The organism is Bacillus sp. MMSF_3353 (assembly GCF_030733445.1).
Lineage (GTDB): Bacteria > Bacillota > Bacilli > Bacillales > Bacillaceae_G > Bacillus_A > Bacillus_A wiedmannii.
Genome location: NZ_JASHJA010000004.1, coordinates 403,099 through 460,769, shown reverse-complemented (window position 1 = coordinate 460,769; position 57,671 = coordinate 403,099). Strand labels below are relative to the sequence as shown.

At 34.9% G+C, this 57,671-nt stretch carries 58 protein-coding genes (2 of these 58 only partly in view); 43 read left to right on the top strand and 15 right to left on the bottom strand.

Annotation, left to right across the window (positions count from 1 at the left end):
- Positions 1-247, top strand: the end of a protein-coding gene (locus tag RBB48_RS13180) for an alpha/beta hydrolase (RefSeq protein WP_088064204.1). Its footprint begins 362 nt before the window's first position; the window shows 247 of its 609 coding nt (coding positions 363-609); its start codon lies beyond the left edge, outside the window; its stop codon occupies positions 245-247.
- Between the two features lie 44 nt (positions 248-291).
- Here RBB48_RS13180 and RBB48_RS13175 read toward each other — a convergent pair whose 3' ends face one another.
- Entirely contained in the window at positions 292-1,824 is a 1,533-nt protein-coding gene (locus RBB48_RS13175) for a BA3702 family sensor histidine kinase (protein WP_106383391.1), read from the bottom strand.
- 237 nt (positions 1,825-2,061) lie between these two features.
- On the opposite strand from RBB48_RS13175, the gene RBB48_RS13170 reads away from it, so the two are divergent.
- Entirely contained in the window at positions 2,062-2,433 is a 372-nt protein-coding gene (locus tag RBB48_RS13170) for a VOC family protein (protein ID WP_001246939.1), read from the top strand.
- Positions 2,434-2,453: 20 nt separating this feature from the next.
- Here RBB48_RS13170 and RBB48_RS13165 read toward each other — a convergent pair whose 3' ends face one another.
- Entirely contained in the window at positions 2,454-3,263 is an 810-nt protein-coding gene (locus RBB48_RS13165; RefSeq protein ID WP_000251342.1) for a YitT family protein, read from the bottom strand.
- A gap of 144 nt (positions 3,264-3,407) precedes the next feature.
- Between RBB48_RS13165 and RBB48_RS13160 the strand changes: the two genes are divergently transcribed.
- The 4 genes from RBB48_RS13160 (at position 3,408) to RBB48_RS13145 (ending at position 6,880) form a co-directional block, all read left to right on the top strand.
- Entirely contained in the window at positions 3,408-4,211 is an 804-nt protein-coding gene (locus RBB48_RS13160; RefSeq protein WP_088064202.1) for a protein phosphatase 2C domain-containing protein, read from the top strand.
- A 15-nt stretch (positions 4,212-4,226) separates the two neighbouring features.
- On the top strand, positions 4,227-4,679 hold the full coding sequence (locus RBB48_RS13155) for a peptidoglycan recognition protein family protein (RefSeq protein ID WP_098857919.1): 453 nt from the start codon (positions 4,227-4,229) through the stop codon (positions 4,677-4,679).
- 17 nt (positions 4,680-4,696) lie between these two features.
- Positions 4,697-4,948, top strand: a complete 252-nt coding sequence (locus RBB48_RS13150) for a DUF2164 domain-containing protein (protein ID WP_001994665.1) — start codon at positions 4,697-4,699, stop codon at positions 4,946-4,948.
- A gap of 453 nt (positions 4,949-5,401) precedes the next feature.
- Positions 5,402-6,880 (top strand): DUF4822 domain-containing protein, encoded by a 1,479-nt coding sequence (locus RBB48_RS13145; protein WP_306007744.1) that lies wholly within the window; start codon positions 5,402-5,404, stop codon positions 6,878-6,880.
- Positions 6,881-7,095: 215 nt separating this feature from the next.
- Here RBB48_RS13145 and RBB48_RS13140 read toward each other — a convergent pair whose 3' ends face one another.
- Both RBB48_RS13140 and RBB48_RS13135 read right to left on the bottom strand, forming a co-directional pair.
- On the bottom strand, positions 7,096-7,308 hold the full coding sequence (locus tag RBB48_RS13140; protein ID WP_016077378.1) for a CsbD family protein: 213 nt from the start codon (positions 7,306-7,308) through the stop codon (positions 7,096-7,098).
- A gap of 171 nt (positions 7,309-7,479) precedes the next feature.
- The gene (locus tag RBB48_RS13135; protein WP_088064199.1) at positions 7,480-8,292 is read right to left on the bottom strand and encodes a GNAT family N-acetyltransferase; all 813 of its coding nucleotides are present in this window, start codon (positions 8,290-8,292) and stop codon (positions 7,480-7,482) included.
- A gap of 152 nt (positions 8,293-8,444) precedes the next feature.
- Between RBB48_RS13135 and RBB48_RS13130 the strand changes: the two genes are divergently transcribed.
- The 6 genes from RBB48_RS13130 (at position 8,445) to RBB48_RS13105 (ending at position 14,982) form a co-directional block, all read left to right on the top strand.
- The gene (locus tag RBB48_RS13130) at positions 8,445-8,648 is read left to right on the top strand and encodes a hypothetical protein (RefSeq protein ID WP_048544090.1); all 204 of its coding nucleotides are present in this window, start codon (positions 8,445-8,447) and stop codon (positions 8,646-8,648) included.
- 453 nt (positions 8,649-9,101) lie between these two features.
- Entirely contained in the window at positions 9,102-9,890 is a 789-nt protein-coding gene (locus RBB48_RS13125) for a helix-turn-helix domain-containing protein (protein WP_088064197.1), read from the top strand.
- Positions 9,891-10,056: 166 nt separating this feature from the next.
- Entirely contained in the window at positions 10,057-11,670 is a 1,614-nt protein-coding gene (locus RBB48_RS13120; protein WP_088064196.1) for a long-chain fatty acid--CoA ligase, read from the top strand.
- Positions 11,671-11,793: 123 nt separating this feature from the next.
- Positions 11,794-12,369, top strand: coding sequence for a biotin transporter BioY (locus RBB48_RS13115; RefSeq protein WP_001093321.1), 576 nt, complete (start codon positions 11,794-11,796; stop codon positions 12,367-12,369).
- A gap of 65 nt (positions 12,370-12,434) precedes the next feature.
- Complete coding sequence (locus RBB48_RS13110; RefSeq protein ID WP_088064195.1) at positions 12,435-13,898, top strand: acyl-CoA synthetase; 1,464 nt, start codon at positions 12,435-12,437, stop codon at positions 13,896-13,898.
- Complete coding sequence (locus tag RBB48_RS13105) at positions 13,891-14,982, top strand: acetyl-CoA C-acyltransferase (RefSeq protein ID WP_088064194.1); 1,092 nt, start codon at positions 13,891-13,893, stop codon at positions 14,980-14,982. Before RBB48_RS13110 ends, RBB48_RS13105 begins: the two co-directional genes overlap by 8 nt.
- Positions 14,983-14,989: 7 nt before the next feature.
- On the opposite strand, the gene RBB48_RS13100 is transcribed toward RBB48_RS13105, so the two are convergent.
- Positions 14,990-15,571 (bottom strand): DUF6434 domain-containing protein, encoded by a 582-nt coding sequence (locus RBB48_RS13100; protein WP_199694549.1) that lies wholly within the window; start codon positions 15,569-15,571, stop codon positions 14,990-14,992.
- 104 nt (positions 15,572-15,675) lie between these two features.
- Here RBB48_RS13100 and RBB48_RS13095 point away from each other — a divergent pair, with 104 nt between their 5' ends.
- Entirely contained in the window at positions 15,676-16,119 is a 444-nt protein-coding gene (locus RBB48_RS13095) for an NUDIX hydrolase (protein ID WP_088064192.1), read from the top strand.
- A 44-nt stretch (positions 16,120-16,163) separates the two neighbouring features.
- Here RBB48_RS13095 and RBB48_RS13090 read toward each other — a convergent pair whose 3' ends face one another.
- On the bottom strand, positions 16,164-17,366 hold the full coding sequence (locus RBB48_RS13090; RefSeq protein WP_306007743.1) for an alanyl-tRNA editing protein: 1,203 nt from the start codon (positions 17,364-17,366) through the stop codon (positions 16,164-16,166).
- A 134-nt stretch (positions 17,367-17,500) separates the two neighbouring features.
- Here RBB48_RS13090 and RBB48_RS13085 point away from each other — a divergent pair, with 134 nt between their 5' ends.
- A complete protein-coding gene (locus RBB48_RS13085) occupies positions 17,501-17,908 on the top strand; it encodes a hypothetical protein (protein WP_137035270.1) in 408 nt (135 codons plus the stop codon).
- 67 nt (positions 17,909-17,975) lie between these two features.
- Positions 17,976-19,214, top strand: coding sequence for an MDR family MFS transporter (locus tag RBB48_RS13080; protein WP_147786376.1), 1,239 nt, complete (start codon positions 17,976-17,978; stop codon positions 19,212-19,214).
- Between the two features lie 243 nt (positions 19,215-19,457).
- Here RBB48_RS13080 and RBB48_RS13075 read toward each other — a convergent pair whose 3' ends face one another.
- Complete coding sequence (locus RBB48_RS13075) at positions 19,458-19,844, bottom strand: Hsp20/alpha crystallin family protein (RefSeq protein WP_048544065.1); 387 nt, start codon at positions 19,842-19,844, stop codon at positions 19,458-19,460.
- A 124-nt stretch (positions 19,845-19,968) separates the two neighbouring features.
- On the bottom strand, positions 19,969-20,091 hold the full coding sequence (locus RBB48_RS13070; protein WP_000517650.1) for a small acid-soluble spore protein P: 123 nt from the start codon (positions 20,089-20,091) through the stop codon (positions 19,969-19,971).
- 121 nt (positions 20,092-20,212) lie between these two features.
- Here RBB48_RS13070 and RBB48_RS13065 point away from each other — a divergent pair, with 121 nt between their 5' ends.
- Entirely contained in the window at positions 20,213-20,476 is a 264-nt protein-coding gene (locus RBB48_RS13065; protein ID WP_001146295.1) for a hypothetical protein, read from the top strand.
- 45 nt (positions 20,477-20,521) lie between these two features.
- The gene (gene pdaB / locus RBB48_RS13060) at positions 20,522-21,247 is read left to right on the top strand and encodes a polysaccharide deacetylase family sporulation protein PdaB (protein WP_106383428.1); all 726 of its coding nucleotides are present in this window, start codon (positions 20,522-20,524) and stop codon (positions 21,245-21,247) included.
- Positions 21,248-21,287: 40 nt separating this feature from the next.
- Here the strand turns inward: pdaB and sspO are convergent, their stop codons facing one another.
- Positions 21,288-21,437, bottom strand: a complete 150-nt coding sequence (sspO, locus tag RBB48_RS13055) for an acid-soluble spore protein SspO (protein ID WP_000518053.1) — start codon at positions 21,435-21,437, stop codon at positions 21,288-21,290.
- 290 nt (positions 21,438-21,727) lie between these two features.
- Here sspO and acnA point away from each other — a divergent pair, with 290 nt between their 5' ends.
- Both acnA and RBB48_RS13045 read left to right on the top strand, forming a co-directional pair.
- On the top strand, positions 21,728-24,451 hold the full coding sequence (acnA, locus tag RBB48_RS13050; RefSeq protein ID WP_048544062.1) for an aconitate hydratase AcnA: 2,724 nt from the start codon (positions 21,728-21,730) through the stop codon (positions 24,449-24,451).
- A gap of 116 nt (positions 24,452-24,567) precedes the next feature.
- Entirely contained in the window at positions 24,568-26,217 is a 1,650-nt protein-coding gene (locus RBB48_RS13045) for an ABC transporter ATP-binding protein (RefSeq protein ID WP_306007742.1), read from the top strand.
- A gap of 23 nt (positions 26,218-26,240) precedes the next feature.
- Here the strand turns inward: RBB48_RS13045 and RBB48_RS13040 are convergent, their stop codons facing one another.
- On the bottom strand, positions 26,241-26,498 hold the full coding sequence (locus tag RBB48_RS13040) for a hypothetical protein (protein WP_046954569.1): 258 nt from the start codon (positions 26,496-26,498) through the stop codon (positions 26,241-26,243).
- A 251-nt stretch (positions 26,499-26,749) separates the two neighbouring features.
- Here RBB48_RS13040 and RBB48_RS13035 point away from each other — a divergent pair, with 251 nt between their 5' ends.
- The 4 genes from RBB48_RS13035 (at position 26,750) to sspN (ending at position 28,851) form a co-directional block, all read left to right on the top strand.
- Complete coding sequence (locus tag RBB48_RS13035; protein ID WP_000269060.1) at positions 26,750-27,325, top strand: TlpA family protein disulfide reductase; 576 nt, start codon at positions 26,750-26,752, stop codon at positions 27,323-27,325.
- Positions 27,326-27,440: 115 nt separating this feature from the next.
- Positions 27,441-28,388, top strand: coding sequence for a 3'-5' exonuclease (locus RBB48_RS13030; RefSeq protein ID WP_306007741.1), 948 nt, complete (start codon positions 27,441-27,443; stop codon positions 28,386-28,388).
- Between the two features lie 141 nt (positions 28,389-28,529).
- Positions 28,530-28,673, top strand: a complete 144-nt coding sequence (locus RBB48_RS13025) for an FbpB family small basic protein (protein ID WP_001254698.1) — start codon at positions 28,530-28,532, stop codon at positions 28,671-28,673.
- A gap of 43 nt (positions 28,674-28,716) precedes the next feature.
- Positions 28,717-28,851: an acid-soluble spore protein SspN gene (gene sspN, locus RBB48_RS13020; RefSeq protein WP_000527987.1), complete on the top strand. Its 135-nt coding sequence runs from the start codon at positions 28,717-28,719 to the stop codon at positions 28,849-28,851.
- A gap of 68 nt (positions 28,852-28,919) precedes the next feature.
- Here the strand turns inward: sspN and RBB48_RS13015 are convergent, their stop codons facing one another.
- Complete coding sequence (locus RBB48_RS13015) at positions 28,920-30,212, bottom strand: glycoside hydrolase family 18 protein (RefSeq protein ID WP_306007740.1); 1,293 nt, start codon at positions 30,210-30,212, stop codon at positions 28,920-28,922.
- A 109-nt stretch (positions 30,213-30,321) separates the two neighbouring features.
- On the opposite strand from RBB48_RS13015, the gene RBB48_RS13010 reads away from it, so the two are divergent.
- Positions 30,322-30,741: an acyl-CoA thioesterase gene (locus RBB48_RS13010; protein WP_000495804.1), complete on the top strand. Its 420-nt coding sequence runs from the start codon at positions 30,322-30,324 to the stop codon at positions 30,739-30,741.
- A gap of 26 nt (positions 30,742-30,767) precedes the next feature.
- On the opposite strand, the gene RBB48_RS13005 is transcribed toward RBB48_RS13010, so the two are convergent.
- Positions 30,768-31,058, bottom strand: a complete 291-nt coding sequence (locus RBB48_RS13005; RefSeq protein WP_001054448.1) for a HesB/YadR/YfhF family protein — start codon at positions 31,056-31,058, stop codon at positions 30,768-30,770.
- 108 nt (positions 31,059-31,166) lie between these two features.
- Positions 31,167-31,763 carry a glycerol-3-phosphate 1-O-acyltransferase PlsY gene (plsY, locus tag RBB48_RS13000; RefSeq protein ID WP_000237189.1) on the bottom strand — a complete coding sequence of 199 codons (597 nt, stop codon included), beginning with the start codon at positions 31,761-31,763 and terminating at the stop codon, positions 31,167-31,169.
- A gap of 225 nt (positions 31,764-31,988) precedes the next feature.
- On the opposite strand from plsY, the gene RBB48_RS12995 reads away from it, so the two are divergent.
- The 8 genes from RBB48_RS12995 to RBB48_RS12960 all read left to right on the top strand — a co-directional run bounded on the left by RBB48_RS12995 (position 31,989) and on the right by RBB48_RS12960 (position 42,951).
- Positions 31,989-33,845, top strand: coding sequence for an anaerobic ribonucleoside triphosphate reductase (locus RBB48_RS12995; RefSeq protein ID WP_306007739.1), 1,857 nt, complete (start codon positions 31,989-31,991; stop codon positions 33,843-33,845).
- Complete coding sequence (nrdG, locus tag RBB48_RS12990; RefSeq protein WP_000867068.1) at positions 33,842-34,294, top strand: anaerobic ribonucleoside-triphosphate reductase activating protein; 453 nt, start codon at positions 33,842-33,844, stop codon at positions 34,292-34,294. The genes RBB48_RS12995 and nrdG overlap by 4 nt, the downstream gene beginning before the upstream one ends.
- Positions 34,295-34,312: 18 nt before the next feature.
- Positions 34,313-34,990 carry a response regulator transcription factor gene (locus tag RBB48_RS12985; RefSeq protein WP_001044675.1) on the top strand — a complete coding sequence of 226 codons (678 nt, stop codon included), beginning with the start codon at positions 34,313-34,315 and terminating at the stop codon, positions 34,988-34,990.
- Positions 34,991-35,192: 202 nt separating this feature from the next.
- On the top strand, positions 35,193-36,434 hold the full coding sequence (locus RBB48_RS12980) for a S1C family serine protease (RefSeq protein ID WP_046957742.1): 1,242 nt from the start codon (positions 35,193-35,195) through the stop codon (positions 36,432-36,434).
- Between the two features lie 79 nt (positions 36,435-36,513).
- Positions 36,514-36,927, top strand: coding sequence for a CoA-binding protein (locus RBB48_RS12975; RefSeq protein WP_048565897.1), 414 nt, complete (start codon positions 36,514-36,516; stop codon positions 36,925-36,927).
- A gap of 374 nt (positions 36,928-37,301) precedes the next feature.
- The gene (parE, locus tag RBB48_RS12970; protein WP_001062189.1) at positions 37,302-39,266 is read left to right on the top strand and encodes a DNA topoisomerase IV subunit B; all 1,965 of its coding nucleotides are present in this window, start codon (positions 37,302-37,304) and stop codon (positions 39,264-39,266) included.
- A gap of 1 nt (position 39,267) precedes the next feature.
- Entirely contained in the window at positions 39,268-41,691 is a 2,424-nt protein-coding gene (gene parC, locus RBB48_RS12965; protein ID WP_001147486.1) for a DNA topoisomerase IV subunit A, read from the top strand.
- Between the two features lie 228 nt (positions 41,692-41,919).
- The gene (locus tag RBB48_RS12960; protein ID WP_306007738.1) at positions 41,920-42,951 is read left to right on the top strand and encodes an oxidoreductase; all 1,032 of its coding nucleotides are present in this window, start codon (positions 41,920-41,922) and stop codon (positions 42,949-42,951) included.
- Positions 42,952-43,007: 56 nt separating this feature from the next.
- Here the strand turns inward: RBB48_RS12960 and RBB48_RS12955 are convergent, their stop codons facing one another.
- The gene (locus RBB48_RS12955; protein WP_097889910.1) at positions 43,008-43,451 is read right to left on the bottom strand and encodes a VOC family protein; all 444 of its coding nucleotides are present in this window, start codon (positions 43,449-43,451) and stop codon (positions 43,008-43,010) included.
- A 59-nt stretch (positions 43,452-43,510) separates the two neighbouring features.
- Between RBB48_RS12955 and RBB48_RS12950 the strand changes: the two genes are divergently transcribed.
- Entirely contained in the window at positions 43,511-44,479 is a 969-nt protein-coding gene (locus RBB48_RS12950; RefSeq protein ID WP_306007737.1) for a helix-turn-helix transcriptional regulator, read from the top strand.
- 94 nt (positions 44,480-44,573) lie between these two features.
- On the opposite strand, the gene RBB48_RS12945 is transcribed toward RBB48_RS12950, so the two are convergent.
- Positions 44,574-45,194, bottom strand: a complete 621-nt coding sequence (locus tag RBB48_RS12945) for a TetR/AcrR family transcriptional regulator (RefSeq protein WP_116300162.1) — start codon at positions 45,192-45,194, stop codon at positions 44,574-44,576.
- A gap of 137 nt (positions 45,195-45,331) precedes the next feature.
- On the opposite strand from RBB48_RS12945, the gene RBB48_RS12940 reads away from it, so the two are divergent.
- From RBB48_RS12940 to RBB48_RS12895, 10 genes are all read left to right on the top strand, one after another.
- Positions 45,332-46,225, top strand: a complete 894-nt coding sequence (locus RBB48_RS12940; protein WP_306007736.1) for an ABC transporter ATP-binding protein — start codon at positions 45,332-45,334, stop codon at positions 46,223-46,225.
- On the top strand, positions 46,218-47,024 hold the full coding sequence (locus RBB48_RS12935) for an ABC transporter permease subunit (protein ID WP_060487380.1): 807 nt from the start codon (positions 46,218-46,220) through the stop codon (positions 47,022-47,024). The genes RBB48_RS12940 and RBB48_RS12935 overlap by 8 nt, the downstream gene beginning before the upstream one ends.
- Before the next feature lie 49 nt (positions 47,025-47,073).
- A complete protein-coding gene (locus tag RBB48_RS12930; protein WP_048544029.1) occupies positions 47,074-47,445 on the top strand; it encodes a VOC family protein in 372 nt (123 codons plus the stop codon).
- 127 nt (positions 47,446-47,572) lie between these two features.
- Positions 47,573-48,106 (top strand): sigma-70 family RNA polymerase sigma factor, encoded by a 534-nt coding sequence (locus RBB48_RS12925; RefSeq protein WP_000864733.1) that lies wholly within the window; start codon positions 47,573-47,575, stop codon positions 48,104-48,106.
- Positions 48,107-48,118: 12 nt separating this feature from the next.
- Complete coding sequence (locus RBB48_RS12920) at positions 48,119-49,117, top strand: hypothetical protein (RefSeq protein WP_060487378.1); 999 nt, start codon at positions 48,119-48,121, stop codon at positions 49,115-49,117.
- A 17-nt stretch (positions 49,118-49,134) separates the two neighbouring features.
- Complete coding sequence (locus RBB48_RS12915) at positions 49,135-50,172, top strand: LCP family protein (protein WP_098091657.1); 1,038 nt, start codon at positions 49,135-49,137, stop codon at positions 50,170-50,172.
- A 205-nt stretch (positions 50,173-50,377) separates the two neighbouring features.
- On the top strand, positions 50,378-51,640 hold the full coding sequence (locus tag RBB48_RS12910; RefSeq protein WP_106383400.1) for a dicarboxylate/amino acid:cation symporter: 1,263 nt from the start codon (positions 50,378-50,380) through the stop codon (positions 51,638-51,640).
- 348 nt (positions 51,641-51,988) lie between these two features.
- Positions 51,989-53,701, top strand: a complete 1,713-nt coding sequence (locus RBB48_RS12905; RefSeq protein ID WP_262719525.1) for a peptide ABC transporter substrate-binding protein — start codon at positions 51,989-51,991, stop codon at positions 53,699-53,701.
- A gap of 337 nt (positions 53,702-54,038) precedes the next feature.
- On the top strand, positions 54,039-55,745 hold the full coding sequence (locus tag RBB48_RS12900; protein WP_306007735.1) for a peptide ABC transporter substrate-binding protein: 1,707 nt from the start codon (positions 54,039-54,041) through the stop codon (positions 55,743-55,745).
- A 305-nt stretch (positions 55,746-56,050) separates the two neighbouring features.
- Positions 56,051-57,671: the 5' portion of a peptide ABC transporter substrate-binding protein gene (locus RBB48_RS12895; protein WP_048565906.1), read on the top strand. The gene runs 86 nt beyond the window's last position; the window shows 1,621 of its 1,707 coding nt (coding positions 1-1,621); its start codon is at positions 56,051-56,053; its stop codon lies off the right edge, out of view.

The following is a 57,671-nucleotide window of genomic DNA, read 5'->3' as shown; positions in this document are numbered from 1 at the left end:
AGGTGCTGTGCTTCATCACCCAATGGTGCCTAGAAGAGGAACACAATTGCCTAATTTAGCAGGGAAATCCGTGTTTATCGCTGCTGGGACAAATGACCCGATTTGTTCATCAGGAGAGTCAGAGGAATTAAAGGTACTATTAGAAAATGCAAACGCTAATGTAACAATGCATTGGGAAAATAGAGGGCATCAATTAACAATGAGTGAAGTAGAAAAAGCAAAAGAATGGTATGACAAAGCATTTTAAAAAAGAAGCATCTGCTAACAACTAGTAGATGCTTCTTTTTTTATTTACGACTGAATTGCAAGATGAGACGAAGAAAGTGGTAGCTGAATATCAACGATCGTACCTTTATTTAATTCGCTTGAAATGTGTAATTTACCATGATGTTCTTCAATTATTTTGTAACACATCATTAATCCTAGTCCTGTTCCCTTTTCTTTTAAACTATAAAATGGTTCACCTAAACGAGAGATACGATCTTCTGGGATACCGCAACCTTCATCGATAATACGTATTAAGATGAAAGTATCCTCTAATGGCTTTGTTTGGATGTAAATATTTCCGCCATTTGGCATTGCTTCTATCGCATTTTTTAATATATTTATAAAAACTTGTTTTAATTGGTTACCATCACATTGAATATCATGTTTGTAATCAAAATGATCCATAATGATATGAACACTATGCATAATAGCAGTTGGTAAAATAAATGTAACTACCTCTTCAATTAAAGCTTGTATGTTACAAGTTTGGATAGATAATACTTGTGGTTTAGACATCGCCATAAATTGACTCGTGATAGATTCCATCTGTGAAATCTCACTTAACATAACATCGATATACCATTTCTGCTCCTCATTTATTTCAGGGAGTAGCAATGTTAGAAAACCTTTTAGAGAAGTGAGTGGATTTCGAATTTCATGTGCAATTCCAGCTGTCAGTTGTCCGACTACTGCGAGCTTTTCTGATTTTCGTAATAACTTTTCCGTTTCTTTTAGCTCGGTAACATCTCTTCCCATTACGATAAGACCTTTACGGGAGCCGTCAGAATGATAAAGTGGAACTTTCGATATACTTAAGATTAGATCGAAATCATCTCTATGAATAATAAATTCCTCGCCATGAAGAATTTGTCTTTGTTGCCATGCTAGTTCGTCGACTTCTTCACAATGTAAAAAAGCCTCTCGGTACGCTTCGTTATATTGAATGAGTTCACTATCTTTTTTCCCGTGGTAAGGTACATGATGGAAATTGAAACAAGAAAGTGCGTAGTCATTTGCCTCAAGCCAGCGCCCCTCATGATCCTTAAATATAACAAACGCAGGCATGGAGTTCACTAATGTACGTAACCTCTTCTCACTTTCTTTTAGCATATTCTCAATTCTTTCTGATTTTTCAAGAGGCTTCATAATGGCATATACGCCAGTTAGACGATTTTGGACAAAAATAGGAACTAGTTTTGTCACGACGTCTAATAAGAATCCATTTTTATGATAAATTGATAAGATATACTCTTGTTGATTATCCGCTCCAGTATTCTTTATATTTTGTAATACTTGCTCAGAAATACGAGCTTCTAAAATAGAGGTAATATTTTTCTGTTCTAATTCTAAAGAAGTGTAACCTAATATTTTTTCGGCAGAAGGATTTATATGTAGTATAACTCCCTCTAAATTTAATGAAATAATACTATCAGGATTGTGTTCGAACAGAGATGCGTACATTTCTGTTAATGAACGATTTTGTATATGGTTTCGCAAACGTCTAGAAATGTTCGGATGACGTTTTCTTTGAGTTGATGAATATTTTTTACGACTCATAATAGTTCCTCCGTACAAATAGCATCTAAAAAGATTTGTCTATTCATAACTATAATATAGATGTAATGTGTATTTCTATAAAAAATGGAAGTTATATAATAAATTTTGTTTTCTTTATTTTTTGCAAAGTGAGTACAAGGTGGTAATAAGGGGAGCTTATATTGTTTTATAACTCTTTTGTAAGTTACAAAAGTAGGTTTTCTTTATAACATTAGGGTAGAAGAGGGGGGAGAGAAAATGAGAAATTATATTCAAGGTATCGATCATGTGCAAGTAGCTGCGCCTGTAGGATGTGAAGAAGAAGCAAGAGAGTTTTACGGTAATAAAATAGGTATGGAGGAAATACCGAAGCCGGAGGAATTAAAGAAGCGTGGTGGGTGCTGGTTTAAGTGTGGAAATCAAGAGATTCATATCGGAGTTGAGAAAAACTTCAATCCAGCTAAAAAGGCGCATCCAGCTTTTTATGTTTTAAAAATTGATGAATTTAAACAAGAGTTAATAAAGCAAGGCATTGAAGTAATAGATGATCATGCACGGCCAGATGTAATTAGATTTTATGTGTCAGATCCGTTCGGAAATCGAATTGAATTTATGGAAAATAAAAACTAGGTGGAAATCCACCTAGTTTTTTAACCTTTTCTAAACAATCCTAATACTTCAACCGTTTCGGTAATGTTAACGAATGCATGAGGGTCAATTTCGGAAATTGTTAATTTCATACTTGCTAATTCTTCACGAGAAACGACGGTCATAAGTACACGTTTTTTTTCGCTGGAATAAGCACCTTCGCCATCAAGTAATGTAATTCCACGTACAACAGTTGAAAGGAGTTGTTTTTTCATTTTTTCTGCTTCATTTGTTACAATCATAAGTGTAACCTTTCGATGTTTCGTATGAATAGCATCGATCACTTTACCAGTTACATAAATTGAAAGTAAGCTTGTAAGAGCAACATCCCAAGTGAAGAAGAATCCTGCAATTATTACAACGACTGCATTTAAAATAATAAGGAATCCACCAAGTTTAATGTCTCTTTTTCGAGACAATAGCATACCGATAATATCAAATCCACCAGTTGATCCATTACAGTTAAAAACAAGGCCGATACCAGCTCCGGCAATGACACCACCAAAGATAGATGATAAAAGTGGGTCTGTTGCTACGACTTTTACTGGAACGTAGTATAATGCAACAGATAATACAATAACAGAGATAACAGTGTTAAAAATCACTTTTTTTCCAAGACCTATGTAACCTAAAATAAGGATAGGTAAGTTTAATACAAAGTTAATAATACCCGTGTTTACAGGAGTTACAATCCCTAAAATAATAGCAATTCCGCCAATTCCACTACTTAAAATTTTGTGGGGGATAAGGAAAAGATTAAATGCAATCGCAATAATAATAGAACCGATAATAACACCAAGAAATCTGACCATTTCTTTCCCGTCCTTCACTAAAAAATTCATATTATTTCAAGATTATATATGATATTGAAAGTTTTGGGTAAAAACAGTTTATTTCGGAAAATTAGATTAATCAAAAGAATTCGAGTATTTTCTCATTTGAAAGGGGATACAGATATGAGGATAAAAACGTATCAACAGAAAAGCCCGTTGAAGCAAGAATGTGAGGATTCTTATTTTTGTAATGAAGAAAAAAAGATGTATGGTGTATGTGATGGTGCAACACCGCTCGTCCCGTTTCGTGATGAAAAGGGACATAATGGAGCATACATCGCTTCGCATTTATTTGCAAGTTATTTTGCTTCATTACGTGAAAATCATAGTTTGCAAGTTGCCGTTGCAAAAGCAAATGAAGCATTGCAAAGCAAAATGTTAGAGTATGAAGTAGATACGAGAAAGAAAGAGCATTTGTGGTGTACATGTATTGCGGCAGTTCAAATAGATGGTGAGAAAATTGAATACGCACAGTTAGGGGACTGTATGATTGTCGCAATACTTCAAAATGGAACGATGCAAGTATTAACGCAAGACACGGTTGAAGGAATTAGTAAACGAGCAAAAAAAAAGAGGGAAGAAGACCGTAATAAAGGGTTAACTGTACCAGAAGAACATGTTTTTCAAGATGTGCGAGAACAGTTAAAATATAATCGTTATCTTGCAAATATGCAGGACGGGTATTCTGTTGCAAATGGAATGAAAGAAGCGATACATTATTTACAACATGGTGAACTACATATAGATGAAGTGAGTGGGATTTTTATTTGTTCAGACGGATTATTCCACCCAGATTGGCCACTTGAACAAACTGTTGCATATATAAGAAAGAATAGTATAAGTGAATATGTAGCAATCATTGAAGAGCTAGAAGGGGAAAAGAGAATAAGACCAGATGATAAAACAATTATGATCATTGATTTTTAAGGGGAGGATGTTCAAATGGAAATTAAATGTGTTAATTTAACATTTCAAGATGAATTAGTTCCTTTAGAGAAAGTTAATAAACTGATTATCCACCATACATCCGAAGATGGATGGGATGTGTATAAAACACATGAATTTCATCAAAAAGTAAGAGGGTGGAGCGGGATCGGTTACAATTATTTTATTGAAGAAGATGGAACTGTAGTCGAAGGGCGAGGTTTACATATTGGAGCACATGCGAAAGATAATAATAGGGATACAATTGGAATATGTATGACGGGTAATTTTGATAAATATGATCCAACTACCGCACAAATGAATGCATTATATTCTTTATGTAAAATGTTTATGAAGCAGTTTGCTATAAAGAAAGAAAATATACTTGGTCATAGGGAGCTAGAAGGCGTTACAAAAAGTTGTCCTGGAAAGCATTTTTCTATGGTAGAGTTAAGAAACGGACTAACTTAAATATAGAGGAGTAACAAATGATGATGAATATAAAAATACCTAATGATAAAAAAGAAGAGCTTGTGGCACAAATTCAGCAATTTTTCGTTGAAGAAGATTTAGATGAAATTGGACGTTTCCAAGCAGAGCGATTAATAGAAGAAATGATTAAATTAGTAGGACCGTTTGCATACAATCAAGCAATTGGAGATGCTAGAAAGCTTGTAACAGAGAAACTATCTAATATTGAAGAAGATTTGTATGTGTTAGAGAAGAATGAAGGGAAGTAAAAAGAGCCATTTTGGCCGTATTCCGTCAATTATAAAATAAGTATTATGCCACGGCTTTTTCCGATGTTCTGTTTGGAAAAGGCCGTGAAGTTGTTTTTGGGCATATAAAATAAAGTTTCATTTCTTTTGTCAAAAAGAACCCTAGAACTAAAAACGTTATTCTTTCTTAACAAGCTAGATGAGAAAGAATAACGTTTTTTAGATTGAGATTAAAAATATATTATCTTAATTTTATCTTTTTTTAATAATTTATTTATAGGCAATTTATAGTTGCTATTTATAATTCCTATATATAGCAGCTATGGATACTACAAAGAAGAAATTTGGATGTGTAACCCTTTGTATCCAATTAGCTGTAATCAAAATTTAAAACATGAATTGCTCACATAGAATCTTCTTTTGGAAGATAAGTGGTGTAATTCTTTGTTAAATGAAGGAAGGGATTGGGAAGCTATGAATAAAACAATTTTAAAAACATGTATCATATCAGCAGTTTTAGGTGGAAGTTTATTAAGTGAAACGAGTGGAGAGGTGAAAGCAGAAGAGGTTACACCAAACACGAATCATACTGGTGTATTCAAAGATGTTCCAAAGGGGCACTGGGCATATGAGGCGATTCAGCAATTAGCAGGTGAGAAAATCATTTTTGGCTATGATGATGGAAGATTTGGTTTTGGAGATAACGTAACACGTGAACAAGTTGCAGCTTTAATGTATCGTTATTTTAATATGGAAGAAAACAAAAATTATCAAAACCCATACGGTGACGTAAGTGAAGATTCAACAAGCTATATAAAGGAAATTTTATCTTTAACAGAAATGGGTGTTTTTAAGGGGGATGAGCATGGAAACTTTAGACCGAAGGCATCCTTAACACGCGCAGAAATGGCACAGGTTCTTACAAATGCTTTTCATTTAAAGGCAAAGAGTGATCATACTTTTAATGACGTTGCAACGAACTCATGGGCAAGAAATGCAATTAGTGCTGTTCAAACAAATAATATTGCAAAAGGAGTAGGAGGAGGGAAATTTGCTCCAAGTATGGATGTGATGCGTGAACAGTACGCACAATTTTTATACAATGCAATACAAGAAACCGAGCAAATTCAACAAACGAAAGGGCAACTACTAGCTAGCATACTTGGTGAAACAAACTGGAAAGGGACAAAAGTCTATGACAAAGATCATAATGATGTAACGAAAGAAAATCAAAATTTCATCGGGCTTGCAAAATATGATGCTAAAACTGCAAGGTATGAATTTTTTAATGCAAGTACAGGAGAGAGTCGTAATGATAGCGGTACCTTTTTTATAACGAATGATGGAAAGAAAAGGGTGTTAATTTCTGAAACGCAAAATTATCAAGCAGTTGTTGAATTAACGCAATTAGACAAGGAGAAATTTACATATAAAAGAATGGGAAAAGATGCAAAAGGGAACGATGTAGAAGTGTTTGTTGAACATGTTCCTTACCATGGAAAAGAACTTTCTTTCACGCGACCTGATAAAAAGTTGGAAAGCTCGACGGGGAAAATAGTTACAGACGTTGATGGAGATGAAATTTTATCTAGTACACTATGGAATGGAACGGTGGTATTAGACGAACAGGGTAATGATGTAACAAAATACAACTCAAACTTAATCAGTCTAGCAAAATACGATAAAAATACAAATAAATACGAGTTTTTCAATGCGAATACAGGAGAAAGTCGTGGAGACTATGGTTTCTTTGATGTTGTACATGGTAATAAAATAAGGGCTCACGTTTCGTTAGGAAATAATAAATATGGTGCGGTCCTTGAACTGACTGAGCTAAATAAAGAGAAATTTACGTATACAAGAATCGGGAAAGATGCGAATGGAAAAGATATAAAAATCTTTGTTGAGCATGAACCGTATACAGGTGACCTAAAACCAAATTTCACAAAGTAATCTTTTACTCTAGCAAATGCACTATGTTAGTAAGAGAAAGCCTGAGCTATTAGGTAATTATACAGTAGAAGTAAAATAGTTATTTAAAGACAAATAGATGCCTTGAGGCATCTATTTGTCTTTAAAATGATTTTATGGGTAAATATAAAATACAAATTCTTTTTTCTAGGATCTAGTAACTCCCTACTTGCACAACCATATATCCTAGTTCTTTTTTATTTATTCTCTTTATGCTCTTTATATTCATGTACTTTCTCTTTTACATTACCAACCGTATCTTTAGCAGTGCCTTTCACTTTATCCCATTTTCCTTCAGCTTGTAATTTCTTATTGTCAGTTACTTTCCCGACAACTTCTTTTACTTCACCTTTTACTTTATCAATGGCACCTTCTACTTTTTCCTTTAAACCATGATCATTCTTAGTCATACATTTCTCCTCCTTGTAGTTTGATTAGAATTCTCTTTTCATGTTGCAAGTTGAATGATGTATCTAGTAATAGCGTAACAAATCTAGTTTGAATATTCAAATGATTAATAGGATAGAAAAGGAATTGTCATGAAATGTATAAAATTGTAATGAGAAGAGAAAGCATGTAAATTACATGTCTTTTGCAGTCCATATTGATTTTGTATAAGCAATTTTCATATGGGCACGTTCCATATTATTTTGACTTCCGGTACCGAACCTTGCTTGTCCGACTATTAAATGACAGTTTTTCGCTAGGGCTTTTTCTATTCGTTTTTGAATTAAGGCAGTATGACAGCCTTTACGCTGAAATTCTGGCAAAGTAGCAGAAGCAGCTAATGAAGCAATCCCATTATTTATATACAGGACACCAATGCCTGCAGGAGTATTTTGAACTTCGGCTATGAAAAAATGCCAGCCAGGTTTATTGTAGAGAATTTCGTTATTTTGGCGTACGCCATCTTTTGTAAAGGGTGGTATGTTAAATCCACGTACATATATGTCTGCAAAAATATGAAATTCATTTTCTTTTAGTTGGCGTACTGAAATGTTAGAAGTAAGTAGGGATGGATCTTCTCTCGGTATACTATATAAAGCGGTATGGAAGCTGGATTGGTAAAATCCTTTTTGAGATAAGTATTGAAATAATTCAGCTGTACCTTGAGCGGGTGTAATTTCAAAACGACAAGGGATTTGTAGCGATTGATAATAAGAGATGATTTCATCTATCTCATCTGTATTTGTAAAGGTAACGCCTTTTACTGTGTTAAAAGCAGGACCAAAAATTATTTTTGATGAAAAGGCAGTGGCATTCCCGAACTTTTTCATTTGTATTTGCATTGGATTTTCAGCTAACGCTTGTAGTGCTTGTAGTCTAGAAGAGAGCATATGTATTTCTGCGTTTTCAATTTCTTGAGCTGCATTGAGTGTCATAATTGTACTCATAATATTCCTCCGTCAATAAATATATTTCATAGTACATATACGATGTTTGTTCGGAGATTCCTGTTGAAATGTAAGAGAATAAGAGGTTTTTTGGAAGGGAAATGGAAGTTAACTGTCGAAGGGAGTGGAAACAGATTAAAGGTGGTGCTCTCATGAAACAGGAAGACGTGCAGACATGCTCTAATTGTGGTTCTCATAACATAGGAGAAGGGGAGTTTGTCGGTTATGCACAAATACGGAAAAAGGAGACGATGTTCACATCTTCACCAGTAGATGCTTATATTTGTACAGATTGTGGGAATATCCTTTTATTAAAAGTACGACATTATGAAAAGTTTAAGCAGAAGCCGTTATGATTATGGAGAAGTGTTTTTATTAGGGAAGTTAGAGGAGTAATAATTTACATATATATATGAGTATGTCCTTATATAAAGAGATGACAACATATACTGTGTGGGATGCTTATTAATCGTTGCACGACATACAAAAATGTATAGAAGAAATTGTGAATCAATATGGGGAAGACAAATTAACCCTTATTGGAATACTTCATATCGAAAACTCCTTTAAATGAATAAGGGAGTTTTTGTTTTTTCGTGACAGTAATTACCTTTAATTGTTATAATTGGTTATTGGGAGAGGGTATTTTATTAACGCCATAATCATAGAAGAAAACTAGCTAAATCGTATAGAAAACGGCTATATAACACAATCGCAACCATAAGTTTACAAAGTGCAACTGCAGGAAGATAGAGATAAGGGTAATGTTTACATACAATTTAGTTAAGAAAACAAAGGGGGACACACATATGGGATTTGGTGAAAAGCTTTTTAAATTAAGAAAGGAAAAGGGCCTTTCTCAAGAAGCATTAGCTGAAAAATTAAACACAACAAGGCAAGCGGTTAGTAAATGGGAAAACGGTCAAGGTTTTCCTGAAACTGAAAAGTTAATAATGATTGGAAATGTATTTGAAGTATCACTCGACTATTTATTAAAAGAAACTGCTGAGCAAAGTAATGAAAATGTGGAGGGCTATTACGTAAGTCAGGAAATGGCAGAAGGGTATATAGTGTATGGGCAAAAAATTTCTAAATATATTGCGTTAGGATTTAGTTTGCTCATTTTATCGACAATACCGTATTTATTATTTAAAGAAAATGCAACAATGTCGACATTTCTTGTCATTATCATTGCTGTCCTTGGAATTGGAGCAATGATGGTACCGGCAACGATAGAAGAGAGTCGATACAATGTATTGAAAAAAGAAGAACTACTATTTGATCAAAACTTTCTAAAAGAATTGACAAAAAGATATGAAGTAATTAAGAAGAAGTATGCTGCAGTAATGATCGTTGGATTTTGTTTTATAGCAGCAGGAGCGATACCATTTTTATTTGAGAAAAAGCATATCATTTCAGGAGAATTAGTGCAGTATTATCCGTACTGTGTTGTACTTATTGCGATTGGAGTCTATCTTTTTGTTCGTGTTGTAGGAGTGTGGGAGATATATCGAATTTTAGTAGAGAATAAAGAATATAGCAATCGTATTATTTTTAAAATGAAAAAGAAAGTAAGAAAAAAGGTAGATAGTTTATAAAAAATAAAAAACATGTTTCGAATCAATGTATTCAAAACATGTTTTTTATCGTTCTGAATTATTTCCAAAGAAATAATTCAGAAAATACGGAAAAATGTCGTAATCACTTGTAGAAGTCTGTTATAATGAACGAAATGAAAACGCTTTAAAGGGGGATATAACCAATATGATGATGAATGTACCGTTAACAATTAGTTCTATGATGGAAAGAGCAGAAAAACTGTTTTCAAAGAAAGAAATTGTTTCACGGACACATGATACAGTTACGACGTTAACGTATAAGCAGTTAGGTGAAAGGACGAGAAGGCTTTCTAGTGCGTTACAAAAGCTTGGGATTAAAGAAGGCGAGCGTATAGGAACGTTAGCGTGGAATCATCATCGACATGTGGAAGCGTATTTTGCTATTCCTGGTATTGCTTCCGTTTTACACACAATTAATATTCGTTTATCTCCTCAACATATTTCATACATTATTCAGCACGCAGAAGATCGAATTCTACTTATAGATGAAGATCTCGTACCACTTGTTGAAAATATTCAATCACAATTATCAACTGTACAAGCCTACATTATTATGACTGATAAAGATGAACTTCCCAATACTACGCTAGAACCTGTATATCATTATGAAAAGCTATTAGAAGAAGGCAATCCAACTTTCCAATTTGTAAAAGATATTGATGAAAATACACCTGCTGGTATGTGTTATACGTCAGCGACTACAGGAAACCCAAAAGGTGTTGTATATACGCATCGTAGTACTGTATTGCATTGTATGGCACTCGGTTTAGCGGATACAGCTGCTTTATCGGAAAGTGATGCGGCGATGGCAATTGTACCGATGTTCCATGTGAACGCTTGGGGGCTTCCTTTTGCAGCTACTTGGTTTGGAACTAAACAAGTACTGCCAGGACCAATGTTTACTCCAAAAATTTTATTAGAGATGATTCAAGCTGAAAAAGTAACGATAGCAGCAGGTGTGCCGACAATTTGGCTCGGTGTATTACAAGAGTTAGAAAATAATAGTTACGATTTATCTAGTATAACGAGAATATTATGCGGTGGTGCTGCTGCACCGAAAAGCGTTATTAAAGCATTTGAGCAAAAATATAATGTTCCTTTCGTACATGCATATGGTATGACTGAAACAAGCCCACTCGTAACACTTGCACGTTTAAAAAGTTATGAAACAGAATTATCATATGAAGAGCAATTAGAAATCCGCTCAAAACAAGGGTATCTTGTCCCTGGTGTAGAGATGAAAGTAGTCGGTACAAACGGTGAAGTGAAGTGGGATGGTACGGAAATGGGAGAACTATGTTTACGAGCACCATGGATCGCTGAAAGTTATTATAACGATGAACGTACTGTCGAAGGTTTTCGTGATGGTTGGTTATATACAGGAGATGTCGTTACGGTTGACGAGGAAGGCTGCGTGAAAATTGTTGACCGTACGAAAGATGTTATTAAAAGCGGAGGTGAGTGGATTTCTTCAGTTGACCTTGAAAATGCATTAATGGCACATGATGCTATATTTGAAGCAGCTGTCGTTGCCGTTCCTCATCCGCAGTGGCAAGAGCGACCAATTGCCTGCGTCGTTCAAAAGAAAAATAGTACAGTAACAAAAGAAGAAATATATGAGTTTTTAAAATCACAGTTTGCGAAGTGGTGGTTACCAGATGATATTGTATTTATGGAAGAAATACCGAAAACATCTGTTGGGAAGTTTTTAAAACAGGCGCTTCGGAAAGAACTTGAGCATTTGCATAAAGAGAAATAATTGAAAAAATATTTGTAAACCTATATTTAAAACAAGTTGACAAAGACTAAATAGAAAGATAATATAACTCCTATAATATGTTATCTGAAAATCATTTTAAGTTTACAAATAGGAGAAGCAAATATGAATACAAAAAACTTAGTTTTCGTCGCTTTATTTAGTTCTATTATGGGAGTGTTAGGGTTAATACCTCCAATTGCTCTTGCTATTACACCAGTTCCGATTACATTACAATCACTCGGTGTTATGCTTGCTGGTGGATTGTTAGGATCACGTCTTGGTGCATTAAGTCAGCTTATTTTCTTACTTATAGTTGGAGTTGGAGCACCATTACTTGCTGGTGGACGCGGTGGTCCAGGCGTATTTGTTGGGCCAAGTGCAGGATATTTACTTGGTTATATCGTTGGAGCGTTTGTCATTGGTTATTTAATTGAGCGTTTACGTGAAGTTTCTATAATAAAGGTATTATGTATTAATATAATTGGTGGTATTTTCGTAGTTTATGTATTTGGTATCATTGTACAAGCTTTCTTTATGGATGTTTCTATATGGCAGACGATGAAAGTAAGTGCCGTATTTTTACCAGGTGATTGCATAAAAGCGATTATAGCAGCAATTCTTGTAACGAAATTACATCGTTCATTGAAACATATTATTACGCCTGCTCTCAAGAGTGGGAAATATACAAATGCGGGATAAGAAAGAGAAGAAACACGTTCATTGCGTGTTTCTTTTTATTATTTTGTAAAGAAAGGACGTCTCAAATGGGGATTACAAAAGAATATAAAAAGTATGCCTCTTTACAAACAAATAAAATAGCAATAAAGGAAAATGATCGAGTATTAACATTTAAAGAATGGTTTGAGTCAGTGTGTAAAGTAGCAAACTGGTTGAATGAAAAAGAATCGCAGAATAAAACAATAGCAATTGTATTAGAAAATAGTATGGAGTTTTTACAACTATTTGCTGGTGCTGCTATGGCCGGATGGGTTTGTGTGCCGTTAGATATAAAGTGGAAACAGGATGAGCTCAAAGAAAGAATTGCGATCAGTAATCCGGCTATGATTGTGACAGAGCGATATAAGGTAAAGGATTTACCGGATGAAGAAGGAAGAGTAATTGAAATTGATGAGTGGAAAAGAATGATAGAGAACTCTCTGCCTGCATATGCCCCTGTAAAAGATGTACAACATGCTCCGTTTTATATGGGATTTACATCAGGATCGACTGGGAAGGCAAAAGCATTTTTACGTGCACAACAATCGTGGGTTCATAGTTTTGATTGCAATATACATGACTTTCATATGAAAAAAGAAGATTCTATTTTAATAGCTGGGACGCTCGTTCATTCTCTTTTTTTATACGGCGCAATAAGTGCATTATATGTAGGGCAAACGGTGCATATTATGAGAAAGTTTATTCCAGATCAAGTACTGGAAAAGTTAGAAACAGAAAATATTTCGGTCATGTATACAGTTCCGACAATGCTAGAATCTTTATATAAAGAAAATAGAGTAATAGAAAATGGGGTGAAAATTATTTCGTCAGGAGCGAAATGGGAAGCTGAAGCGAAAGAAAAAATAAAGAGTATATTTCCTTATGCGCAAAAATATGAATTTTACGGTGCATCGGAACTAAGTTTTGTAACAGCACTTGTTGATGAAGAGAGCGATAGAAGGCCAAATTCAGTAGGAAAACCTTGTCACAATGTTCAAGTTCGAATATGTAACGAAGCAGGAGAAGGAGTACAGAAAGGCGAGATAGGAACTGTTTATGTGAAAAGTGATCAGTTTTTTATGGGCTACATATTGGATAAGGTTTTAGTTCCAGAGTTGACTACGGATGGCTGGATGACAGTGCGAGATGTAGGTTATGAAGATGAAGAAGGCTTTATATACATAGTGGGTAGAGAGAAGAACATGATTTTATTTGGAGGAATTAATATTTTTCCAGAAGAAATAGAAAGTGTATTACATGAACACCCAGCTGTTGATGAAATAGTTGTAATTGGTGTGAAAGATAGTTACTGGGGTGAAAAACCTGTCGCCATTGTAAAAGGAAGTGCTACGAGGCAACAATTAAAAAGTTTTTGCTTACAACGATTATCCTCGTTTAAAATACCGAAAGAATGGCATTTTGTAGATGAAATACCGTATACAGATAGTGGGAAAATCGCTCGTATTGCAGCAAAAAATATGATTGAAAACCGGGAGAAGATATATGAATAGAGCGGTTATTGTAGAAGCGAAAAGGACACCTATTGGTAAGAAAAATGGGATGTTGAAAGATTATGAAGTTCAGCAATTAGTAACGCCGCTTCTTACGTTTTTAAGTAAAGGGATTGAGAGAGAAATAGACGATGTCATATTAGGGAATATTGTGGGGCCGGGAGGGAATGTTGCAAGATTATCTGCTTTAGCGGCAGGACTTGGTTATCATATTCCTGGTGTAACGATTGATCGGCAATGTGGTGCCGGATTGGAAGCGATTCGCACCGCATGTCATTTCATTCAAGGTGGCGCAGGTAATTGTTATATTGCAGGAGGAGTAGAGAGTACAAGTACATCAACTTTTCAAAATAGAGCACGATTTTCACCAGAAACAATTGGTGATCCTAATATGGGAGTGGCGGCTGAATATGTTGCAGAGCGTTATAATGTAACGAGAGAAATGCAAGACGAGTATGCTTGCCTTAGTTATAAACGGACACTGCAAGCATTAGAAAATGGATATTTACAAGATGAAATACTTTCTTTTAATGGACCTTTAGATGAGGCTATAAAACGAGAAATGAATTATGAAAGAATGATTAAAAGAACTAAGCCCGCATTTTTACAAAATGGTACAGTAACGGCAGGTAATTCGTGCGGTGTAAATGACGGAGCATGTGCTGTTCTTGTAATGGAAGAGGGGCAAGCCCGAAAACTAGGATACAAGCCTGTTCTTCGTTTCGTCCGCAGTGCTGTAGTTGGAGTGGATCCAAATCTTCCGGGGACTGGTCCGATATTTGCGGTGAACAAATTATTAAACGAAATGAATATGAAAGTAGAGGACATTGATTATTTTGAAATAAATGAAGCATTTGCTTCAAAGGTTGTTGCTTGTGCAAAGGAGTTACAAATTCCTTTCGAAAAATTAAATGTAAATGGTGGTGCAATTGCGCTCGGTCATCCGTACGGTGCATCTGGAGCTATGCTTGTGACACGTTTGTTTTATCAAGCGAAAAGAGAGCATATGAAGTATGGAATTGCGACGTTAGGAATTGGTGGTGGAATAGGGTTAGCGCTATTATTTGAAAAAGTAGAAGACTAGAAAAGAACTAGTTTTCTACTTTTTGAGGAACATAAGCATTGCTACCAGGTTGTGCTTTTATTTCATTCCAAGCAGCGATAGCATCAGCTTTTGATTTCCCTTTGTTATTTGGATCTTCGAAAAAGTCGCGAGTGAAACGATTGTATTCAAACTGCGCGCTAATAGTTGTTTTGTATGTAGGATCTTTTTTTCGTTCGTTTTCTTCATACCAAAACGTTAGCGCGTCTTCATATGTTTTTCCGACATTCTCTTTAAAAAACTTTTGAAGAGCTACTGTAAAGCGGAAGTTTGCTCCGATTTTTTCTTTGAAAAAAGCACGAACTTCTTCGCTGCAGCGGTGATTGTTAGTAATAATCGTTAGAAGAGAAAGTTCTTTATAAGAGAGGGAAGCTTTACTCACCTTTTGACGAGAGTTGTTTTTTAATATTTTACCAGTATGTAAATAATGTGAGATACGCTCGGTTATTTCAATCTTAGAGCCACTAGCTGGCAAACCATGCTCACGACAAAATGTTTGGAGTTCTGCTTTTAACCAATAAAAGTTTTGGAAATCTTCAAGTGATATAGACTTTGTTAAAGGTGGACGCATAGATGTAACAACTTCTTTCTTCCATAATTTTCTTTAATTATAAAACGTATGTTCTTTTTGTGGAAGGATTAATTTGTAAATATAACGGGAAGAGGAGATTACATATGGAAAGTGTAATGCAAGTTCGTGTTACGGGAATTTTAATTGAAGATGAAAAAGTATTGCTAGTAAAGCAAAAAGTTGCTAATCGCAATTGGTCTTTACCTGGGGGAAGGGTAGAGAATGGTGAAACGTTAGAAGAAGCGATGATTCGAGAAATGAGAGAAGAAACAGGATTAGAAGTTAAAATTAAGAAGCTACTCTATGTTTGTGATAAACCAGATGCTAGTCCATCTTTATTACATATTACGTTTCTGCTTGAAAGGATTGAAGGTGAAATTACGCTACCTTCTAATGAGTTTGATCATAATCCAATTCAAGATGTGCAAATGGTACCGATTAAAGATTTAAGTCAATATGGTTTTTCGGAAACTTTTATAACTCTTATAAGTGAAGGTTTTGCAAGTGCAGGGAGTTATCAAGGCTTGAAACAAAATATAGGCTTGTAAATATAGTTGAAGGATAGCAGTTAGCTATCCTTCATAAACATGTTTTACACTTCTGACTGTAAAGAAGAAACAAGTTGATTTAAAAATTCGTCCCCGGTCATAACCGCTTTTCCGCCGCCGCGAGCACTCTTTTTATTTCCGCCACCTTTTCCTTCAATTGTAGGAAGTGCCTCTTTTAAAAGAGCATTCATATCGAGCGTGACTGTTTTTCCGCAAGCAAGGATACATTGTAATTTGTCTTCATTTTCAATAACGAAATATGTAATGGCATGCTCTTGTTGTTCTGTAATAATGGCAGAAAGTTTTGCGATTTCTTGCATAGAGCGATTTGTAAATACTTTAGAAATAAGTATGCCAGCATGTATTTCCGTAGGCTGTTGAAGTAGTTCATTTGCCTCTACAAATAATAATTTTTCATTCATTGTTTGTATTGCTTTTTCGTTTTCTTTTTGAGAAGTAAGCAGTTGTGCTACTTTTGCTGGAATATCACTCTCGCTACTGTTTAATTGTTTAGAAACATCCTTCATAATTTGTTGCTGTTGCCCCATAAGTTGTAGTGTGCGCCAGCCAGCTATAAACGTTAATCGTATGCCGCCTTTATTGCGCTCCCATCCTAGTACTTGAATAGGACCTACTTCACCTGTACGTTTCGGATGCGTTCCGCCACAGCCGTTGTAGTCGAAGTTTTCAATTATAACAACACGTATATTTTCTGTTATAGTCGGTTCTTTACGAAGAGGTAACGTTTTCGCTTCTTCTAAATTCATCCACAGGGTACGGATTGGATGGTTTTCAAAAACAATTTTGTTTGCAATTTTTATCGCCTTTTCAACTATTTCTGCATGAAGATTTTCTGTTTCTAAATCAATTGTTACCGTTTCTTTACCAAGGTGGAATCCAATCGTAGGTATGTTAAAATGGTCCCAAAAAGCAGCAGATAAAATGTGTTGAGCCGCATGTTGCTGCATATGGTCAAAACGGCGCTCCCAATTAATTTTACCTTCTACTTCTTCTGTATGTAATTGTTCGGTAATGAAGTGGCGGATTTCGTCATTGACTTCTTCAACATCGAGTACAGCAATTCCATTTAAAGTTCCAGTATCATGGGGCTGCCCGCCACCTGTCGGATAAAATGCTGTTTCATTTAAAACAACGTATAAGTTACCGTCTTTATCATAATCTTGCTTTATGACTTTCGTAGTAAAGTCTTTTTTATAAGCGTCAGTGTAATATAATTTTTGCTCCAATTTTCTTTCCCCTTTCCTGTTCACTAGTTTCATTGTAAAGCAATCGAAATTAGTTTCCTAATATTTCAGAAGAAAGAAACTATTTTTAGAATTTTCTTGCTATAATAAGAAGAAAATGCGGGGGTGGAATGAATATGTTATATGAAAACGGCGTAGATAAACTGCTTAGTTTAAGCAAAAATATTTCTGAATTGTATCGAGAATTAAATGAAATGACCCGGATTTTAACGGATTGTAATCGAGAAAGTGTGAAGTTTGATCGGTTATATGTAAAAGAGGTACTGTGGAAGAAAGAAGATGTAATAGAGAAATATGATCAGCTGCTTGTGCAACTTTGTATAAATGAATGCTTTGATTTAAAAAGTGTCATTACAGGGGAGTATAAGTATACATATGAAGAAGTAGAAAATATTGTTTTACAATTTAATGAGAAGTATAATGTCGTAATTTTAATTAAAGATGTTTGTAAAGAATTACAGTTTACATATGGCATAGATATGGAAATAACGAGAACAGCTCGGGTATCAACAGCTCAAGTATAAAAAGGGAAAAGAAAGCAGATCCTTTGCTTTCTTTTTTTTTGTAAGAACAGGGAGAGTAGGTTTAACGATGAAAGGGAAGTTACAAAATATTCATCCGTTAGGAATGACAATTATAATAGGGACTTTATTTGCGAGGTTCGCCACGTCAATGAGTATTCCTTTTTTAGCAATTTATTTAACGACTGTTAAAGGTGTATCAGCTGGAATGACGGGTGCTATTATCGGAACGAGTGCACTTGTTGGAGTGTTTGCTAGTTTTATCGGAGGGAATTTATCGGATCGATTCGGCCGAAACATGATTATAATATGGTCCATGATCGTTTGGGTGTTTGTATTTATAGGTTTTTCATTTGCAAATCATGTTCTAAGTTTCTTTTTATTAAATGCTTTGAATGGATTATGTCGGTCTTTTTTTGAGCCGACGTCAAGAGCATTATTATCAGATTTAACGAAACCAGAGTATCGTTTACTCGTATATAATTTGCGTTACGGTGCAATCAATGTTGGAGTAGCGATTGGCCCACTTGTCGGATTACAGATTGGAAGTGCAAAATCTACAATTCCTTTTTTAGTAGCAGCTGGAGTATATATTCTATATACAGCTATATTAGCATTCCAATTTAAGAAGTATCCAATTGAAAAAAAGAAAGTAAATACAGAAAAGCCTGTCACAATGTTAAATGCAGTTCGTATATTGCGAAAGGATGTCGTATTTTTAGTTGCCTTAGTCGGTATTATTTTGAGTAATTGTGGCTTTTCACACTTAACGACAACAGTATCTCAATATTTTGCAAATGCACATATATTTCAGGATGGAGTGAAATTATTTTCGTATATGTTAGCTTTAAATGCGATTGTTGTAGTCGTAATTCAATACCCTGTTATTCAAATATGTAAAAAGTATACACCGTTAACATCAATTATGGTTGGAACTTTATTTGTGAGCGGGGGGTTGTTTGGATTTGGAATAGCAGAATCTATGCTAGGTGCTGCTATTTGTACAATTATTTTTACAGTTGGAGAAGTTTTAATGTTTTCCATGACGGATGTGTTTATTGATGATATAGCTGTTTCACATTTAAAAGGAACATATTTTGGAGCAATGGGATTTTCAGGGATTGGAGCAGTAATTGGTCCATGGTTTGGAGGAGTGCTTCTCGATTACTACGGGTATCAAAATGGGTTTGTAGTATTTTCAGCACTAGCTATATTTTCAACTGTAGCATTTCCTGTACTTGTAGCTACAAAAGGTTTATTGAAAAAAAGATATGATAGAAATTGTAATTTAGAATTAGATGCTAAATAAAATAAGCCCCAGCAGATGACTGGGGCTTATTTTTGTATTTATCCCGCATTAACGGGCAAGTAAGAACCCCCACCTAAAAATTCAGCGAAAGCAAAGAAGTTAGGTGGGGGAATCAACTGCCCGTAAAAGCCCGATTGGTTCAACTAATAATCAGTGGGGGATGAAGCCCCCACTGATTAAAGTTTCACTTTATCCCGCTATTTGCGGGCAGTAAGAACCCATTGATTAAAGCTTTACTTTATTTTAATTCTCAATTTGAAAAAGAACTTTTTCTTCATGTTTATTAGCAACTTCATTTTTGGAAATATGAATGGCTAAATATCCATTCTCTAAGCAGGCTAGCATCTTTTTATAAATAATAGTAGCGGGTAAAGGGATGATCCGCTGCAAAGAAATATTTTTATGAAGTATGCAAATATTTAGGCCTGTCTCCATCTTTTTAATAACTACATTTTGTTCGGATACATTTGGTACATCTGTTTCCAAAATGTATTCTTGTTCAGTTTCACAAAGGTCAATATGAATTTGATTTGGGAAACTAAAGTTACTACAAGAATCAGAACAAAATTGATCCATCCATTCTTCGAAACCATCAACATGAAAAAGACAATCCTTCTTTTTCTTGCCCATGTAAGACACCCTCCGTAAAATCTCAATTCATACTATGTTATGCATGAATGAAGTAGGGGTGAAGAATAAATGGAAAAATATAAACATTGTATGTGGCAAAGGTAGCTAGTGTGAGCCTTTTGTTTTACATATCATGATGTGCATGATTTTTTTGGCGTGAATGGTTACGGTTTTTTACTTTATGAGATCCGCTTAATGGTTCAGGTTGTCCCTTTTTTTCTTTCGCTTCACGATTGTTTTTTCCCATTGTATGTGACACCTCCTCTTTCTCTTTAGAATGAGAGAAGTTTGCAAATTTATACGAGAATGTTTTTAGAAAAAAAGGTAAAGATAAATGGGACTAACTATTATGGAAAGGGGATTATATAATGCCATATCATAAAGATAAACAACAAGCTTTTCAAGCAGCGCAGCAAGGAGTTACACAAGCAGAAAACGCATTTAATAACATTGTAAAAAATGATCCAAACTACGGTCATGATTTAAAAGAGTTACGCCAAGAGGTTCAGGAAGCGTATGAACAAATTCAAAATGCGTTAGAGGTAGCTTCAGAAACACAACGCCCACAACTTGAGCAATACGAAAATAATCTTCAAAACATTATGCGAAATGTAGATCAATTAGAAAAGTAAATGAGGTTGTTGTGTATTCGACAACCTCCTACTTTAATGAACATTATGCTAAAACAGAAAATTTTTTTAGTGGTTTTTTCTTTATTATGCGCAGTACATATATTTCAAGTGGAAAAAGTGGAAGCGAAAATGTTGCTCAGAAAAGAGCTAGAACCAACTGGCTATGTAACGTGGGAAGTACCTAATAATGAAAAGATTATTGCCATTACATTTGATGATGGCCCAGATCCAACTTATACACCGCAAGTTTTACATTTATTACGTCAATATAAAGCAGAAGCAACATTTTTTATGATTGGATTTCGAGTTCAGCGTAATCCATATTTAGTGAAACAAGTGTTAAAAGAGGGACATGAAATTGGAAATCATACGATGAATCATTTATATGCGAGTAATTCATCGGATGAAAAATTAGAAAATGATATTTTAGATGGAAAGAAATTTTTCGAAAAATGGGTGAAAGAACCTTTACTATTCCGTCCACCTGGCGGATATATTAACGATGCTGTATTTAAAACAGCGAAAGAAGCAGGTTATCAAACTGTTCTATGGTCGTGGCATCAAGACCCGCGTGATTGGGCAAATCCAGGGGTTGAATCCATTGTAAATCATGTAGTAAAAAATGCTAAAAGTGGAGATATCGTATTGTTACATGATGGAGGAAATGATCGTAGTCAAACAGTAGCAGCATTAGCAAAAATTTTACCTGAGCTGAAAAAACAAGGATATCGATTTGTAACGGTTTCAGAATTACTACGTTATAAACATTAGAAAAAATCCCAAAAGGAAATGGACCTTTTGGGATTTTTCGTTACTGGTTCTTTTTACGTTTTTTATTATTTTGTCGCTCTGCTGGAGTTAAAGGCTCGTTTGCAAATTCTTCATTATAACCAGCACCTTGTCCTTGTGCAGATGCCGCATTCATTCCTGAAATAGTATGATTTGCTTTTCTTTTACCCATTTTATTTCACCTCTATAACTTTTTTGTATGTTGAATGATGAGCAGTTCATAGTATGTATGAACTGTAAGTAAAGCACTAATAGAGCACTTTACTTTATGGTAATAGTATTCATAAGGAGCGTGAACACTATTCAAATTTAGGAACATAAAGAAAACTTATGATAATCTATAAGTTTCTTATTATTTACTTATTTAGAAAGTTGTAATAAGATATTATCGTAAGGTATTGAAAAGTTTGTCTACATTTTATATTCAGACAACTTAGTCACGTTTAACAGGGGGGAAACATAATGGTCAAACATAATCCATTTCAATCACGTGCAACTTTTGAATTAGATGGAAAAACGTATCATTATTATGATTTGAAAGCGCTTGAAAACGCAGGGGTTGGCAACGTATCTCAATTACCATATTCCGTGAAAGTTTTACTTGAATCAGTACTTCGTCAAGTAGACGGACGTGTAATTACAGAAGAGCATGTTACAAATTTAGCGAAATGGGGAACGAAAGATGTGCAAGATATCGATGTTCCATTTAAACCATCTCGTGTAATTTTACAAGATTTCACTGGTGTACCAGCTGTTGTAGATTTGGCTTCGCTTCGTAAAGCAATGGCAGATATGGGCGGGGATCCTGATAAAATTAATCCAGAAATTACTGTAGACCTTGTAATTGACCACTCTGTACAGGTTGATAGAGCGGGTACGGCAGACGCGCTTGCATTCAACATGGACTTAGAGTTTAAACGTAATGAAGAACGTTATAAATTTTTAAGCTGGGCACAAAAATCATTTGATAACTATCGCGCAGTGCCACCAGCTACAGGTATTGTACACCAAGTAAACCTTGAATATTTAGCACCAGTTGTTCATGCTGTGAAAAATGCTGAAGGTGACTTAGTTGCATACCCAGATTCATTAGTTGGAACAGACTCACATACAACAATGATTAACGGTATCGGCGTTCTTGGATGGGGCGTTGGTGGTATTGAAGCAGAAGCAGGAATGCTTGGACAGCCTTCATACTTCCCAGTACCTGAAGTAATCGGTGTGAAATTAACTGGTACACTTCCAAGTGGTACTACAGCAACTGATGTTGCATTAAAAGTAACACAAGTATTACGTCAAAAAGGTGTAGTTGGTAAATTCGTTGAGTTCTTCGGTAATGGACTAAAGAGCATGCCTTTAGCTGACCGTGCAACAATTTCAAACATGGCACCAGAATACGGTGCAACTTGTGGATTCTTCCCAATTGACGATATTTCATTAGAATACTTACGTTTAACAGGTAGAGATGAAGAGCAAATTCGCATTGTTGAAGAATACTGTAAAGCAAATGGTTTATTCTATACAGCAGACAGCAAAGATCCAATTTACACTGATCTTGTTGAAATTGATTTAAATACAATCGAATCTAACCTTTCTGGACCGAAACGCCCACAAGATTTAATTCCACTTTCAGATATGAAAGATGCGTTCCATAAAGCTGTTGTGGCACCAGTTGGAACACAAGGACTTGGATTTAATGAGCAAGAGTTCGATAAAGAAGTGAAGGTTACATTAGAAGATAAAGAAGTAACGATGAAAACAGGTGCAATTGCAATCGCTGCAATTACAAGCTGTACAAATACATCAAACCCATACGTATTAATTGGGGCAGGTCTAGTTGCGAAGAAAGCAATTGAAAAAGGGCTTGTAGTACCTGAGTACGTAAAAACATCATTAGCACCAGGGTCTAAAGTTGTTACTGAATACTTAGATAAATCAGGTTTAACAACATATTTAGATCAATTAGGTTTCCAAACAGTTGGTTACGGTTGTACGACTTGTATCGGTAACTCTGGTCCGTTAGCAGAGGAGTTAGAAGAAGCAATCGCAGCAAACGATTTATTAGTAACATCTGTTTTATCTGGTAACCGTAACTTTGAAGGTCGTATTCATCCACTTGTAAAAGCAAACTACTTAGCATCACCACCACTTGTTGTGGCATATGCACTTGCAGGTACTGTTGATATTGACCTGAAAAATGATGCAATCGGTAAAGATGCAAATGGCAATGCTGTTTACTTCAACGACATTTGGCCATCAGCTAAAGAAATTGAAGATGTAGTTCAAAACGTTGTTACATCTGAACTGTTCAAGAAAGAATATGCACAAGTATTTAACAGCAATGAGCGCTGGAATGAAATCCAAACTTCAAATGAAGCTTTATATACTTGGGATAATGATTCAACTTATATTCAAAACCCACCGTTCTTTGAAGGATTATCTAAAGAGCCAGGTGAAGTTGAAACGTTATCAGATTTACGCATAGTTGGTAAATTTGGAGACTCTGTAACGACAGACCATATTTCACCAGCAGGTTCAATTGGTAAGCATACACCAGCAGGACGCTACTTATTAGAAAACGGCGTACAACCTGTTGACTTTAACTCTTACGGTTCTCGTCGTGGTAACCACGAAGTTATGATGCGTGGTACATTCGCGAACATCCGTATTAAAAACCAAATCGCACCAGGAACAGAAGGTGGATACACAACATATTGGCCAACTGGTGAAGTAACATCAATCTATGATGCTGCTATGAAATATAAAGAAGATGGCACAGGCCTTCTAGTTATTGCTGGTAAAGATTACGGTATGGGAAGTTCTCGTGACTGGGCTGCGAAAGGTACAAACTTATTAGGTATTAAAGCGGTAATCGCAGAAAGCTTCGAACGTATTCACCGTAGTAACTTAGTATTAATGGGTGTATTACCACTTCAATTTAAAGATGGCGAAAGCGCTGAAACGTTAGGTCTTGTTGGTAACGAGTCATTTGAAATTCAAATTGACAAAACAGTTAGACCACGCGATCTTGTAAAAGTAGTTGCAACTGATGCAGATGGCAACGAAAAACAATTTGAAGTAGTAGCTCGTTTCGATAGTGAAGTAGAAATTGACTACTACCGTCACGGTGGTATTCTGCAAATGGTTCTTCGTGAGAAAATTGAAGAGTCTAAAGTGTCGAACTAAATAATTGAAATGAACGATAAGGAAGCTAACAACTGTTAGCTTCCTTATTTTATGGAAAGGGATGAAACCATTTGGTTTCATCCCTTTCTTTTTACTATAATAATGGAGGGAACATCATGAAAGAATATAAAAGAATATTGTTACCGTTACAGAAAGAAAAATTATTAGTAATAGCAGCTGTATGTAGTGGATGCTTTGCTGCTATTTTAAATTTATCTCGTCCACTATTCATGGGATTAATTGTAGATAACCTTATTCAACGAGAGTTAAAGGAGGTGTATCTTTACATTACTTTGTTTGCAGCTAGCCGCTTGTTGATGTGGGTGAACAATCTTTCATTTGATTATGTAAGTTCAAAAGCGAGTCAGCGAATATTACGAGAGAAGCGTATAGATGTATTGCGTCATTTCTTCTCATTACCGTTTGAAGAGAGTGAGAAGATTAAGGGAGGAGAGTTAGAGACATTAGTTGTGTCTGATATTCCGAACTGGGTCAGATTATATGGATCTATATTAATAGAATATATACATGCTATTGCCCAATTTATTGGCGCAATCATAGCACTACAACATATAGATATAAAGTTCATATTGTGGGTAGCTCCGTTTTTATTTTTAAGTGCAACGGTTCCGATGTTGATGGGGAAAAAGGTAAGAAATATCGCCAGCATTGCTCAAAGAAATCAATCAAGTGTTGTAGAGATGGTGTCACAGTTTGTAAAAGGAGCACAAGATTTACGTAGTTTGCAAAAAGAAAAATGGGCCATTCGCTTATTTAAGGGAGTAACGGCACAATCTTATAAAACAGAAGTAAAGAAGACGATGATGCAACATTGCATTGGAGTAGTTGGAACCGTGATTGAAACAGGGGCATATATCGTTGTTCTCATTATAGGCGCGCAGAAAATAATGAAGGGGGAAATGGTAGTTGGTTCAATTGTTGCCGTGTTAGCCACAATTGAAATGCTCTTTTTTCCAGTCCGCTACGTTGGCGATTTATTAATGATGACACAAGTTGCAGTTGCTTCGGCAAATAGAGTTTTTTCCTTTTTAGATAAACGAGTGGCAAATAGTAAGGTAGAAAGAGCGATGGGGATGACGGTAACAAATGTTTCATTTCAGGAGAGTAATGAAGAGAAATGCAGAATTCATAATATTGATTTGCAAATTAATCCTGGTGAACTCGTTATGATTGTAGGAGAAAGTGGTGCAGGAAAGACGACACTTTTAAAATTAATGATAGGGTTGTATAAACCATCTAACGGTAACATTGTTTATTATGGTAATGAGGCTCGTATGACGACAGTGTGGCAAGAACCTCGTTTCTTTCGGACGACAGTAAAAGAGAATATGTATTTCGGGGGAAAGTATCTAGAAAATCAGTTAGAAAAAAATATTGAACTTGTAAATGTGAAACCGATTATTAGTGATTTACCTAGGGGGATTGAAACTGTACTACATAAAAGCGGGGAAGAGTTTTCTGGAGGGGAAAGAAAACGTCTTGCATTATTACGCGCTATTGGTTCAAATCCGAATCTTATTATTTTAGATGAACCGACTGCGGGATTAGATCCGGGCAATCAAGAAACTGTTTGGAATATGATAGAAGGATTAGGAAGAGGGGTCACGAGAATTGTGGCAACACATGATGTAGAGAAAGCGATACTAGCAGATCGTGTTGTTATAATGAGAGAAGGAAGTATTGTTGCATGTGGAAGTCCTGAAAAATTAATAAATAGTCATTCGTTTTTACAGAGATATGAATAAAGATAAGAGAACTGCTCTTATCTTTATTCAGCATCATTTATTTGATACTCGATAGATTCGGAGTGATTCAGATCAACGTTAAAAGTAGCAGTCATAAGGAAAGTTGCAATTCCGAGAATTAAGAAAAGGACGAATGAGACTAGAGAGACGTAGAGACAAATACGCCCTACTTTCTTTTTTTCAAGATCTTTACTAAAGAGTGAAATGATCCATGTAATAATGCCGATTGGGTATAAAAGAAAACTAAGAATATATAATGTTGTTTTTTCGAATGAATTCATAAACAATCCCCCTTTTGTTGAAGGTTATTTAACTACGAGAGTAAATAGGTAAGTGGGTCAATAAGAAGATAAAACACCTCATCTGTTTTTCTAATTATATGATAAAAAGGAAAAAACTTCACTTTAAATAAGAATATTCTAATTATTTTGACTGTGAATATTTCCAAGCTTGTCCGTATAAGCTAAAATAAGGTATATAGTATTTGGGTAATTAGGTTAATAAGAAGATAAATACGTTAGGGTGATATAAAATGTGGCGGAAGCTTACGATTATTGTAGTGTTACTTTGTTTAGCGGGATATGCAGCTTATGAACAGTTTGGTAAAAAAGACCAGGCGGTACAAGGGGAGCAAGAAAAAAGTGAAGCTGCTATGAAAGAGATGATTGCAAGTAATGGTATCGAAATAGGGAAGAGTGCGCCAAACTTTGAATTAACGAAGTTAGATGGAACGAATGTAAAGTTATCAGATTTGAAAGGAAAGAAAGTGATTTTAAACTTTTGGGCAACGTGGTGTGGACCTTGCCAGCAAGAAATGCCGGATATGGAGGCTTTCTATAAAGAACATAAAGAAAATGTAGAAATTTTAGCAATAAATTATACGCCTTCAGAAAAGGGCGGGGGAGTAGAAAAGGTAAGCAATTTTGCAAAAGAAAAAGGAATTACTTTTCCTATTTTATTGGACAAGAACATTGATGTGACAACAGCGTATAAAGTAATTACGATTCCAACTTCGTATTTTATAGATACGAAAGGTGTCATTCAAGATAAGTTTATTGGACCGATGACGCAAAAAGAGATGGAGAAACGGATTGCTAAATTAAAATAATGGTGAAAAGGTAGAGGTGGAAAGTTACCATTTCTGCCTTTTCTTTTTCACGTAGTGATAGCAGCATGTTATGATAAAAGAAATATAAACGTTTAGAGGTAAAGGAGTGTTTGGAGTGGGGAATATATCCTTACCGTTAGATTATGTTGTAATTGATTTTGAAACAACAGGATTTAACCCTTATAATGATAAAATTATTCAAGTAGCAGCAGTGAAATATCGTAATCATGAACTAGTAGATCAATTTGTTTCCTATGTGAATCCAGAGCGTTCAATTCCGGACCGAATAACGAGTTTAACAGGTATTACAAACTATCGTGTTTCAGATGCACCGACGATTGAAGAAGTATTACCTTTATTTTTAGCATTTTTACATACAAATGTTATTGTCGCTCATAATGCATCTTTTGATATGCGTTTTTTTAAAAGTAATGTAAATATGCTTGGGCTGCCTGAACCTCAAAATAAAGTGATTGATACTGTGTTTTTAGCGAAGAAATATATGAAGCACGCACCTAATCATAAACTTGAAACGTTAAAGCGAATGCTTGGCATTCGTTTAAGTTCTCATAATGCATTTGATGATTGTATTACTTGTGCAGCTGTTTATCAAAAATGTGCATCTATTGAAGAAGAAACAAACAGGAAATCGAATACAGAAGTACTTGATGAAACAGTAGTATATGAAGCAGTAAAAAAGATACTTGTACGAAATAAACGTGATATCGAATGGATTCGTTGTATGAGTGTAGGAAGCTATTTAGATATAAAAGCTTTTTATCCAGTTATGAGAGTAAAAGTAAAAGGGCGAAAGAAATACGTATTAACAGAGATATTAGAAGATGATGTGAAAGAAATATGTACGAGTTTAAATTGTGAACCCGCGTTAAAAAGTGAAGTTGGTAATACGAGAATTATGCTTAATAGCTTAGAGGATGTCCTGAAATTAGAAAGTTATATTTTAGGACAGTATGATTTCGTACTGCAAGCGCTAAGTGAGTATAAACAAAGTGAAATGAATGCAGATGAAAAGCTAAAAGAATATTTAAATATAATGGTATAAAAAACTCCGTGTACAAGAAGTTGTGCACGGAGTTTTTTTAGGAGTACTAAAACATAAAATTTTCTTGCAAATCTGATTAAAGAGTTTTTCATTTGCTCATACTATGTATAGTAAGAATGCGAAGGAGAGAGGGTGAACAGCATGAGAAGAAGTCGCCGTAAATCATTTGACGAACTTGTGAAAGAAAATAAACAACAATTATTAAGTGATCGTGATGCAATCGATCGCATTGAAGAGCGTATTGAAAAACGTTATGAAATGCAACTTTTTAAGCAAGCTGAATAATTCTTAACACTAGTACGATACTAGTGTTAAGGAGGCGATAGTAATGGGTAATCCGAAAAAGAATTCAAAAGACTTTGCACCGAATCATATTGGAACACAATCAAAAAAAGCTGGTGGCAATAAAGGAAAGCAAATGCAAGACCAAACAGGCAAACAACCGATTGTTGATAACGGTTAAAAAAGGGAGAATGTTGTCATTCTTCTTTTTGTGACGGATTTTTAATAGTCAAAAAGGGCTGACTTATGTCAGCCCTTTTTCGTAATCGTAAAATTTTCAACGAGTAAACGCCAATTTTGCGGGAATGGTAAGCCAATCTTCCAGTAACTAATACCGCCTATACCTTGTTCTTTCATTAAATTGAATTTGCTTTGAACAGACCGTGAATCTTCAAACCAAACTTCGTGTTGAACACCATTTTCATCAAAATAATTAAAATGAGGAGCTTGAGCTGTGAAATCATAGCGGATGGGGACATTGTATTTACGAGCTAGTGCGACAGCTGCGACAGAGCTAATTGCTTTTGCAGGCGGATTGCCTTGTTTGAACGGAAGTTTCCAATCGAATCCGTATAAGTTTTGCCCCATCATAATTTTTTGGGGAGGCATTTGAGATTTTGCATATTGAAGTACTTCTTTTACAGGACCGATAGGAGAAATAGCCATCGGTGGCCCGCCTTGCCAACCCCAGTCATATGTCATAATGACGACGAAATCAACAATTTGCCCTTGTGCTTTATAATCGTGAGCTTCGAAAAATTTTCCCTTTTGATTTGAACTTGTTTTCGGTACAAGCGTTGTACTCAATGTGTATCCGTTAGGTAAGCGTGTTTTTACATTTCGTAAAAAACGATTATACGCTTCGCGATCTTCAGGTGCTATACTCTCGAAATCAAAATGAATGTCTCGCATACCGTACTGCTCAGCTGTTTGTAAAATGTTAGTAATAAATTTGTTTTGAATCGATGCATCGCGTAAAATAACCGATGTCAGATCGGCACTGAAATTTCCATTTTCAATATTTGTAATAACGAGCATCGGGATGGTTTTGCCTTGCGTTGCAATATTAGCGATTTTAGCTGTTTCAGTTGGTTCTTTTAACGTACCATCTCTTTTTGCCTCGAAACTGAAGTAAGCCAAATATGTTAAAAATGGATTAATGGCACGCGTAGCGTTAACCAAACTTTCTTTTATTGGTATTGTTGAAGGTTGTAAATAAGCGATGGATTCTACTGCGCGTTTTGTCCCTTTTGGTATATATAATTGCTGTCCAACATGGAGAATGGATTTTAAAGATAAGTTATTAACCTTAGCTAAACTAGCGAGAGGTACGTTATATGTTTGAGAGATTCGATATAGGCTATCGCCAGGCTGTACATAATAATTATTCCCTTTCGTATTAACGATCAGTGCCTGACCTACAACGAGTGTTTCAGCTGGATTTAGTCCATTGTCCTTTACTATTTCGTCAGGTGTTGATCCGTACTTTGATGCCAAGCTATATACGCTATCACCGCTACGAACAGTTACAATTTGAATCATATGCTTGCTCCTTTCAGTAAAAGATTCACTGTTTTTATTTTATTTTTGATGTCACTGTATTATGATTAAATGTATGCAAGGTAGCAGAAGTGAAAGAAGGCGAATACATATGTTTGTAGCAGAACATGAAGTTGAAATCCGTTATGCGGAAACAGATCAAATGGGTGTTGTTTACCATTCAAACTATTTGGTGTGGCTTGAACTAGGTCGCACGAAACTTATACAAGATTTAGGATTTTCATATGTTGAAATGGAGAAAGAGGGGATTATTTCTCCCGTGTTAGATTTGCAAATTTCATATCGTAAAGCGATGCGTTACGGAGAAAAAGCAATTGTGAAAACGTGGATTGATACTGTTAGTCCGCTTCGCGTTGTATATGGTTATGAAATATATAACGGTGAAGGTGAACTTTGTATTACTGCAAGTACGACGAATATTTGCGCGAAAAAAGAAGGGTTCAGGCCTGTATCATTTAAAAAGTTATATCCAGAGTGGTATGCGAAATATGAGGAAATTAAGAAAAAATAAAAAAGCGTGGCAGAAGCCACGCTTTTTTATTTTTCATAATTAAATTGCGGGAAATCATCACCGTCGTTAAATGTAACAGCTAAATTATGTCCATCGAAGAACCACTCATCATCGCCTTCAATAAAGAAGTTAATACCTTCTTCTTGAGTTTGAACAGCAGGATGTGCAGGATCATCTTTACGAATACCTAAAGAAAGTCCTTTTTGCACAGTACTGCAACCGCCGTATTGTACGAAAAGGCGTAGTGTTTCACCCGATTGTAAGTTTAATTCGTTTTTATACCATTGTGCTGCTTCTTTTGTTACGGAAAGATTCATGTATAGTTCCTCCAAATTATGTTGCTTTTTCTTTAGTATAAAAAATAACGCAAAAAGACGCTATTAATATGCTTCACGTTTTCTTTTTGCGTTATGTGGGTTACGATCTTATTTTTGCTTTTTTGAAAAGTTTGCTTTCGGTTCAGTTTTATTTATAATTCGTCCGATATTTGCACGGTGTTTATAAATAACCATACCTGCTAATAAACACATCGCAATAATGAAGATTTTATCCCCGCTAACAATGGATGCAATAACAGCAACGACGGCTGTTACCATAGAAGAAAGTGATACGTATCTTGTTGTAAATAAAAGGCTGAAAAAGACAACAGCTAATATTGCAAAAACAACTGGAGAGTAGCATAATAGCACGCCAGCAGAAGTTGCAACAGCTTTACCACCACGGAATTTCGCGAAAATCGGATACACATGTCCAAGAACAGCTGCTAATCCGAACCATAGTGGGTGAACATCTAAACCGAAAATAATCGGTAGACTTGTTGCTAATGTACCTTTTAAAATGTCAGCAATTGTAACGATAAAACCTGCTTTTTTCCCTAGTGTGCGGAATGTATTTGTTCCGCCTAGATTACCGCTTCCGTGCTCACGAATATCGATTCCGTAGCCGATTTTTCCAACGACTAGTGCGAATGGAATCGAGCCAAGTAAGTAGGCAACGATAAATAAAAGATATGTAATAACCATAAGTTCAGTCTCCTTTATTCAAATGTGTTGATAAAGGGTAAAAAGAGTTTTTCCCGTATATTGTACCATACATTTGTAAAGAGCACATTTCTTTTTTGTAAATGAAAAATTCATTATTTCGTGAAAAAAATTTCACAGGAATGTTACATTTCTCACAGAAACACCAAGACTATATGTAGTAACATTTTAATCAAAAGACAACAACATATTGGTGGAGGGTTATAAATGTTACAACGAAATGTACGTGGAGAAGAATTAATGAGAGTGTTTGAGACGATTGTCCACGGTAATGAGCAAGATTTAATGCAAGAAAATGCAAATGTAGATGGTCGCTCTCCAATGGGAGTAATGGGAACGTTCGCATCAGAGAGTGCGAAATATTATGCAGTTGAAAATTTATTGTCAGATCAAGTGAAAAAAGCGATAAATCAAAATATATTATATCCACATGACTTAGATTTTTATGCGACAGGAACGACGACTTGTTCGCAAATTCCGTTAGCGCAAATGCTTGCGGACGGTTTTCATACCGGACATGGGCATATGAGACAACCGCAGGATATTAAAAGTGCATTGGCTCTTTCATCTATTATTTTTCAGGCGAATCAAAATATGCAGCACGGTGGTCAATCATTTGCACTCTTTGATATTGATTTAGCTCCATATGTGAGAAAAACAGTAGCGAGACATAAGAAACGATTACAGTCATATCCGCTTACGAAAGAACAAATAGAAGAATTTGCATGGAAAGAAACAGAAAATGATACGTATCAGGCGTGTGAAGCTTTCGTTCATAATTCAAATAGTATGCACAGTAGGGGCGGGGGACAAGTACCGTTTATTTCTATTAATTATGGAACAGACACATCAAAAGAGGGACGGTTATTAGTTAGACAACTTTTAAAAGCGACACAAGCTGGTCTTGGTAAAGGAGAAACACCAATTTTTCCGATTCAAATTTTTAAAATGAAAAAAGGTGTGAACTTTGAAGAATGTGATCCGAACTATGATTTATTTGAATTAGCGTTAGAGACAACGGCTGAACGATTATTCCCTAACTTTTCATTTTTAGATGCGCCATTTAATGCAGTGCATTATGACGGACGACCGGAAAGTGAAGTATGTTATATGGGATGTCGTACCCGTGTCATGTCTAACATACATGGAGAAGAAACAGCGATTGGAAGAGGCAATTTATCATTTACGTCTATCAACTTAGTGAAATTAGCGTTAATTAGTGGTTCAAAAGAAGCATTTTTTGAAGCGTTAAATTATTACTTAGATTTAGGGATTAAGCAATTATTAGAGAGATTTGAGTATCAATGTACGAAGCGAGCAAGAGATTTTCGATTTTTATATTCACAAGGTGTATGGCGCGGTGGAGAGAAGTTACAGCCTGAAGATTCTGTAGCATCCATTTTAAAGCAAGGGACGTTAAGTCTTGGTTTTATCGGTCTTGCGGAGTGTTTAGTAGCTTTAACAGGAAAGCATCATGGAGAAGATGAAGAATCATGGAAACTCGGATATGAAATCATTTCCTTTATGAGAGATAGAATGGATAAAGCAACGGAAGAACATGAACTGAATTTCTCAGTAATTGCAACTCCTGCAGAAGGGTTATCAGGGAAGTTTGTGAAAAAAGATAGAGAAGAATTTGGTGTGATTAGCGGTATAACGAACCATAATTATTATACGAATTCATTCCATATCCCAGTTTACTATAGCATTCAAGCGATAAATAAAATTCGTTTAGAAGGACCTTTCCATGCTCTATGTAACGGGGGACATATTACGTATATTGAGCTAGACGGAGCAGCTATGCATAACAAACAGGCGTTAAAACAAATTGTACGAGCGATGGCAAATCATGGCGTTGGATACGGTTCAATTAATCATCCTGTTGACCGTTGTAAGTGCTGCAGTTATCACGGAGTTATTGGAAATGAATGCCCAAGTTGCGGAAATGAAGACGAAGCTAATATAGAAAGAATTCGCCGTATAACAGGTTATCTTGTAGGAGATATGTCGAAGTGGAATAGTGCGAAACGTAGTGAAGAGATGGATCGGGTGAAGCATAAATGAAAGTGATGAACATCATTCATGATAGTGTAGTAGATGGGGAAGGGTTGCGGACAGTCGTGTTTTTTGCGGGCTGTCCGCATCGTTGTTTCGGTTGCCATAATCCAAAATCGTGGAATATTTGTAATGGAACTGAAATGACAGTAGAAGAAATTGTGAACGAGATTGCAAGTAATTCATTAACTGATGTAACATTTTCAGGTGGAGATCCATTCTTCCAAGCTGCTGAAGTGAAAAAAGTAGCAAAAGCTGTGAAAGACTTGAAAAAAAATCTATGGATGTATACAGGTTATACGTTAGAAGAGATACAGAGTTCTCAAAATAATGATATGATAGAGTTGTTACATTATGGGGATGTTTTAGTCGATGGAAGGTTTGAAATCGAGAAAAAAGATTTAACACTTCCATTTCGCGGAAGCTCCAATCAACGTATTATTCGATTGAAAGAGTAAAAAGGCGGGATAGATTATATGAATAAAACAGTATTACTTGTTGAAGATGAAAGAAGATTACGTGAAATCGTTAGTGATTATTTTCGTAATGAAGGCTTTGAAGTAATCGAAGCAGAAGACGGAAAAATAGCGTTAGAATTATTTGCAGAGCATGAAATTGATTTAATTATGTTAGATATTATGTTACCAGAAATAGATGGATGGTCTGTTTGTAGACGAATTAGAAAAGAATCAGCAGTACCGATCATTATGTTGACAGCACGTTCAGATGAGGATGATACACTACTAGGGTTCGAATTAGGTGCAGATGAGTATGTAACGAAACCTTTCAGCCCGAAAGTGTTAGTAGCTCGTGCGAAGACGTTATTGAAACGCGCGGATGGTGTGGTAGGAGTAGCGGAAGAAAATGCTATGTCTTTAGCTGGAATAGAAGTGAATCGTCTATCTAGAACCGTTTTAGTAGATGGAGAAGAAATTATATTGACACATAAGGAATTTGAACTTCTTGTTTATTTAATGGAGAACAAAGGAATTGTGTTGTCACGTCAACATTTATTAGATCAGTTATGGGGATATGATTACTACGGTGATGACCGAACGGTTGATACTCATATTAAAAAACTACGAAATAAGTTAGGAGATAAAGCGAAGCATATCGGTACTGTTATTCGAGTGGGTTACAAATTTGAAGAATAACCTTTAAATTACTATGCGCTTTGGCTTTGGGATATAGCAAATTTATACTCTCTTTTGTAGGTGGAATGTACAAAAAATACTTTTCTTGTCTACAATGTTAGATAAGAGTATTTTTTTAATTGGATTTCACGATGAGTTCACAAGAAGGACACAAGACGTGACTATACTGAAAATACGAATTCACCAGAGAGGGGAAGTAAACATGGGATATTACGACGGACCAAATTTAAATGAAGAGCATAGTGAAACGAGAGAAGTGAGAAAATCAGGTAGTAAAAAAGGTTATTTTTTCACAGGTTTAGTCGGAGCTGTAGTTGGGGCTGTCACAATTAGTTTTGCGGCACCATATATGCCATGGGCTCAAAATAATGGAGCGGCTGTATCATCATTCAGTTCGGATTCAAAAGTTGAAGGTACTGTAGTTCCTGTTGTCAATAAAGCAAAAAATGAAACTGATTTACCTGGTATGATTGAAGGCGCGAAAGATGTTGTTGTAGGTGTTATTAATATGCAACAAAGTGTTGATCCATTTGCAATGCAACCGACAGGCCAAGAGCAACAAGCTGGCTCAGGATCAGGTGTTATTTATAAAAAAGCAGGAAATAAAGCGTATATTGTAACGAACAACCATGTAGTAGATGGAGCGAATAAACTTGCTGTAAAACTAAGTGATGGTAAAAAGGTAGATGCAAAACTTGTAGGGAAAGACCCTTGGTTAGATTTAGCGGTTGTAGAAATTGATGGATCTAATGTAAATAAAGTTGCCACTTTAGGTGATTCAAGTAAACTTCGTGCGGGTGAAAAAGCGATTGCAATTGGTAACCCACTAGGGTTTGATGGAAGTGTAACGGAAGGTATTATTAGTAGCAAAGAACGTGAAATTCCAGTAGATATCGATGGCGATAAGCGTGCAGATTGGAATGCTCAAGTTATTCAAACAGATGCAGCAATTAACCCAGGTAATAGTGGTGGTGCGTTGTTTAACCAAAATGGTGAAATAATTGGGATTAATTCAAGTAAAATTGCACAACAAGAAGTTGAAGGAATTGGATTTGCTATTCCAATTAATATTGCAAAGCCAGTTATTGAATCACTTGAAAAAGACGGAGTAGTGAAACGTCCAGCTCTTGGAGTAGGTGTCGTTTCATTAGAAGATGTGCAAGCTTATGCAGTAAATCAATTGAAAGTACCGAAAGAAGTAACAAACGGCGTTGTATTAGGTAAAATTTACCCAATATCACCTGCAGAAAAAGCTGGTTTAGAGCAATATGATATTGTAGTATCATTAGATGATCAAAAAGTAGAAAATTCACTTCAATTCCGTAAATATTTATATGAAAAGAAAAAAGTAGGCGAGAAAGTAGAAGTTACATTCTATCGTAACGGTCAAAAAATGACGAAAACAGCTACTTTAGCAGATAATTCAGCTACAAAGAATCAATAATTGAAATAAAAGAAAGTCTCTTTCATATTGAAAGAGACTTTCTTTATCGGCTATACTAAAGGAATAGGAGGGATAAATTATGACAATTGAAAACCCAACTCGTACGGAAATTGGTGAAGTATTAAAGAAAAGCAAAACGATTGCAGTTGTTGGATTATCGGATAAGCCAGAACGTACATCGTATATGGTTTCAAAAGCAATGCAAGATGCTGGGTATCGCATTATTCCAGTAAACCCAACAGTAGATGAGGTGCTTGGAGAAAAAGCAGTTTCTTCACTAAAGGATATTAAGGAACATGTTGATATTGTAAATGTATTCCGTCGTTCAGAATTTTTAATGGATGTTGCGAAAGAGTTTGTAGAGATTGATGCAGATGTTTTTTGGGCACAATTAGGAGTACAAGATGAAGATACATATAAACTTTTGCAAGAAAAAGGCTATACTGTAATAATGGATCGTTGCATTAAAGTAGAACATGCGATGACAAAATAGTATAGGTTTTAAAGAGAGAAAGATTGATTCAGCCCTCTTTATAAATAAGTAGGGCCGATGAACGAGGTGTTCATCATGAGATTTTTTAAAGGCTGTTTTTGGGGATTGTTACTTGTTATCCCATTTTGGATATTGATCATTTGGATCATGATAAAGGTTTGGAATGTATAATCTTGGCATACATATCCATTTCTCGTTGACAAACGATTATTTTTCTGAAATAGTAGCCTAGAGGAATCCTTGTGAAAAAACAAGGATTTTTCTATTGAAAATGGTATATAAAAGAGATAAGATAACTTGCCAAAACTATAGTCGAGGCGTTATTCTATAATAGAAACATATGTTCTGATTTGATTAGGAAAGGGGCAAGGAGTTTGGCAAAGCATCAGTTCCAATATAATGAAGATGCAATTCAAGTGCTAGAAGGACTTGAAGCCGTTCGAAAACGCCCGGGTATGTATATCGGGAGTACGGATAGCCGTGGATTGCATCATTTAGTATATGAAATAGTAGATAACTCCGTTGATGAAGCGTTAGCGGGATTTGGCGACGAAATTTCTGTCGTAATACATAAAGATAATAGTATTAGCGTTATTGATAAAGGGCGAGGAATGCCTACGGGAATGCATAAACTTGGGAAACCTACACCTGAAGTTATTTTAACTGTACTTCATGCCGGTGGTAAGTTTGGTCAAGGTGGCTATAAAACAAGTGGTGGTTTACACGGTGTTGGGGCATCAGTTGTAAATGCCTTGTCAGAATGGTTAGTAGTGACGATTAAACGTGACGGAAATATTTATGAACAACGCTTTGAAAATGGTGGTATTCCTGCAACGACACTGGAAAAGATCGGGAAGACGAAAGAGTCTGGTACGACAATACATTTTAAACCAGATACAACGATTTTCAGCACAACAAATTACAATTACGAAACATTATGTGAAAGATTACGTGAATCTGCATTCTTATTAAAAGGGATGAAAATCTCAATAAAAGATGAGCGAAATGATTTAGAAGATGTCTTTCATTATGAAACAGGAATCGAAGCTTTCGTTTCATACTTAAATGAAGAAAAAGATTCAATCCATCCGGTTGTATATTTTACTGGTGAACAAAATGGAATTGAGGCAGAGCTAGCTTTTCAATTTAACGATGGCTACTCAGAAAATATTCTTTCGTTTGTAAATAATGTACGTACAAAAGATGGTGGAACACACGAAGCTGGGTTTAAGACAGCAATGACTCGTGTGTTCAATGAGTATGCTCGTAAAGTATCGTTATTAAAAGAAAAAGATAAAAACTTAGAAGGTACAGATATTCGTGAAGGTGTAGCGGCTATCGTTTCTGTACGTGTACCAGAAGAAGTACTTCAGTTTGAAGGGCAAACGAAAGGGAAACTTGGTACAAGTGAAGCTCGTTCTTCAATTGATGCAATTGTATCTGAGCATTTAGCTTACTTTTTAGAAGAAAACCCGGATGTTGCTACACTTCTTGTGAGAAAGGCAGTTAAAGCAGCGCAGGCACGTGAGGCTGCTCGTAAAGCGAGAGAAGAAGCGCGTACTGGTAAAAAGAAAAAGAAATCAGAAGGTACATTAAGTGGTAAGTTAACACCAGCACAATCACGTAACCCGCAAAAAAATGAACTGTACCTAGTAGAGGGTGACTCTGCGGGTGGTTCCGCGAAACAAGGTCGAGACCGACGTTTCCAAGCGGTATTACCGTTACGTGGTAAAGTAATCAATACAGAAAAAGCAAAACTTGCTGATATCTTTAAAAATGAAGAGATTAATACAATTATTTACGCTATTGGCGGTGGTGTAGGGAATGAATTCGCTGTTGAAGATATTAACTACGATAAAATTGTAATTATGACCGATGCTGATACAGATGGTGCGCACATTCAAGTATTGTTACTAACGTTCTTCTACAGATATATGAAACCACTTATCGAAGCTGGCAAAGTATTTATTGCACTTCCTCCTTTATACAAAGTAAGTAAAGGAAAAGGTAAGAGTGAAGTGATTGAGTATGCATGGTCTGATGAAGAATTAGATGGTGTAACAAAAAAGGTCGGTAAAGGCTACATGCTGCAGCGCTATAAAGGACTTGGCGAAATGAATGCAGACCAATTATGGGAAACGACGATGAATCCTGAAACACGTACGTTGATTCGTGTGAAAATTGACGATGCATCAAGAGCGGAGCGCCGAGTTACGACATTGATGGGTGATAAAGTAGAACCTCGCCGTAAATGGATCGAACGAAATGTACAATTTGGTATGCAAGAAGAAGGAAACATTTTAGAAAATGAAATGATTATGGAGACGGAGGTGGAATAACATGCAGGCAGAGAAGTTTCATGACCTCCCGCTTGAAGACGTGTTAGGTGACCGCTTTGCACGTTATAGTAAATATATTATTCAAGATCGCGCGCTTCCAGATGCGCGTGACGGTTTAAAACCGGTGCAAAGACGTATTTTATATTCTATGTATGTAGAAGGAAATGTACATGATAAAGCATTTCGTAAATCAGCTAAAACAGTTGGTAATGTTATTGGTAACTACCATCCACACGGTGATTCCTCTGTATATGAGGCGATGGTACGTTTAAGTCAAACTTGGAAAGTACGTAATGTTTTAGTTGAAATGCATGGTAATAATGGTAGTGTGGATGGCGATCCAGCAGCGGCAATGCGTTATACGGAAGCACGATTATCACCAATCGCATCTGAGTTATTGCGTGATCTCGATAAAGAAACAGTAGAATTCGTGTCAAATTTCGATGATACGAGTGAAGAACCTGTTGTACTTCCAGCGATGTTCCCGAACTTACTAGTGAACGGATCGACAGGAATTTCAGCTGGTTATGCAACAGAAATTCCTCCGCATCACCTTGGGGAAGTAATTGATGCGACGATGATGCGTATTGATAAGCCGAATAGTACTGTTGATGATTTATTAACAGTTATGAAAGGACCAGATTTCCCGACAGGTGGTATTATTCAGGGGATTGATGGTATCAAAAAAGCGTATGAAACAGGAAAAGGTAAAATTATTATTCGCGGAAAAGCTGAAGTTGAAACAATCCGTGGTGGGAAGCAACAAATCGTTATTACAGAAATTCCGTATGAAGTAAATAAAGCGAACCTTGTTAAAAAAATGGATGAATTACGTCTAGATAAAAAACTAGATGGAATTGCTGAAGTACGTGATGAGACAGATCGTACAGGTCTTCGCATCGTTGTAGAGTTAAAAAAAGAAGTAAATGCTGAAGGTATTTTAAATTATTTATATAAGAACACAGATTTACAAATTCCATATAACTTTAATATGGTAGCGATAAATAATCGTCGTCCGACACTTATGACATTACCTAAGATTTTGGATGCGTATATTGGGCATCAAAAAGAAGTTGTTACGAGACGCTCACAATATGAATTAAGAAAAGCAGAAAACCGTCAACATATTGTAGAAGGTTTAAAGAAAGCATTATCGATTTTAGATGAAGTGATTGAAACAATCCGTGCTTCTAAGGATAAACGTAATGCAAAAGATAATTTAAGTACGAAATTTGGATTTACAGAAGCGCAATCAGAAGCAATTGTTTCGCTGCAACTATATCGTTTAACGAATACAGATATTACGGCGCTAGAACAAGAAGCAGACGAGCTTAATAAGAAGATTATAGAGTTACAGTCAATTTTACAAAGTGAAAAAAGACTTCTTCAAGTTATTAAAACAGATTTGAAGAGAGTCAAGAAAACATATAGTGATGATCGCCGTGCTATTATTGAAGAACAAATTGAGGAAATTAAAATCGATGTGGAAGTTATGATTCCGCAGGAAGATGTCATCGTTACTGTAACGAAAGAAGGATATGTGAAACGAACAGGTTGGCGTTCACATAATGCATCGAACGGAAAAGACTTCGGTATGAAAGAGGGTGACATCTTACTGGAGCGATTCGATACGAATACGACAGAGACAGTCCTCTTATTTACGAATAAAGGAAACTATATATATCTGCCAGTATATGAAATGCCAGAAATTCGTTGGAAAGATTTAGGTCAACACGTTGCGAATCTCGTTTCACTCGAGCGGGATGAAATGATTATTTGGGCGACCGTCGTACCGAATTTTGAAGAAGAAAAACGATTTATCGTATTTGTTACACGAAATGGTATGATTAAGAAAACAGAATTAAACCAATATAAAGTTCAGCGTTATTCAAGAGCGTTCGTCGCTGTGAATTTGAAAAAAGATGATTATGTTGTAGATATATTTGCAACAGATGGAACGAGTGATATTGTTCTTGCAACCTATGGTGCATATGCACTTATTTTCCATGAAGATGAAGTAAGTCCAGTCGGTGTAAGGGCCGCTGGTGTAAAAGCAATTAACTTAAAAGAAGATGATTATGTCGCTTCGGGTAAACCGTTAAATGGTGACAAAGATCAACTTATTCTTGTTACGCAGCGAGGTGCTGTAAAACGTCTAAAAGCATCAGAAATTGAGAAATCAACGAGAGCGAAGCGAGGTCTTGTTATTTTTAAAGAGTTAAAACGTAATCCATACCGTATTGTCGGTATTGAAATTGTTCGAGATGATGAACTAGTATATATGAAGACTGAGAAACATATTGTAGAAGAAATTGATCCGAAAGCGTATCGAAATAAAGACCGGTATAGTAACGGTAGTTTAGTACTAGATGTTAATGATACTGGTGAAGTTATTGAAACGTGGACAAAAAAACGACCGGAGTAAAAAAGCATCTTGCTATGAATAATGGCAAGATGCTTTTTTCTAGGCAAATTATTATGTAAATAATAATAATCTTGTTATAATAACTGAATGAAATCGTTCTCATAAAGTGGAACTTTAATCAATCGGACTTTTACGAGCAGTTGATTCCTCAACTAATTTCTTTGCTTTCGCTGAATTTTGAGGTAGGAATCTTACTGTCCGTTAAAGCGGGACAGATGGAGGGGCAACATGGAAAAAATAGGTGTAGGCATTGTAGGATTTGGATTTTCTAGTACAACATTTCACATCCCATTATTACAAACGATAGAAGAATATGATATTCGTGCTATTTTATCTTCAAAAGAAGAACTAGTGAAGCAAGCATTACCAAATGCTGAAGTTGTTGGCACAATTGAGGAATTAGTAAATCGTGCTGATATTGACTTAGTGGTCATTACTTCACCGAATACAACTCATTTTCCACATGTAAAAGAAGCAATTTTACATGGTAAGCATGTAGTTGTGGAGAAGCCATTCGTTGTTTCAATTGAAGAAGGCGAAGAACTAATTTCATTAGCAAAACAGCATAATGTGGTGTTAAGCGTGTATCATAATCGCCGTTTTGATAATGATTTCTTAACGATAAAGAAATTGTTAGAAGAAAATAGAGTAGGGAATCTATACGCATATGAAGCGCATTTCGATCGTTTTCGCCCGAATGTACGTGATCGCTGGAGAGAAAAGAATTTACCAGGATCAGGTATACTGTATGATTTAGGATCGCATTTAATTGACCAAGCATTATCATTATTTGGGAAACCAGATGCGATAAGTGCAGATGTAATCAAACAACGACCAGGTGCAGAAATTGATGATTACTTCCATGTTATACTTCACTACGGTGTTAAACGTGTCACTTTACATAGTAGCAGTTACGTAAAGCAAGAAGGTCCACACTTTACACTGCACGGAGATAAAGGTTCTATCGTGAAATACGGTATGGATTCACAGGAAGAACAATTAAAAAATGGAATGAAGCCAGGCGATAACGGTTATGGATTAGATGCTGAAGAGAATTTTGCTACTTTACATACGGAAGAAAAGCTAGAGCGTATTCCAACAGAAGTTGGCTGTTATGACATGTATTATAAAGGTGTAAGAGATAGTATAGTAAATGGTGAGAAACCACCTGTAACAGCACAAGAAGGCTTAGAAGTTATCCGACTTATTCAATTAGCGATTGAAAGTAGTGAAACCGGTAGAGTCATCACTATAAAGTAAAAAAGACACGAATTTCGTGTCTTTTTTATTAGGAATATGTGAATATGGATAATGATTTAGTTTAATCGTTTGTCATACATTAACTGGATTTGTATGCCGTAAGGATCTTCAATAATCCCATATGCTTCACTAAATATATTTTTTTCTAGCGGAGAGATTATCTTCACATGCTTATCGGAAATTAAATTATTATAAAACCTTTGTATTTCTTCTAAATTAGCGCTTTGAATGCAAAGTGACATGTTATTTCCAACGTTATAACGTTCATTAGGTTTCATTGTATCTTCTGCTATCATTAGCTTTGTATTCCCAATTTGTAAAACAGAGTGAGCAATATGATCTTTATTTTCACTTGTAATTTTAAAAGAACTATCTCTTTTGGCCATTTCTCCATACGTAACAATCATTAACTGCGTAGCTTCTAAATTACGTGTGTAAAAATTAATTGCCTCCTTTGCTTGCCCATTCATTGAAAGAAAAATAGCTATTTCTAATGTCATAAATATATAACTCCTTTATTAGTTAATAATTATAATATAGACTAAAAAGGTTCCAATACATGACACCTTTTTGGGAGGGAAATATGAAAAAAACGGAACGAATAAATGATATGCTTATTTTCTTAAATAATAAAAGATATTTTAATTTAAAAGATTTAATGGCTAGATATGATATTTCTAAAAGTACCGCGTTGCGAGATATTCAATCATTGGAAGAAATAGGTGTACCAATATATTCTGAACTGGGTATAAATGGAAGTTATAAAATTATAGAAAATAGTGTGTTATCGCCAATTTATTTTAGTGTAGGTGAAATGTATGCGTTATACTTTTCGATTCTTACGCTAAATGGATACAAGACAAAACCATTTAATGTAGAAAGTATTGCGCTTGAAAATAAATTTAAACATGTATTACCTGATAATGTGAGTGAAAATATTTCAATCATGGAAAGAACGCTTTCTTTTGAAGTAACAAATCATAGTAATTTTAGTCCGTTCTTAAAAGAAATTTTACAGGGGATTTTTGCTGAGCGAGTTTATCATTTAACATATTTAAAAAAAGATGAGGAAAAAGTATTGGTCGCCCAATTTATTCGAATAGAATCTAAATTTGGCCAGTGGTATGCTAAAATCTTTAATTTTGAGACAAATAATGTTCAAATAATTAGATGTGATAAAATTCTTTCTATTGAGGAAACAAGCAATACGAATCCAAAAAATCTTGAAGAGTTGTTAAGTTATCTTACAACTTTTCACAGAAAGCCGGATGCAATTGATTTTCGTGTCATTGTTAATCAAAAAGGAAAAGATATTTTTGATAAAGAGAATTATCCTTCCATGAGGATACAAAAAGAAAATGAAAATTATAGTATAACAGGCTATTTTAACAAACAAGAAGTTGAGTTTATTTCAAGTTACTTTCTGAATTTCGGTGAAACAATTATCTCAATTCAGCCAGTTATGCTAAAAGAGTTAATCTATAATAAGGTATTATCTATAAAGCAGCATTTAACTGCTTTAAGATAAAGTTAGTTTTAATCATTTTATTGACATGAAAAAGCCCTTGAGATTTAAATATCCAAAGGGCTTTTTTTGTGATGGTATTTGTTCTTTAGAAACATTATTTTTCTGGGACGGACAGTCCATAAAAGAACATCGTAACGATATCTTGTATATGTTTTTCGCGATCTCCTTCAAGAAGCTGAGCCCCGAAATCATCACCTAGTTTAGTGAACATTTGAATGTATAGTAACATCATTTCTTTAGTAAGGTGAGGGTTAATTTCATTTTTTTGCTGTGCTTGTTCTAGTATTTCTAAATACCAAGGCAGGATTTTTTCGTTTTGATAACTATAAATAAACTCTCGGAGCTCTTCATCTCTTTGCATCATTTGTAGTAACATATCCGGCTGAAATAACCCACCAGTATTCATTTTTCTTACAATCATTTTTTGCATCATCTCATGAAAAGGTAATTTTTCCTCTGCAAGATCTTTATAATATTGAAATTCAGATATGATAAATTCTTGTATAAGCTCTCTAAATAATGCATCTTTACTTCCGAAATGATTATAAATGGTAACTTGAGAAACATTTGCTTCTTTTGCAATATGTTCTATTTTCACTTCATTAAATCCACGTTCTGAAAATAATAAGAAGGCTGCCTCTTTAATGGCACGTTTTTTCTTTTCTTTCACTTTTTCAAAGCCGTTCAATGCAATCACCTCAATTAAAATATACAAGAAAAAATAATGGAAAACAATAATTTTGAAATATGGACATATAAATATTTCAAAAAGTTGTTGCGAATATGAAAGATGAGGAGTACAATAATTTTGAAATATCACATATTAAATATTTCAAAAAATGAGGTGGAATTATGATTTCAGTTCAAAATGTCACAAAACAGTTTTCAAATGGAAAAGGTTTGTTTCATATTACATTTGATGTAAAAGAAGGGGAAGTATTTGGTTACTTAGGACCAAATGGTGCTGGGAAATCCACAACAATTCGTAATTTAATGGGATTTATAAAACCGACAGCTGGTAAAGCGACAATTTTTGGATTAGATTGTTGGAATCAAGCGGCGAAAATCCAAAGGAAAGTTGGGTATCTGCCAGGTGAAATTTCTTTTATTGAAGGAATGAACGGATTAGATTTTTTAAAGTTAATGCAAGGAATGCGCGGGTTAAAGGATACGAAAAGACGAGATGAATTAATAGAACGTCTACAATTTGATGTGAAAACACCGATTCGAAAAATGTCTAAAGGAATGAAGCAAAAAGTAGGAATTGTTGCTGCTTTTATGCATGATCCGGAAGTGTTAATTTTAGATGAACCAACATCAGGACTCGATCCACTTATGCAGCAAGTGTTTATCGATTTAATATTAGAAGAAAAGCAAAGAGGGAAAACAATCCTTATGTCATCGCACATTTTTACTGAGATTGAGAGAACTTGTGACAGAGTGGCTATAATTAAAGATGGTCGCCTTGTAACGGTTGAAAATATTCATGATTTACAAAGCTTGAGACGACAGGTAATAGATGTAACCGTATCATCGCAAGAAGAGATTGAATCTCTTACACAATGTAATTTGCAATTTGAAGCGGTGAAAGGTAGAGAAGCATCGATTATTGTGCAAGGAAACTATCAAACTGTTTTACAAACACTTTCAAACTATAATGTAACGGCGCTTCAAACGAGAGCAATGGATTTAGAACATTTATTTATGCATTATTACGATAAGAAAGAAGGGGGAAAGCATGAATAAGCAATTGTTTTTAGCTAGTTTGAAAGAAACACAAAAAAGTATTTTGAGTTATGCAACTGGTGCAGCTCTATATTTATGGTTATTAATTTGGATCTTCCCTTCAATGGTATCAGCGAAAGGGTTAAATGAATTAATAAGTGCTATGCCTGATAGTGTGAAAAAAATTGTTGGAATGGAAAGTCCGATTCAAAACGTAATGGATTTTTTAGCTGGCGAATATTATAGTCTATTGTTTATTATCATATTAACAATTTTTTGTGTAACAGTTGCAACGCATTTAATTGCTCGTCATGTAGATAAAGGAGCGATGGCATACTTGCTAACAACACCTGTATCTAGAGTGCAAATTGCAATCACGCAAGCGGCTATTCTCGTATTAGGGCTACTAATCATAGTAACTGTTACGTATGTAGCGGGTATAGTAGGTGCAGAGTGGTTTCTACAAGATAATAACTTAAATAAAGAATTATTCCTGAAGATAAATATAGTCGGTGGGTTAATATTTTTAGTCGTTAGTGCGTATTCATTTTTCTTTTCTTGTATATGTAATGACGAAAGAAAGGCACTTAGCTACTCAGCAAGTTTAACTATTTTATTTTTCGTAACGGACATGGTAGGTAAATTAAGCGATAAGTTAGAGTGGATGAGAAATATATCATTATTTACGCTATTTCGTCCGAAAGAAATTGCTGAGGGAACATATAATATATGGCCAGTGAGTATAGGTTTAACTGCTGGAGCACTTTGTATTTTCATAGTAGCAATTGTAGTGTTTAGGAAAAGGGATTTACCGTTGTAAAGTAGAAAGTCCACTGAGAAAGTGGGCTTTTTTGATGAGGAGGAAACGAATGAATCATTTGTTCCGGGTTAAACTATATGTAAATGATATTGAGAAGTCATTATTGTTTTATGAAGAAGTAATTGGTTTACAGTTGTATAAAAGAAGTATGCATGCAGCACGCTTTAATCACGATCAGTTTTCTCTGTTACTAGCTACTGATTCAACATTGAGTGAAAATCACTATTTTTACAATCGAAAAGACATGAAGGGGAATGGCTTTGAACTAATTATTGTTGTCAATCGGATTGAAGAAGTATATGAACGTTGTAAAGAGAAGCGATGCACAATACAAGAAGAAATTCAAACTTATCCGTGGGAGATGCGGGGATTTAAAGTTGTCGATCCAGATGGATATTTCCTTAGAATTACATCTGAGTAAAGGTAAACATGAAGAATGTTTACCTTTTTTTATGGAAATATTCAAAAAAATGAACCTTTTTCTAGGCTCATCCGTCTAATACATGTAAAGTTAAATTTGAAGTGAGGATGAAACAGGAGGAGCAATTGTGAAAGTAATCCCTTTATATAAAATGATTGTAAAAGAAGAAACCGATGTTTCCTTAGCGAAAAAAGGTGATCATGAAGCGTTTATGGCGCTTATACATACAGAAAAAATGAAGATGTATCGTATTGCAAAGGCTATGTTACGTGATGAGACAAATATAGAGGATGCGATACAGGCAACAATTTTAAAAGCCTATGAAAATATAAAAAAATTAAAGAAAGAAGAGTTTTTTCAAACTTGGTTAATTCGAATTTTGATAAATGAGTGTAACAACATTATTAGATCATACAAAAAGATAATGGTAATAGAAGAAAATGATTACAATATGAGTGCTTGTGATCAGTATGAAGATATAGATTTGTGTAATGCGATTCAATCATTACATGAAGAGTTAAGAGCGGTTACGGTGCTTTTTTATTATGAAGATATGAATCAAGAAAGTATAGCGAAGCTTTTAGAAGTGCCAAAAGGAACAGTGAAATCGAGATTGTCACGCGCGAGGGAACAATTGCAAAAGCGATTAAAGATGGAATAGGAGGTGTATAGGATGGATAACGAAAAATTATTTGATGAGAAAATAAAAAAGAGAATAAAAGAAGAGAATGTTATAGTACCACCAGAGTTAAATGAAAAGATTAATCGTACACTACATAATCTTCCGGTAAAAAAGAAAGGTTACAAAGTTTATATGATGGCTATAAGTGCTGCGGTTCTAACACTGTCCATTGTGTCTATGTCGGAGTTTTCTGATCAAATTTTTGCTCAAAATGGTGGGGTATTTGAATATGTAAAGAAAAAGGCGTTTTCTGATTATGAAAATGAAGAAGAAATAAAATCGAACGTAAACTATCCAGATAAAGAAAAGATTCATGAAAAGATGCTGGATTCCATTGATCATTTTAAAAATATTTCAGGACAATTTGAGGAATATTCTAGTTCGTCAAGAATCGCTACAACATACAAATATGCGATTGATACGGAGCAACAAAGAGGTATCTCTTCGAAAGAAGATAAGCTAACGAAAAAACGAACAATTATATATAACGAGGGCAAGAAAAAAGAATTTGATGATGAGAAGTATACATATAGAGAGACAAAATGGAGCCCGAAGGAAAGAAACTATGAACTATTAAAATTAAATCCTACGGAAAGATTATTGAGAAAATCAGGTGAAAAGAAACGATATGATGACGAATATGTGGGATTTGCGAAGTATAGTATGCAATCAGAATTTGCTGAGCTATTAATCCGATATAAAGATTGGAATTATAAAGAAACGAAGTATCTTGGACTTGATTGCTACAAAATAGAAGGGACAATAAACATAGAAATGCCTGTAAGTACATCTGAAGATTTAAGAGGGAAATTTGAAATGGTTGTAGAGAAAAATACGGGGATTATGCTAAAGTTCCTTAGTTTCCACGAAGGTATGATTCAATATTCGATTACAACTGAATGGATACAAATAAACAAAGGGTTGAAAGAGAATGTATTTCAAAAGGATAGTACTAATTATGAAAAATTGAAAAATATATTAGATGAATAGAAAACGGAGGGAACGATATGGAGAATACCTCTTCTTCAAGAGAAAAGAAAAATAAAAGAAAATATAAAAAGACAACGATAATAAGTGTCTTGTTAGTAGTATTACTATTTGGCGGAGTTGGATATGGTACTTATGTATATATGAAAACTTCTAATCTCGTACAAAAGTCTAGTTTAAATTTAGCGCGTGGTGAAAAATCACATTTACGTGAGGAAACTGTAAAGCCAATTGCAAACAATGTTTCACTTTTAATTATGGGAATTGATGAAAATCAAGAACGACAAAAGGAGTATAATGGTGCTTTCCATACAGATGCACTACTGTTAGCTACTTTTAATAAAGATGATAAGACAGTGAAATTAACGAGCATACCACGTGATACATATACATATGTTCCAGTTGAAAAGAAAAAAGATAAAATAACGCATGCATATGGAAGTGGTTTCGTTAAAAATGGTAAAGATGGAGGACCGCAAGCTTCAGTGGAAGCAGTAGAAAAGTTGTTACAAGTGCCTGTTGATTATTTTGTGAAGTTTAATTTTAATTCATTTACTAAAATTGTTGATGGATTAGATGGAATTGAAGTAAATGTCCCAGTTGAATTTACGGAGCAAAATAGTAAAGATGAACCTGACGCAATCCATTTGAAAAAAGGACTACAAAAATTAACAGGGGAAGAAGCACTTGCACTGGCAAGAACGCGTCATATTGATAGTGATGCAATGAGAGGTCAGCGCCAACAACTTGTTATTGAAGCGATGTTAAGTAAATTAAAAAGTGTAGGCTCGATTACGAAGCTAGAAAAAATAGTTGAGGCGATTGACGGCGATTTTAAAACAAATTTAGTAATGGATGATATTTTATCTTTTTATAAATACGGTTTAAATGGTTCAGTTGAAAAGATTCAATTAGGCGGAGATGATTTATATTTACCTAACGGTCCAAATGGGCAACGTGTATATTATTATAACCCTAATAAAAAAGATCTACAGAGTTTGAGTAATACGCTTAGAACACATCTAGGATTAAGTGAAAAGCAGATTGAGGAGAATTAAAGCAGGCATAATGTCTGCTTTTTTATTACGTTTAATAGTATGGCATTTAAATTCAAATATTATATACTATTTTCAAGTTATTGATAATAGTGTAACGTAATGATGTGGTTTAAGTTAAATAGCAGGGGGGCTATTACATAAAATACATCATTAGCAATTATTGAAATCGTATGGGAGAAATGAACGAAACAGGGGAGTATTAAAAATGAGAATTGTAAAGAATTTAACATTCCAAGTTATTGTGGCAATTATTTGTGGTATTGCAGTAGGGGCAATTTGGCCTAGTGTTGGACAAGAGATGAAGCCAATTGGTGAAACATTCATCAATATGATTAAAATGGTTATTGCACCGATAATCTTTTTAACGATTGTGCTTGGTATTGCAAGTATGGGAAGTATGAAAAAGGTAGGTCGTGTTGGTGGGAAGGCACTATTATATTTTGAAATCGTTACAACAGCGGCTTTACTTATTGGTATCATCGTAGCGAATGTTGTACGTCCCGGAGATGGATTAGATCCTTCGAAACTAAAGGGAGGAGATGTTTCACAATATGTACAAAGCGGGCAAGAAATGCAGTGGATGGATTTCTTTTTACATATTGTGCCGTCTAACATGTTTGAAGCATTTGCAAAAGGTGATATTTTACAAGTTCTGTTCTTCTCCATTTTATTCGGTGCAGGGTTAACGATGCTCGGGAAAAATGGACAACCTGTTATCGACTTTTTTGAAAGATTATCGAAAGTATTTTTTAATATTTTATCTATTGTTATGAAGTTAGCGCCAGTTGGAGCATTCGGTGGAATGTCGTTTACAATTGGTAAATATGGTTTAAGTACGTTAATACCACTTGGTAAACTAATGATTTGTGTATATACGACAATGGCATTATTTGTTTTTATTGTTTTAAATTTTATTTGTAAACTGTACAAATTTAGTTTGTGGAAATATTTAGCACATATTAAAGAAGAATTATTTATTGTTCTAGGGACATCATCATCAGAATCAGTACTGCCGCGAATGATGACAAAGATGGAAGACTTCGGGTGTTCTAAGCCAGTAGTAGGTTTAGTCATTCCGACAGGTTACTCTTTTAATTTAGATGGAACGACGATTTATTTATCGATGGCAACTATATTTTTAGCTCAAGTTTTTCACGTCGATCTTTCACTAGGTCAACAATTAACTATAATAGCTATTTTATTAGTTACATCTAAAGGGGCAGCAGCAGTAACAGGTGGAGGTTTTATAGTACTAGCATCTACTTTATCTGCAATGAATGTTATCCCGTTAGAAGGGTTAGCGCTATTACTTGGTGTAGATCGTTTCATGTCAGAAGCACGTGCTATCGTCAATTTAATTGGTAACGGTATTGCGACTGTAGTTGTTGCAAAAAGTGAAAATGAATTTGATGAAGAGAAGTATACGAGAGTAATAGAGGAAATGAAAAAAAAGAAAATGGCCGGATAAAAAAGTCAGCAAAGCTGACTTTTTTATTTTTGTAGAAAAGAGGTTTGTTACGATATACATTATTTATTAACAATAATTTACAAGTGTTTTATAGCGAAGGGATATAAAGACTATTAAATCAATACATAGAATTCAATGAGGTATAGTGTTTTAAAAGATTATGGAATTTTTATGAATATTACTGTAAAAAAATAATTTTTTAAAAATTTTCAATAATAACACTTTACAAAACTCAAAAAATTAGTAGAATAATAGTTAATAAGAATCTTCTGATAAATATATAAAGAAAAACAGAATTATCAGAAAATTCTTAAACGAGAGCGTTTAGAATTAGGGAGGGTACAGAAAGTGAAAAAGAAAAAAATGAAAAAACTAACAGCAGTTGTAGCACCAGTTTTAGCAATGAGTATGGCATTAACAGCATGTTCTACATCAGGTGGAGATAAGAAGACAAGCACAAATTCTAGCTCTGGCGGGGATAGCAAATCAGAAGAAAAATTAGCAGCGAAACAAGTATTAAATCGTACTGAAACAAATGAAATTCCAACGATGGATACTTCTAAAAATACAGATACATTAGGTTCTCAAATTTTGGGGAACACAATGGAAGGTTTATACCGTTTAGATAAAGATAACAAACCAATCCCAGCTGCGGCAGAATCAAGCACGAAGAGTGAGGATGGTAAAAAATATACATTCAAATTACGTAAAGATGCAAAATGGTCAAATGGTGATCCAGTAACAGCAAAAGATTTCGTATTTGCATGGCAACGTTTATTAGATCCAAAAACAGCTGCTGAGTATGCATTTATTGCATTCCCAGTCAAAAATGCAGAAGCGGTTAATAAAGGTGAAAAACCTGTAACGGAACTAGGAGTAAAAGCAGTAGATGACCTTACTTTAGAAGTTGAATTAGAACAAGCAGTACCATACTTCTTAAACTTAGTAGCATTTCCATCGTACTATCCATTAAATGAGAAGTTCGTGAAGGAAAAAGGAGATAAATACGGTTTAGAGTCTGATACAACAGTCTATAATGGACCGTTCGTTCTTACTGATTGGAAGCATGAGCAAGGATGGAAACTAAAGAAAAATGATCAATATTGGGATAAAAAGACTGTAAAACTAGATGAAATCAACTATAGTGTAGTAAAAGAAGTAGCTACAAAAGTAAATTTATATGATACAAATGCAATTGATTTTGCACTTCTATCAGGTGAATTCGTTGATAAGTATAGAAACAATAAAGAAGAGTTTGGGACTTATTCACAAGTAAGTACTTACTTTATTCGTATGAACCAAAAACGTGGTGGACAAGATACACCATTAAAGAGTCAAAAATTACGTGAAGCAATTGCCTACTCTATTGATAAGAAAAATTTAGCAAATGTTATTTTAAATGATGGATCTAAACCTGCGGACTTCTTAGTGCCGAAAGGATTAGCAACTGGACCAGACGGTAAAGATTTCCAAGAAACATTTAAAAACGGTATTAAACCAGATGCGAAAAAAGCAGCTGCTGCATGGGAAGCAGCGAAAAAAGAACTTGGAAAAGATCAAGTTACAATTGAGCTATTAAACTATGATACTGGTAATGCGAAAAAAGTTGGAGAATATGTTAAAGATCAAATCGAGAAGAATTTAAAAGGTGTAACAGTTAATATTAAACTTCAGCCGTTCAAGCAAAAACTAAAATTAGAAACAGAGCAAGATTATGATATTTCATATGGCGGTTGGAATCCAGATTATGCGGATCCAATGACATTCTTAGATATGTTTGAGTCTAAGCATTCTCATAACCAAATGAGCTTCTCTGATCAGAAGTATGATGAAATGATTAAAAAAGCTGGCGGAGAATTAATGGGCGATGCGAAGAAACGTTGGGAAGAGCTAGGACAAGCTGAGAAATTACTTCTTGAGAAAGATGTAGCAATTGTACCTTTATACCAACGTGGTGATGCATACGTTCAAAAACCAAATGCAAAAGGTATTGTTCACCATAACATTAGCCCAGAGTATAGCTTCAAGTGGGCATATATGACTGAAAAGGATGGAAAATAATTTTAAACAGTAATACTATCTTTAAGTGGATGTATACAAGTTTCTTAGCTTATTTTGTAGTGAGAATCTCAATGTCCACAATAGAAAGATAAAATGATAGAGCATTCCAAAGGTAGATTCTTTACTTTTGGAATGCTTTTTATTATGAGATTAAATGTAAAAAATAATGGATATAAGGTTTCTATTGTGAAAGGAATAATTTTTAGAATATTTTAAAAATAACTTTACAAAACCAGAAAAAATAGTAGAATATTAATTAATAAGAATTTTCTGATAACTAATTATTAGGAAATTACTCAAATCTAGTTTCGTACATATAATTGGGGAGGGTACAAAAATGAAGAAAAAGATGAAAAAGTTCACGGCGGTTGTAGCGCCAGTTTTAGCGATGAGTATGGCGTTGACAGCGTGTTCTGGATCAGGTGGGGAGAAGAAAACGACTACGACGTCTAATGGTGGTGGGGAAGAGAACAAATCCGAACTTAAATACGCAGCAAAACAAGTATTAAATCGTACAGAGAATCAAGAAATTCCGACGATGGATACTTCTAAATCTACTGATACGTTAGGGTCACAAATTTTAGGGAACACGATGGAAGGATTATATCGTCTTGATAAAGATAATAAGCCAATCCCAGCTGCTGCAGAATCTAGTACGAAAAGCGAGGATGGAAAAAAATATACATTTAAATTACGGAAAGATGCAAAATGGTCGAATGGTGATCCTGTAACAGCGAAAGATTTCGTATTTGCATGGCAGCGCTTACTCGATAAAAATACAGCGTCAGAATACGCATTTATTGCTTACTATATTAAAAACGCAGAAGCAATTAATAAGGGTGAAAAACCTCTAACAGATTTGGGGGCAAAAGCGGTAGATGATTATACACTAGAAGTAGAATTAGAAAAGCCAGTACCATATTTCTTGAATTTACTAGCATTCCCGTCATACTATCCGTTAAATGAAAAATTCGTAAAAGAAAAAGGCGATAAGTACGGTTTAGAAGCAGATACAACTGTGTATAACGGGCCGTTCGTGATGTCTTCATGGAAACATGAACAAGGATGGCAGCTAAAGAAAAATGATAAGTATTGGGATAAGAAGACTGTGAAATTAGAAGAAATTAACTATAGTGTAGTAAAAGAAGTTGCGACGAAAGTAAACTTATATGATACAGGATCAATTGATTTTACATTACTATCAGGAGAATTTGTAGATAAATATAAATCGAACAAAGATGAGTACGGTGAGTATTCAGAAGCAAGTACATTCTTCTTACGTTTAAATCAAAAGCGTAACGGACAAGATACACCGTTAAAGAGCAAAAAGCTTCGTGAAGCAATCGCATTATCGGTTGATAAAAAAGGGCTGGCAAACGTTATTTTAAATAATGGTTCAAAAGCAACGGATCAATTGGTTCCAAAAGGGCTGGCGACAGGACCAGACGGTAAAGATTTCCAAGATACATTTAAAAATGGTCTGAAATATGATCCGAAAAAAGGTGCAGCAGCATGGGAAGCAGCGAAAAAAGAACTTGGAAAAGATCAAGTTACAATTGAATTACTAAGTTATGATGATGGAACTGCGAAAAAGATTGCTGATTATGTAAAAGATCAAATTGAGAAAAATTTAAAAGGTGTAACGATTAATACAAAAATTCAGCCGTTCAAACAAAAACTAAAATTAGAGACTGCACAAGATTATGAAATTTCTTATGCAGGTTGGAGTCCAGACTATGCGGATCCAATGACATTTATTGATATGTTTGAATCGAAGAGCCCATATAACCAAATGAGTTATTCAAATGCAAAATACGACGAAATGGTACAAAAATCAGGGAATGAATTAATGAGTGATGCGAAGAAACGTTGGGAGACGTTAGGGAAAGCAGAAAAATTATTCCTTGAAGAAGATGCAGGGTTAGTTCCTTTATATCAAACAGGAAGAGCGTATGTAATGAAACCGAATGTAAAAGGAATTGTGAAACATAACATTAGTCCAGAATATAGCTTTAAGTGGGCTTATGTAACGGAAGGGAAATAGGAAAAAAGAGCGTTAAAAAAATATATTATTTATTTTTTTAACGCTCTTTTACTATTCAATTAAATTTAAATAAATAGAGAAGAATAAGAAAAGTGGTACTTACATATAGTAGATGGGGGAGAATTCGTATAGTAGTAATAGATTGTTATTGATTTAAATAAATTAATTATTATGAATATTCTTTAAAAATACTTTACAAATCACGAAAAATTAGTAGAATGATAATTAGTAATAATTTTCTGGTAATTTAAATTTGAAATCTCTCAAAGTTAGTTTCGTACATATAAATTGGGGAGGGTACAAGAATGAAGAAAAAGATGAAAAAGTTTACGGCGGTTGTAGTGCCAGTTTTAGCGATGAGTATGGCGTTAACAGCGTGTTCTGGATCTTCTGGTGGGGAGAAGAAAACGACAACGACATCTAATAATGGTGGAGAAGAGAAGAAATCTGATATTAAATATGCGGCAAAGCAAGTGTTAAATCGTACAGAAACGAATGAAATTCCGACGATGGACACTTCAAAAAGTACGGATACACTTGGGGCACAAATTTTAGGGAATACAATGGAAGGTTTATATCGCCTTGATAAAGATAATAAGCCAATCCCTGCTGTGGCAGAATCTAGCACGAAAAGCGAGGATGGTAAAAAATATACATTTAAATTACGGAAAGATGCAAAATGGTCGAACGGTGATCCTGTAACAGCGAAAGATTTCGTATTTGCATGGCAACGTCTAGTAGATCCAAAAACAGCTGCTGAGTATGCATTTATTGCTTACTATCTTAAAAATGCAGAAACAATTAATCAAGGAAAAGCAGAAGTAGCTACATTAGGTGTAAAAGCGGTAGATGATCATACGCTTGAAGTTGAACTAGAAAGACCAGTACCATATTTCTTGAATTTAATGGCATTTGCGTCATACTATCCATTAAATGAAAAATTCGTAAAAGAAAAAGGAAATAAATTCGGTTTAGAGTCTGATACAACAGTATATAACGGACCTTTTGTTCTTACTGATTGGAAGCATGAGCAAGGTTGGAAATTGAAGAAGAATGAGCAGTATTGGGATAAAAAGACTGTAAAACTAGATGAAATTAACTATAGTGTAGTAAAAGAACCAGCTACTAGAGTGAATTTATATGATACAGGTGCAATTGATTTCGCAATTTTATCAGGAGAATTTGTTGATAAGTATAGAAATAATAAAGAGGAATTTGGAGCATATTCAGAAACAAGTACGTTTTACTTGCGTCTAAATCAAAAGCGTGGTGGGCAAGATACACCGTTAAAGAGCAAAAAGCTACGTGAAGCAATCGCATTATCCATTGATAAGAAAGCTTTAACGAATGTTATTTTAAATGATGGTTCAAAACCAGTGGATTATTTAGTACCAAAAGGTTTAGCGAGTGGACCAGACGGTAAAGATTTCGCAGAAACGTTCAAGAATGGTTTAAAACAAGATTCTAAAAAGGCAGCAGCAGCATGGGAAGAAGCGAAAAAAGAGCTTGGAAAAGATCAAGTAACAATTGAATTGTTAAATTATGATACTGGTAATGCGAAAAAAGTTGGGGAGTATGTAAAAGATCAAGTTGAAAAGAATTTAAAAGGCGTGACAGTAAATATTAAACTGCAACCATTTAAGCAAAAACTAAAATTAGAATCAGACCAAGATTATGATTTTTCATATGGTGGCTGGAATCCAGATTATGCGGATCCAATGACGTACCTTGATATGTTTGAAACGAAAAATTCTCAAAACCAGATGAGCTACTCAAATTCAAAATATGATGATATTATTACTAAAGGTAAGACAGAATGGATGGCTGATGCAAAAAAACGTTGGACAGAGCTAGGGAAGGCAGAGAAATTGTTACTTGAGGAAGATGTAGCACTTGTACCTTTATATCAAAGTGCTAAATCATATG

Coding starts and splice junctions, on each gene's coding strand:
- RBB48_RS13175 (WP_106383391.1), bottom strand. CDS start 1,824: ATGAGTCGTAAAAAATATTCATCAACTCAAAGAAAACGTCATCCGAAC.
- RBB48_RS13170 (WP_001246939.1), top strand. CDS start 2,062: ATGAGAAATTATATTCAAGGTATCGATCATGTGCAAGTAGCTGCGCCT.
- RBB48_RS13165 (WP_000251342.1), bottom strand. CDS start 3,263: ATGGTCAGATTTCTTGGTGTTATTATCGGTTCTATTATTATTGCGATT.
- RBB48_RS13160 (WP_088064202.1), top strand. CDS start 3,408: ATGAGGATAAAAACGTATCAACAGAAAAGCCCGTTGAAGCAAGAATGT.
- RBB48_RS13155 (WP_098857919.1), top strand. CDS start 4,227: ATGGAAATTAAATGTGTTAATTTAACATTTCAAGATGAATTAGTTCCT.
- RBB48_RS13150 (WP_001994665.1), top strand. CDS start 4,697: ATGATGATGAATATAAAAATACCTAATGATAAAAAAGAAGAGCTTGTG.
- RBB48_RS13145 (WP_306007744.1), top strand. CDS start 5,402: ATGAATAAAACAATTTTAAAAACATGTATCATATCAGCAGTTTTAGGT.
- RBB48_RS13140 (WP_016077378.1), bottom strand. CDS start 7,308: ATGACTAAGAATGATCATGGTTTAAAGGAAAAAGTAGAAGGTGCCATT.
- RBB48_RS13135 (WP_088064199.1), bottom strand. CDS start 8,292: ATGAGTACAATTATGACACTCAATGCAGCTCAAGAAATTGAAAACGCA.
- RBB48_RS13130 (WP_048544090.1), top strand. CDS start 8,445: ATGAAACAGGAAGACGTGCAGACATGCTCTAATTGTGGTTCTCATAAC.
- RBB48_RS13125 (WP_088064197.1), top strand. CDS start 9,102: ATGGGATTTGGTGAAAAGCTTTTTAAATTAAGAAAGGAAAAGGGCCTT.
- RBB48_RS13120 (WP_088064196.1), top strand. CDS start 10,057: ATGATGATGAATGTACCGTTAACAATTAGTTCTATGATGGAAAGAGCA.
- RBB48_RS13115 (WP_001093321.1), top strand. CDS start 11,794: ATGAATACAAAAAACTTAGTTTTCGTCGCTTTATTTAGTTCTATTATG.
- RBB48_RS13110 (WP_088064195.1), top strand. CDS start 12,435: ATGGGGATTACAAAAGAATATAAAAAGTATGCCTCTTTACAAACAAAT.
- RBB48_RS13105 (WP_088064194.1), top strand. CDS start 13,891: ATGAATAGAGCGGTTATTGTAGAAGCGAAAAGGACACCTATTGGTAAG.
- RBB48_RS13100 (WP_199694549.1), bottom strand. CDS start 15,571: ATGCGTCCACCTTTAACAAAGTCTATATCACTTGAAGATTTCCAAAAC.
- RBB48_RS13095 (WP_088064192.1), top strand. CDS start 15,676: ATGGAAAGTGTAATGCAAGTTCGTGTTACGGGAATTTTAATTGAAGAT.
- RBB48_RS13085 (WP_137035270.1), top strand. CDS start 17,501: ATGTTATATGAAAACGGCGTAGATAAACTGCTTAGTTTAAGCAAAAAT.
- RBB48_RS13080 (WP_147786376.1), top strand. CDS start 17,976: ATGAAAGGGAAGTTACAAAATATTCATCCGTTAGGAATGACAATTATA.
- RBB48_RS13075 (WP_048544065.1), bottom strand. CDS start 19,844: ATGGGCAAGAAAAAGAAGGATTGTCTTTTTCATGTTGATGGTTTCGAA.
- RBB48_RS13070 (WP_000517650.1), bottom strand. CDS start 20,091: ATGGGAAAAAACAATCGTGAAGCGAAAGAAAAAAAGGGACAACCTGAA.
- RBB48_RS13065 (WP_001146295.1), top strand. CDS start 20,213: ATGCCATATCATAAAGATAAACAACAAGCTTTTCAAGCAGCGCAGCAA.
- pdaB (WP_106383428.1), top strand. CDS start 20,522: ATGCTAAAACAGAAAATTTTTTTAGTGGTTTTTTCTTTATTATGCGCA.
- sspO (WP_000518053.1), bottom strand. CDS start 21,437: ATGGGTAAAAGAAAAGCAAATCATACTATTTCAGGAATGAATGCGGCA.
- acnA (WP_048544062.1), top strand. CDS start 21,728: ATGGTCAAACATAATCCATTTCAATCACGTGCAACTTTTGAATTAGAT.
- RBB48_RS13045 (WP_306007742.1), top strand. CDS start 24,568: ATGAAAGAATATAAAAGAATATTGTTACCGTTACAGAAAGAAAAATTA.
- RBB48_RS13040 (WP_046954569.1), bottom strand. CDS start 26,498: ATGAATTCATTCGAAAAAACAACATTATATATTCTTAGTTTTCTTTTA.
- RBB48_RS13035 (WP_000269060.1), top strand. CDS start 26,750: ATGTGGCGGAAGCTTACGATTATTGTAGTGTTACTTTGTTTAGCGGGA.
- RBB48_RS13025 (WP_001254698.1), top strand. CDS start 28,530: ATGAGAAGAAGTCGCCGTAAATCATTTGACGAACTTGTGAAAGAAAAT.
- sspN (WP_000527987.1), top strand. CDS start 28,717: ATGGGTAATCCGAAAAAGAATTCAAAAGACTTTGCACCGAATCATATT.
- RBB48_RS13015 (WP_306007740.1), bottom strand. CDS start 30,212: ATGATTCAAATTGTAACTGTTCGTAGCGGTGATAGCGTATATAGCTTG.
- RBB48_RS13010 (WP_000495804.1), top strand. CDS start 30,322: ATGTTTGTAGCAGAACATGAAGTTGAAATCCGTTATGCGGAAACAGAT.
- RBB48_RS13005 (WP_001054448.1), bottom strand. CDS start 31,058: ATGAATCTTTCCGTAACAAAAGAAGCAGCACAATGGTATAAAAACGAA.
- plsY (WP_000237189.1), bottom strand. CDS start 31,763: ATGGTTATTACATATCTTTTATTTATCGTTGCCTACTTACTTGGCTCG.
- RBB48_RS12995 (WP_306007739.1), top strand. CDS start 31,989: ATGTTACAACGAAATGTACGTGGAGAAGAATTAATGAGAGTGTTTGAG.
- nrdG (WP_000867068.1), top strand. CDS start 33,842: ATGAAAGTGATGAACATCATTCATGATAGTGTAGTAGATGGGGAAGGG.
- RBB48_RS12985 (WP_001044675.1), top strand. CDS start 34,313: ATGAATAAAACAGTATTACTTGTTGAAGATGAAAGAAGATTACGTGAA.
- RBB48_RS12980 (WP_046957742.1), top strand. CDS start 35,193: ATGGGATATTACGACGGACCAAATTTAAATGAAGAGCATAGTGAAACG.
- RBB48_RS12975 (WP_048565897.1), top strand. CDS start 36,514: ATGACAATTGAAAACCCAACTCGTACGGAAATTGGTGAAGTATTAAAG.
- parC (WP_001147486.1), top strand. CDS start 39,268: ATGCAGGCAGAGAAGTTTCATGACCTCCCGCTTGAAGACGTGTTAGGT.
- RBB48_RS12960 (WP_306007738.1), top strand. CDS start 41,920: ATGGAAAAAATAGGTGTAGGCATTGTAGGATTTGGATTTTCTAGTACA.
- RBB48_RS12955 (WP_097889910.1), bottom strand. CDS start 43,451: ATGACATTAGAAATAGCTATTTTTCTTTCAATGAATGGGCAAGCAAAG.
- RBB48_RS12950 (WP_306007737.1), top strand. CDS start 43,511: ATGACACCTTTTTGGGAGGGAAATATGAAAAAAACGGAACGAATAAAT.
- RBB48_RS12940 (WP_306007736.1), top strand. CDS start 45,332: ATGATTTCAGTTCAAAATGTCACAAAACAGTTTTCAAATGGAAAAGGT.
- RBB48_RS12935 (WP_060487380.1), top strand. CDS start 46,218: ATGAATAAGCAATTGTTTTTAGCTAGTTTGAAAGAAACACAAAAAAGT.
- RBB48_RS12930 (WP_048544029.1), top strand. CDS start 47,074: ATGAATCATTTGTTCCGGGTTAAACTATATGTAAATGATATTGAGAAG.
- RBB48_RS12920 (WP_060487378.1), top strand. CDS start 48,119: ATGGATAACGAAAAATTATTTGATGAGAAAATAAAAAAGAGAATAAAA.
- RBB48_RS12915 (WP_098091657.1), top strand. CDS start 49,135: ATGGAGAATACCTCTTCTTCAAGAGAAAAGAAAAATAAAAGAAAATAT.
- RBB48_RS12910 (WP_106383400.1), top strand. CDS start 50,378: ATGAGAATTGTAAAGAATTTAACATTCCAAGTTATTGTGGCAATTATT.
- RBB48_RS12900 (WP_306007735.1), top strand. CDS start 54,039: ATGAAGAAAAAGATGAAAAAGTTCACGGCGGTTGTAGCGCCAGTTTTA.